General features: G+C 36.1%; 43 protein-coding genes and 1 pseudogene (1 of these 44 only partly in view). 28 read left to right on the forward strand and 16 right to left on the reverse strand.

Features of this window, described 5'->3' with window-relative positions; translation table 11 throughout:
• A protein-coding gene (locus SP041_RS03675) for a conjugal transfer protein TraF (RefSeq protein ID WP_025562701.1) crosses the window boundary here: on the reverse strand, positions 1-268 show its 5' end (the start). The gene continues 842 nt to the left of window position 1, outside the view; the window shows 268 of its 1,110 coding nt (coding positions 1-268); it begins with the start codon at positions 266-268; its stop codon lies off the left edge, out of view.
• Positions 269-831: 563 nt separating this feature from the next.
• Between SP041_RS03675 and SP041_RS03680 the strand changes: the two genes are divergently transcribed.
• The 9 genes from SP041_RS03680 (at position 832) to SP041_RS03720 (ending at position 13,897) form a co-directional block, all read left to right on the forward strand.
• On the forward strand, positions 832-4,647 hold the full coding sequence (locus SP041_RS03680) for an ATP-binding protein (RefSeq protein WP_025562700.1): 3,816 nt from the start codon (positions 832-834) through the stop codon (positions 4,645-4,647).
• Positions 4,640-5,263, forward strand: coding sequence for a hypothetical protein (locus SP041_RS03685; protein ID WP_025562699.1), 624 nt, complete (start codon positions 4,640-4,642; stop codon positions 5,261-5,263). The genes SP041_RS03680 and SP041_RS03685 overlap by 8 nt, the downstream gene beginning before the upstream one ends.
• On the forward strand, positions 5,263-6,504 hold the full coding sequence (locus SP041_RS03690; RefSeq protein WP_025562698.1) for a hypothetical protein: 1,242 nt from the start codon (positions 5,263-5,265) through the stop codon (positions 6,502-6,504). Before SP041_RS03685 ends, SP041_RS03690 begins: the two co-directional genes overlap by 1 nt.
• A 2-nt stretch (positions 6,505-6,506) precedes the next feature.
• The gene (locus tag SP041_RS03695) at positions 6,507-7,400 is read left to right on the forward strand and encodes a hypothetical protein (protein ID WP_025562696.1); all 894 of its coding nucleotides are present in this window, start codon (positions 6,507-6,509) and stop codon (positions 7,398-7,400) included.
• 193 nt (positions 7,401-7,593) lie between these two features.
• On the forward strand, positions 7,594-8,073 hold the full coding sequence (locus tag SP041_RS03700; protein WP_025562695.1) for a peptidylprolyl isomerase: 480 nt from the start codon (positions 7,594-7,596) through the stop codon (positions 8,071-8,073).
• Positions 8,074-8,181: 108 nt separating this feature from the next.
• On the forward strand, positions 8,182-8,409 hold the full coding sequence (locus tag SP041_RS03705; protein WP_025562694.1) for a glutaredoxin family protein: 228 nt from the start codon (positions 8,182-8,184) through the stop codon (positions 8,407-8,409).
• A gap of 619 nt (positions 8,410-9,028) precedes the next feature.
• Positions 9,029-9,808, forward strand: a complete 780-nt coding sequence (locus SP041_RS03710) for an AraC family transcriptional regulator (RefSeq protein WP_025562693.1) — start codon at positions 9,029-9,031, stop codon at positions 9,806-9,808.
• 163 nt (positions 9,809-9,971) lie between these two features.
• Entirely contained in the window at positions 9,972-13,151 is a 3,180-nt protein-coding gene (gene putA, locus SP041_RS03715) for a bifunctional proline dehydrogenase/L-glutamate gamma-semialdehyde dehydrogenase PutA (protein ID WP_025562692.1), read from the forward strand.
• 11 nt (positions 13,152-13,162) lie between these two features.
• On the forward strand, positions 13,163-13,897 hold the full coding sequence (locus tag SP041_RS03720) for a hypothetical protein (RefSeq protein WP_025562691.1): 735 nt from the start codon (positions 13,163-13,165) through the stop codon (positions 13,895-13,897).
• A 216-nt stretch (positions 13,898-14,113) separates the two neighbouring features.
• Here SP041_RS03720 and SP041_RS03725 read toward each other — a convergent pair whose 3' ends face one another.
• The 4 genes from SP041_RS03725 to SP041_RS03740 form a co-directional block, all read right to left on the reverse strand.
• The gene (locus SP041_RS03725) at positions 14,114-14,836 is read right to left on the reverse strand and encodes a YebC/PmpR family DNA-binding transcriptional regulator (protein WP_025562689.1); all 723 of its coding nucleotides are present in this window, start codon (positions 14,834-14,836) and stop codon (positions 14,114-14,116) included.
• 193 nt (positions 14,837-15,029) lie between these two features.
• On the reverse strand, positions 15,030-16,703 hold the full coding sequence (locus tag SP041_RS03730; RefSeq protein ID WP_025562688.1) for a FapA family protein: 1,674 nt from the start codon (positions 16,701-16,703) through the stop codon (positions 15,030-15,032).
• Between the two features lie 142 nt (positions 16,704-16,845).
• The gene (locus SP041_RS03735; RefSeq protein ID WP_025562687.1) at positions 16,846-18,480 is read right to left on the reverse strand and encodes a protein adenylyltransferase SelO; all 1,635 of its coding nucleotides are present in this window, start codon (positions 18,478-18,480) and stop codon (positions 16,846-16,848) included.
• A gap of 135 nt (positions 18,481-18,615) precedes the next feature.
• On the reverse strand, positions 18,616-18,966 hold the full coding sequence (locus SP041_RS03740) for a RidA family protein (RefSeq protein WP_025562686.1): 351 nt from the start codon (positions 18,964-18,966) through the stop codon (positions 18,616-18,618).
• Between the two features lie 252 nt (positions 18,967-19,218).
• Here SP041_RS03740 and SP041_RS03745 point away from each other — a divergent pair, with 252 nt between their 5' ends.
• The 4 genes from SP041_RS03745 to SP041_RS03770 all read left to right on the forward strand — a co-directional run bounded on the left by SP041_RS03745 (position 19,219) and on the right by SP041_RS03770 (position 23,006).
• Positions 19,219-19,755 (forward strand): DinB family protein, encoded by a 537-nt coding sequence (locus SP041_RS03745; protein ID WP_025562685.1) that lies wholly within the window; start codon positions 19,219-19,221, stop codon positions 19,753-19,755.
• 503 nt (positions 19,756-20,258) lie between these two features.
• Positions 20,259-20,792, forward strand: a complete 534-nt coding sequence (locus tag SP041_RS03750; protein WP_025562684.1) for a hypothetical protein — start codon at positions 20,259-20,261, stop codon at positions 20,790-20,792.
• A 789-nt stretch (positions 20,793-21,581) separates the two neighbouring features.
• The gene (locus SP041_RS03760) at positions 21,582-21,872 is read left to right on the forward strand and encodes a hypothetical protein (RefSeq protein ID WP_025565800.1); all 291 of its coding nucleotides are present in this window, start codon (positions 21,582-21,584) and stop codon (positions 21,870-21,872) included.
• Positions 21,873-22,637: 765 nt separating this feature from the next.
• Positions 22,638-23,006 (forward strand): hypothetical protein, encoded by a 369-nt coding sequence (locus SP041_RS03770; RefSeq protein WP_025565801.1) that lies wholly within the window; start codon positions 22,638-22,640, stop codon positions 23,004-23,006.
• Positions 23,007-23,107: 101 nt separating this feature from the next.
• On the opposite strand, the gene SP041_RS03775 is transcribed toward SP041_RS03770, so the two are convergent.
• Complete coding sequence (locus SP041_RS03775) at positions 23,108-23,275, reverse strand: Retron-type RNA-directed DNA polymerase (RefSeq protein WP_240791414.1); 168 nt, start codon at positions 23,273-23,275, stop codon at positions 23,108-23,110.
• Positions 23,276-24,083: 808 nt separating this feature from the next.
• Here SP041_RS03775 and SP041_RS03785 point away from each other — a divergent pair.
• The 6 genes from SP041_RS03785 (at position 24,084) to SP041_RS03820 (ending at position 32,719) form a co-directional block, all read left to right on the forward strand.
• Complete coding sequence (locus SP041_RS03785) at positions 24,084-24,302, forward strand: BrnA antitoxin family protein (protein ID WP_025563933.1); 219 nt, start codon at positions 24,084-24,086, stop codon at positions 24,300-24,302.
• 670 nt (positions 24,303-24,972) lie between these two features.
• Positions 24,973-25,989 carry a hypothetical protein gene (locus SP041_RS03795; RefSeq protein ID WP_025563931.1) on the forward strand — a complete coding sequence of 339 codons (1,017 nt, stop codon included), beginning with the start codon at positions 24,973-24,975 and terminating at the stop codon, positions 25,987-25,989.
• A 633-nt stretch (positions 25,990-26,622) separates the two neighbouring features.
• Positions 26,623-27,330, forward strand: a complete 708-nt coding sequence (locus SP041_RS03805) for an SDR family oxidoreductase (protein ID WP_025563929.1) — start codon at positions 26,623-26,625, stop codon at positions 27,328-27,330.
• A 1,186-nt stretch (positions 27,331-28,516) separates the two neighbouring features.
• The gene (locus SP041_RS03810; protein ID WP_025563927.1) at positions 28,517-29,542 is read left to right on the forward strand and encodes a TAXI family TRAP transporter solute-binding subunit; all 1,026 of its coding nucleotides are present in this window, start codon (positions 28,517-28,519) and stop codon (positions 29,540-29,542) included.
• Between the two features lie 71 nt (positions 29,543-29,613).
• Positions 29,614-31,566, forward strand: a complete 1,953-nt coding sequence (locus SP041_RS03815; RefSeq protein WP_025563925.1) for a TRAP transporter fused permease subunit — start codon at positions 29,614-29,616, stop codon at positions 31,564-31,566.
• 91 nt (positions 31,567-31,657) lie between these two features.
• Positions 31,658-32,719, forward strand: a complete 1,062-nt coding sequence (locus tag SP041_RS03820) for a carbon-nitrogen hydrolase family protein (RefSeq protein ID WP_025563923.1) — start codon at positions 31,658-31,660, stop codon at positions 32,717-32,719.
• Positions 32,720-32,743: 24 nt separating this feature from the next.
• Here the strand turns inward: SP041_RS03820 and SP041_RS03825 are convergent, their stop codons facing one another.
• The gene (locus tag SP041_RS03825) at positions 32,744-33,646 is read right to left on the reverse strand and encodes a LysR family transcriptional regulator (protein WP_025563921.1); all 903 of its coding nucleotides are present in this window, start codon (positions 33,644-33,646) and stop codon (positions 32,744-32,746) included.
• Between the two features lie 355 nt (positions 33,647-34,001).
• On the opposite strand from SP041_RS03825, the gene SP041_RS03830 reads away from it, so the two are divergent.
• A complete protein-coding gene (locus SP041_RS03830; protein WP_025563920.1) occupies positions 34,002-34,751 on the forward strand; it encodes a sulfite exporter TauE/SafE family protein in 750 nt (249 codons plus the stop codon).
• Between the two features lie 40 nt (positions 34,752-34,791).
• Here SP041_RS03830 and SP041_RS03835 read toward each other — a convergent pair whose 3' ends face one another.
• The 3 genes from SP041_RS03835 to SP041_RS03845 are packed head-to-tail and all read right to left on the reverse strand — an operon-like array spanning position 34,792 to position 37,441.
• Entirely contained in the window at positions 34,792-35,871 is a 1,080-nt protein-coding gene (locus SP041_RS03835) for a two-component system response regulator (protein ID WP_025563918.1), read from the reverse strand.
• Positions 35,872-35,910: 39 nt separating this feature from the next.
• Entirely contained in the window at positions 35,911-36,276 is a 366-nt protein-coding gene (locus SP041_RS03840) for a response regulator (RefSeq protein ID WP_025563916.1), read from the reverse strand.
• A complete protein-coding gene (locus SP041_RS03845) occupies positions 36,251-37,441 on the reverse strand; it encodes a PAS domain-containing sensor histidine kinase (RefSeq protein ID WP_025563914.1) in 1,191 nt (396 codons plus the stop codon). Before SP041_RS03845 ends, SP041_RS03840 begins: the two co-directional genes overlap by 26 nt.
• Positions 37,442-37,747: 306 nt before the next feature.
• Here SP041_RS03845 and SP041_RS03850 point away from each other — a divergent pair, with 306 nt between their 5' ends.
• Complete coding sequence (locus SP041_RS03850; protein ID WP_025563912.1) at positions 37,748-38,260, forward strand: M48 family metallopeptidase; 513 nt, start codon at positions 37,748-37,750, stop codon at positions 38,258-38,260.
• Between the two features lie 60 nt (positions 38,261-38,320).
• Here SP041_RS03850 and oleD read toward each other — a convergent pair whose 3' ends face one another.
• The 5 genes from oleD to mnmC form a co-directional block, all read right to left on the reverse strand.
• A complete protein-coding gene (gene oleD, locus SP041_RS03855) occupies positions 38,321-39,388 on the reverse strand; it encodes a 2-alkyl-3-oxoalkanoate reductase (protein WP_037048655.1) in 1,068 nt (355 codons plus the stop codon).
• Positions 39,389-39,637: 249 nt separating this feature from the next.
• Positions 39,638-41,347: an olefin beta-lactone synthetase gene (gene oleC / locus SP041_RS03860; protein ID WP_025563908.1), complete on the reverse strand. Its 1,710-nt coding sequence runs from the start codon at positions 41,345-41,347 to the stop codon at positions 39,638-39,640.
• On the reverse strand, positions 41,348-42,229 hold the full coding sequence (locus SP041_RS03865) for an alpha/beta fold hydrolase (RefSeq protein ID WP_025563906.1): 882 nt from the start codon (positions 42,227-42,229) through the stop codon (positions 41,348-41,350).
• Position 42,230: 1 nt separating this feature from the next.
• The gene (locus tag SP041_RS03870; protein WP_025563904.1) at positions 42,231-43,280 is read right to left on the reverse strand and encodes a 3-oxoacyl-ACP synthase III; all 1,050 of its coding nucleotides are present in this window, start codon (positions 43,278-43,280) and stop codon (positions 42,231-42,233) included.
• Positions 43,281-43,434: 154 nt separating this feature from the next.
• A complete protein-coding gene (mnmC, locus tag SP041_RS03875) occupies positions 43,435-45,522 on the reverse strand; it encodes an FAD-dependent 5-carboxymethylaminomethyl-2-thiouridine(34) oxidoreductase MnmC (protein ID WP_025563902.1) in 2,088 nt (695 codons plus the stop codon).
• A 113-nt stretch (positions 45,523-45,635) separates the two neighbouring features.
• Between mnmC and fabB the strand changes: the two genes are divergently transcribed.
• The 7 genes from fabB to SP041_RS03910 all read left to right on the forward strand — a co-directional run bounded on the left by fabB (position 45,636) and on the right by SP041_RS03910 (position 55,252).
• Positions 45,636-46,850, forward strand: coding sequence for a beta-ketoacyl-ACP synthase I (fabB, locus tag SP041_RS03880; RefSeq protein ID WP_025563900.1), 1,215 nt, complete (start codon positions 45,636-45,638; stop codon positions 46,848-46,850).
• A 70-nt stretch (positions 46,851-46,920) separates the two neighbouring features.
• Positions 46,921-48,060, forward strand: coding sequence for a 4-phosphoerythronate dehydrogenase (locus SP041_RS03885; protein WP_025563898.1), 1,140 nt, complete (start codon positions 46,921-46,923; stop codon positions 48,058-48,060).
• Between the two features lie 9 nt (positions 48,061-48,069).
• Positions 48,070-49,083 carry an aspartate-semialdehyde dehydrogenase gene (locus SP041_RS03890; protein WP_025563896.1) on the forward strand — a complete coding sequence of 338 codons (1,014 nt, stop codon included), beginning with the start codon at positions 48,070-48,072 and terminating at the stop codon, positions 49,081-49,083.
• Positions 49,084-49,207: 124 nt separating this feature from the next.
• Positions 49,208-51,694 carry a FimV/HubP family polar landmark protein gene (locus tag SP041_RS03895; protein ID WP_137297420.1) on the forward strand — a complete coding sequence of 829 codons (2,487 nt, stop codon included), beginning with the start codon at positions 49,208-49,210 and terminating at the stop codon, positions 51,692-51,694.
• A 100-nt stretch (positions 51,695-51,794) separates the two neighbouring features.
• Positions 51,795-52,811 (forward strand): beta-N-acetylhexosaminidase, encoded by a 1,017-nt coding sequence (gene nagZ / locus SP041_RS03900; RefSeq protein WP_025564719.1) that lies wholly within the window; start codon positions 51,795-51,797, stop codon positions 52,809-52,811.
• Between the two features lie 338 nt (positions 52,812-53,149).
• Positions 53,150-53,692 (forward strand): alpha/beta hydrolase YcfP, encoded by a 543-nt coding sequence (gene ycfP / locus SP041_RS03905; protein ID WP_025564720.1) that lies wholly within the window; start codon positions 53,150-53,152, stop codon positions 53,690-53,692.
• A 273-nt stretch (positions 53,693-53,965) separates the two neighbouring features.
• Positions 53,966-55,252, forward strand: a complete 1,287-nt coding sequence (locus tag SP041_RS03910) for an NAD(P)/FAD-dependent oxidoreductase (RefSeq protein ID WP_025564721.1) — start codon at positions 53,966-53,968, stop codon at positions 55,250-55,252.
• 57 nt (positions 55,253-55,309) lie between these two features.
• On the opposite strand, the pseudogene SP041_RS03915 reads toward SP041_RS03910, so the two are convergent.
• Positions 55,310-55,886, reverse strand: a pseudogene (locus SP041_RS03915) (transposase); the annotation flags it as partial.

The raw sequence follows: 55,886 nt of genomic DNA on the forward strand, positions 1-55,886 counted from the left end.
GATATTGAAGGTCGTCAATAACGCTAATAGCGTCGTTTTGGTCATTAACTGAAACTTCTAATCCCAGAAAAATACCAAAGTCATCTTCATCTTTGTAACTTGCGGTTAATGCTGGGTTATAAAATGGTGCTGTGAGGTAATCGGCAGACGCCACGCCTGTATTACCCATTGCATTACCACGTGCATCGGCTACTTTATTCGCCGCGCTTACATTTGAAGCGAATAATGCCCCCATAATACTTAATGCTAATATTGATTTATTATTCATGTTTGAACGTCCTTTTAATAAACGGGTATGCTTCTAAATAATTGATGTTAGTTTGTTTTTTATGACAAATCTACTCTATATTGGGTATTTTTTGTGAGGTTGTATTTAAATTATAAACGTTGGCATTTATTTTCTTATCTAATGAATAATGTAATGACGAAAAGAGTAAATAGTCGATCGATGAAAAGAATGAAGAGTAGAGTCACAGTCAAAGCTTATATTGTCTTCATCATTAGTAAGGGACTGCCGTGCATATAAAATGGAGCACATAGTGCTTTCAATGTTGTAATTTGATGCGGGGGTTATCCACCGCTCAAAACCGAGTGAAATGTTATCGGTATTGAAACGTAGCTATTTTTTACAGATTAAAACCCATTAGATGTCGGTATTGCTTAGATATCCTGCAATTATTAAAATTAACGTAATATCTGACTTAAAACTGGTCGACAAAATTGCTTAAGAACGATAAATTGATGAGTTTTTTGCGTCGTATTTTTATACCGTTAGAATAACGCAGTATTTATCTCTCTTCTTTCATATATTTTAGTTAACAAGGAACTTCCATGGCACAACAAGTCTATCAATTATTACGTATTATTATTATCGATAGCTTTTGGAAAGGACAAGTTAACGAGTTAGATTTATCTGGTCATACTCAGCTTGAAGGGACTAATGGTGCGGGTAAAACATCGTTAATGCGATTATTGCCTCTATTCTATGGAATGCGCCCAAGTGATATCGTGAGTAAGGTTGACCAAGCTAAGAATTTTGCTGATTATTACCTTCCAAGAGACTCGAGTATGTTGGTTTATGAATACCAACGTCCAGGCGGTCAAACATGTATGGCATTAGCCAGTTCAGATGGACGTGGCGTACAGTTTAAATTCATTGATAGTGGTTTTGATAGTCATCTCTTTATTGGTGATAACCAAATTCCTTTAACTGTCTCTGAAGTAGAAAGAGTTTATCGCAACCTAGGCGTTGAGTGTTCAGTTTATTTAGGTGTTGATAAATATCGTCAAGTGATTCAAAACTTACGCAGTGGTCGTAAAGTTAAAGAAGTAAGACAACTACAAAACAGATTCTCTTTTAGTGACCTAGCAACACCTCATTTAGATAAAGTGGTTAACGGCACGATTGAAAAGAACCTGGATTTTGATGCGGTAAAACAAATGCTGGTGGCTATTGCTAGCGACCATATCGCAAGGTCAGTAGGTGAAGAAAAAGAGCAAATAACACTTAATAAGCAAGATATAAGCTTATGGTTAGCGGATATTCAAGCCAGTCGTTCTATTCAAAAAGTAAGTGATAAAATTGCACTGTGGCAAACGGACTTTACGCAGTTAGACAATTTATTAGTTAAATTACAACATTTGCATGCAGAAATGTTAGCTCATCAACAAACAATTTCTTCATTGCAAACGCAGCGTAGTGAGCAAAAATCTCAATTCAAAGATGAAATAACGACATTAGATAAACAGTTAAAAGAACAAAGTAGTTTGTTACAAACTGAGATCAGTAAACTGTTGGCTAAAATAGAAGCCGATCAAAGTCGTATCGATTTATTAGATGACGATAAATTAAAATTCGACGATAACGATGCGGCTAGCTTTCAACTTCAAGCTGATAATGCACCTCGTTACCAACAAGCACTTAATGATGTTAATGAAATCATTGAAGCCTTTGAAGGTAACCTAAATAAAGTCCAATCTAAATTCGAATCTTTGCTACAAGCGTTAACCTTACAGAAAGTAAAAGATGAAGCGCGTAATAATGAACAAGTGGCAAAAGTGAAAGATCAAGCCAGTGTTCAGCTGTCTATTATCTCTGAGACTTACCAAGGTCAGTTAAGTAAATTAAATGAGCAATTAAACGAAAGCTATTTAAAACTTAATATGGATCTACAGACCTTACAAAACCAGTTAAAAATGCTGGAGATGGAACAACAAAGCATTAAAGTCGATCCTGAGTTACAAGCTGAGATTGAGCTTAACCAACGTAATATGTCTGAAGTGAAAGATAACTTAAGCGATCTATTACAAGTACTCAGTAGTGATAACGAACAGTTAAATACATTCGATAAACAGCGTCTGTTATTATTAGATCAACATACTAAAAACAATCGCCAACTCGACAGTTCTAAAAAATCTCGCCAACAATTACAACTGCAATTATTACCTGAAGTAGATTCACTTCAGCACTTCTTAACCAATGAAAGCCAAGCTGCGGGCTGGAAAGATAATATTGGGCGAGTCTTGTCTGCAGAGCAATTAGCACGCAAAGATTTAACACCTCAATGGTTAGTGCAAGACTCTCCTCTTAGTTTATTTGGATTACAAATCGACTTGGACCAACTACAAGATAATGACTTGCAGCTGAATGAAAACGAGTTACGTGAGAAATTAAATGAAATCGAAGTAAAAATTACCACCTTGAATCAGCAGGGTGAAGCGTTAAGCACACAGTTAAGTGAACTTAATAAACAGATTAATAATCAACAACTGCTGATCAGTGAACGTAAGCAAAGCTTACAAAAAGCAGAATTGAAACGTGAGCAGTTTAAAACGCAACAAGAAAACCTCGACATTAAAAAGCAACGTTATTTAAAACAGGCTGCGTTAGCGTTTGAAGATAATATTAAAAAACTCAATACTAAAATTAAACAACAACAAGTTAAATTAGAAGAGTTTAAAGCGTTACAACAAGAACAACGTTTTGATCTTAACAATCAAATGCTAGATCAACGTATGGTGATTGAGTCTGACCGTGATAGCCAATTAGAGCAATTAGAAGAGCAATTAGCTTCTATTCTAGAGAGTGCTAAAACACGTCAAAAAGATTATAAACAACAACGTGATCAAGCCTTAGACAAGTTAGATCCAGATGGTGAAGTGGATAAACGTATTAAACAACGAGTTGAATTAACTGAACAGCTTGAAGCTTGTGCTGTTTGGGCGCGTAAAGCGCGTGAATACCAACAATTCATGAATGAGCGTTATATTCATCGCGATCAACTGGTTGAACAGAATCAAAACCGTGAAGTGCAAAAGCGTGGTCTTGAAAACAACTTATCTGATGTCACCATTGAAAAAACTCATTTAATTAGCGAAAAGCAGAAGTTACATAAAAAAGTATCACAACAATTAAATGATGATGCTGATTTGTTGCTACAACTTGGTTTAGCACAGCGAGAGTGTGAGCAATATGGTATTGAAGCAATATTATCTGATACTGAACCTCATAATAATGCCGATTTAACCGTCACGTTCTGTGGTGATTGGATCAAACAATTCAAAGTGATCGACAAACGCTTACAAAGCCAAATTACACAATTTAATACGGCCTTTGGTAAAAACAACGGTAATAGTGAACTGTATGAAAACTGGGTTAAGTTAGTGGCAGATAATGATATTTATAAAGGCGCACGTAGCTTATTTAAATATCAACATCCTATTGCAGATTTACTGAGTAGCGCCGTTCAAAAACAAAAAAATACGTATCAATTAGTGACGGTTAACGCCAATATGATCAATGAGTTTTATCAGCACATTGAACACTTTGCGCGTCGTATTAAAAGCATTGGCAAACAATTATCAAGTAACGTGACCAAATTGGCACACTTTGAAGCATTAGCAGATATCAATGTGAATACCGTGATGAAGCAAGAAGAGCTTGATTACTGGGGACCGTTACAACAGTTTGCAAAGTTATTTGATAAGTATCGTGATGATCTACGTGAAGGCGTCGGTGATATCCCAGACGACTTAATCGTGGCAATGCAAAAACTGTCTGCTTATTTACCAAGTGATGGCTTTGCATTAGCGCATCATCAGTTGTTTGATATTGAGTTTACTATCTCTGAAAAAGGGCAGTTAAAGCATGCTCGTAATGCTAGACAACTTAAAAAGATCAGCTCGACAGGGTTATCCTATTTAGCGATGTTGTCTTTATATGCTGGCATATTAGGCATGTTAAGAGGCGAGAGTGATACACAAACACAAATCATTCTACCGGTAGATGAATTAGGTGAGCTAGCCGCAGAGAATATCGATCTACTATTAACGATGTTTAATGATAATGCGATTACCATGTTATCGGCTTCTCCTTCAACGGATCGCCATATATTGTCGTTATATCAACGTCATTATAAAATCAAAGACAATAAGATTTTCCATGCGCATATTCCAACGTCGCGTTTAGATGAATTACTATTAAAACGTAAGCAAGTATCTGACACATTAAATGCAGAGTCATTAGCTGTTGAATCAGTGGAAAAAGCTTCTTTACACTTGGATGTTGAAGAAACAAATAATAGTGAAGAAACAAATAATACGGCAATGACTACTGAAACAACACAGACGGAGAGCCAAGATGTTTAAACAAACAGTACAACACTTACTGACTGGTGCCGTTATTTGTGAAACAGGCTTTGCAGACGAATACTTGTTTTTACAAGCCCAATCGAATCAAGATCGTGTCACGGATTTTTTATCAAATCTAGACCGTCAATTAACTTATTTAGACAGTGCAGATGCTTTCTATTGCACTTTCAATGAAGTGGACAGTAATAACACTGCTGAACTCAGTGCTTTGTTTACTGATATCAGAGGCATGTTTCGCCCATTAGTTGAATTTTTAGAGCTAATTTTAACGGCCAGTCAAACAGATTTACCTATTCATGCTAAATCTATCATCAACATTAATGATTTATTTGACCCTTTTGAACATGATCAAACGCTACGTGAACAGTTACGTCATTTAACGGCCATCAAACCTTTTAAAACCAATAAACTGGAAAGCCGCGAACAGTTAGTGTTTGTCTTTCATAAATTAGAAGAGTTAGGCTACTTCGTACGTAAAAATACGGGTAGTAGTCGTTACTTTGCAACGGCGCGTTTTGACTTAGTGTATTTGCTTATCGAGTTTTTAAATGATTCTGAACGTATTGAATTACCAGAAACAGTAGAGCAACAACAAGAAGAGTTATTGTTCTAATGGCCGGTTATGATACAAAAGATGTTGCTGAATTATTACGTCAACTAGGCAGTAATGATCAATTATTAGCAGAAGCTTATGTTTTTGGCTCAGTGCAAGGTGATGGTGACGATGCTCGTAAAATAGCGGCATTACATAAAAAGTCATTACTTAGACCTGATGATGAGCCGGGTGATTACCGAGTGAGTGCTGAACTTAAGCGTATGCTTAATCGTTTAATGCGTAAACAAAGCAGTTACCGTCAGCTAACCGATATGGGTAAGGTCATTGATGTTTTAGAAGATACGGTGAATGATTACCGACTGTCAGTGATTGGCGACCAGCAAGATGATGCTGAATATTACTTAGATCAGTTAGACGATCTCTTATATGAAGCGAAAGATAATCTAAACGTTAGCTTAGATAATATGCATTATGCGATTTCTAGTCAGTTTGGTTTTGTGTCGACCATCAGCGCTAAAGTCCGTGAAAATGAACGCGCGTTAACCTATGCACAAAAACTATTAACTGAGTTACAACAGATAGACCCTGAAACCTGTTACGAGTGGATGAATTGGGCTTGTCCTGTTGAATTAGCACGTAAAATTAGTGGCTTTATTTACTGGTTTAATCAAACGTTACCTCGATTGCGTTTTATCATTGATAGTATGCGCCTTAGCTTATTCAAATTAAGACGCGATGAAAAACAGGCAAGTTTATTGCGTAATATGGCGCGATACTTAAATAAGCATCCTGAATTTGAAATTAATGAGACGATCTTCGAAGACAAAGCCTTGCCTAAATCGCTACGATTTGCAGCGCCTATGCCGATTAAGTCTTATATTAATGTTAAAGAAACTGCGCATGAGCAAGCTTTAATAGAAATAGTGCAATCATTACGCAAGCTTAATAGCGTGACTAAACCTTCCGCGCGTGAAACGTCTTCCGTTGAAGTTTTAGACAATGTACCAATGAGCTTTAGCTATGATTACTTTGAAGAACAAACTGAACGCTTATTTGAACTCGCGATCACGACTAACGAGGCTGTTTCTGCAGTGAGTTATTGGCAAGAAGCATTACCTGAATGGCATCGTGAAAAGCAACATATAGAACCTGTTGCGTGGGTTGAGTTAGTGTTTAGTAGTTACTGTAAGCTAACCAATGCCCAACAAGCATTGATTGATATAAAGCCCAAAGGAAAACAGTTAGCCGGTATCTCTCATAACTGGTCTTATAGTGACATTGTAGTAAAAGTGAACTAACGATGAACGGTCATCATTTTAATAAAATACAATACAACTTCTTTGCTAAACACCTTAAAGCTGACCTTGGCAATGTTAAGATGGCCAAAAGTTGTCAATGGCTGGTTGATGCGCATCGAATTGGGCGCATTGTTAATGGCTATTGGCTTTATACTGAAAAAGACAGAGCAGCAATAATTCAATTAGTTAAGTCACAATTAAATGTTGATCTCCTTTTTGATGCTTACCCTGAACAGCAATCTAGAATAGAGGTTGCTGCCTACCATAATGATGAAAAAGCCAATGCACTGGCTGTTAGTAAAGATTTTGTATTAGTTAATTCATTGAACACCTTACACATTAATTCAAAAAGCTTAGATATTAATGCGTTTTCATCACTGGGTATTTATATCAATGCGAATAAGATAGAGACCATAGAGCATAAACACATTGTGTTGGTTGAAAATCTGGCGGTGATGGCCAATTTAAATAAGCTCGTGTTAATGGATAATGCGAAACACTTAGTGAATGCTCTATGGGTTTACCGTGGAGACGTAAAGCGAGAACAAAGTACGGGTCGTGCTTATGATTTCTTTAGACGCTTTAAAGGATCTCATCAATTATTATGCTTTGCTGACGTTGACCCTGAAGGTATTAAGATTGCTATCACCAGTGGTGCATCTGCCATTTTATCGCCTAACGCCCATGCTTTGATAAACTTTAATGTAGGTGGACATGATTTCGACTATTTTAAACAATCCACTGCTAAGCAATACTTGATGAATAAAAGTAATCAAGGTGATTTCCCATTAGAACTTGATAAGTTATTTACAGCGATGTCAGCACAAAGACAAACGATTAAACAAGAGCATATATTAGCTCACCAAATACCTTTGTCGGTATTTACATTAGATTAAATACATCATTAACTAATTACATCATTAACCAGTTACATCATTAACCAACAATTAAAAATGGCGAAGACTTGTTAGTAAAAAATCACTAATGAAGTCTCTGCACATATCGTAAACATTAATTTATAAACTCTTATTTATCTTTTATTTAATTTATAATTAAGATAAAAAGAATCAATATTTAAAAGGAAAGAAAATGCAAATAGCTAAAAATAGCGTCGTCGAATTTCACTATCGTCTTACTGAAGGCACTGAACTATTAGAAGATAGTGCAGGTAATAACCCATTGATTTATCTTCACGGTGCTGGTGGTTTATTTGAAAAAATGGAATTAGGATTTGTTGACAAAACAGTGGGTGATAAATTTGAAGTGACATTAACGCCACAAGAATCATACGGTGAACGCCGTGAAGGTGCTTTACAACGTATTCCACTTAAGCATTTACAAGGTGCTAAAAAATGGACTGCAGGTATGACGGCGGTTGTTGAATCTAACCAAGGTAAGCAAGAAGTCACACTTATTAAAGTAGGGCGCTTCAATGCTGATTGTGATTTAAACCATCCTTTTGCAGGTAAAACATTAACCTTCAATATTGAAGTAGTGAGTGTTCGTGCTGCAACTGAAGACGAGTTATCACACGGTCATGCACATGCTAAAGGTGGTTGTGGTCATTAATCGTCTTAACAAATAGTAGATAAGTGTCAATTTGAATAGGCTGTATAGCACGTTCAAATTGACACCTGTTCTTTCTACTTTGCTCTCGAATATTTTAGGAATCTTTATATGAAGCGTATTACTTTATTTTCTATGGCTAATTGCCCTCACTGCAAAACAGCAAAGCAATATCTTGAACAGCAAAAAATAGCGTTTAGATTAGTGGATGTTAAAAGCCCTGCAGGGCAAAAAGAGTTTGCTAAAACCGGCTACCGAGGTGTACCTGTGTTAAAGGTAGGCGATCAATTATTAAATGGGTTTAGCGTAAAAGGATTTAATAATTTATATAAAGAATAATACTTTAGTGAGGCTTAATGGTATCACTAAGTTTCATTGTCATTCTTAGTAAGTGATATTCACTAGTAAGACGCTTCCAATAGCGATTACTCTAGTATTTCAAATACGAAATAATGTTTATATATCCACTAATATTGATAACTTAGCCTTTAATTCAGTTTCTGAATTAAAGCCGTTATCTATTGATGGTTTCTATTTTAGTGTTTAATCATTATTCACTATAATCAATCATGCGCGCCACAAGAATACACCGACTTAATACTTCCTTTAGTTTACCTTTCTATTTTTATAGATCACCTCACATCAATCTCTTTGCATAGCGATTTTTACTCATTTTTTATCTTTCTCAATGAGTTTCAATTACCTTTTTCGCTTACCTGACATTAATTAAAATAATTAATGATTTTCTATGACTTTTTAATTAAATTTTTGTTGCTAGATTTTTAATTAATGCTTACTCTCAGGAATAATTTTTTGAAACTAATTTATTGATTATTTTAATGATCTCATTGGACTATTTTAATATTCGAATTAGTATTAAATCGACATGATTTTTATAATTAGTTTTTTATGTGTTTTTACAATAGATAGTCGTTTGTAATTGTTTAATGGAGTCATTATGAAACCACCTGACCCAGGACCTGTCCGTCCCGTTGAAGTTATTACTTTACCCAATGAAGTACAACAGCATGATCACGATCATCATCAGTTAGTGATTGCATTAAAAGGCTATTCTGAATTTAGTATTGAGGGACTACAAAACCTAATCGTACCTGGACAGGGGTGTATTGTAACGGCTTCATCTGGCCATGCATTCAACGGTATTGGAGAGTCTGAAATATTAACGTTAAACCTACCTAATCAAAGCAGTTTAGATAAATATACCCACGAACGTATTGAGCCTATTTTTAACAATAATCATTATTTTAAAATCGATAATCAGTTTCAATGTTTATTACAGTTACTCGTTAAAGAAATCCGTCAATCACCTGATGATTTATTGGTCACTGATGCCTGTAAAAACACTATTATTGCTTTACTACAGCGTCACGTTAATACTGAATATCCTCAGAAGCTAATACCAAGAAGTAGAATCAATATGGCGATTATTGATAATTTCATTATTCAGCAAATTTCTACTAAAATTACAGTCGCTCAGTTAGCGGGCTGTGTCTTCTTAGGTGAAAGCCAATTTCACCTTCTTTTCAAGCAACAAGTTGGTCTAACTCCTCATCAATATATATTGCAGATGCGTTTTAATTTGGCTAAAGAGTTATTAGAAGATAATTCGTTAACCTTAGCTTCAATCGCTAGCGCGAGTGGCTTTGCAAACCAAAGTAGCTTTACGCATAGTTTTACAAAGCTACAAGGCACTTCTCCTTCCAAGTTTCGCCATTAATCTTTATGTGACGTTTGTCACATAAAAAATCTCATCGTACTTTTAGACATATCAATCGTAGTTTTTGATAAGAAATTCTATTCAATTAGAAATACTATCGAAAATTAGTCATATTTATTTAACATAGCCTTAACCAATGCTATGACTTTTAGGAGAATTGCTTATGTCATCATTTATTGCTGTAGATACTCTACGTGAAGATTTTATAGAGTCTGACTTAGCGACGTTATGGTCTCTAATATCACCATTGTATATGGTGGATGAGTCATTTTGGTTACAACAGCTATTACCATTAGCGACACCGTCAAAGGATGAGTTTAATTTAATTAATGATCATGCGGCTGATTTGATTAAACGTGTGCGTAAAGATAAGAATGCAGTGCATATGATTGATGCCTTATTGGTTGAATACAGTTTAGATACCAAAGAAGGTATTTTACTGATGTGTTTAGCGGAAGCATTAATGCGTGTGCCAGATAAAGAAACGGCTGATGCACTTATTAAAGACAAGCTAAGTGTTGCTGATTGGAAGTCACATCTTAAAAAATCTGACTCGGTCTTTGTTAATGCGTCAACGTGGGGATTATTGTTAACAGGTAAAATTGTCAATATAGAGAAAACCACTAAAAAGAATGTGACTAGTGTGCTTGGTAACCTTGTTAATAAGTTGTCTGAGCCGGTGATTCGTCAAGCAATGAATCAAGCAATGAAAATAATGGGACATCAGTTTGTACTGGGTCGTAGTATTGAAGAGGCACAAAAGAATGGTCAGTCTTTTATCGACCAAGGCAGCAGTTATTCATTTGATATGTTGGGTGAGTCAGCTCTGACAGCAAGTGATGCTAAAAAATACTTTAATGATTATATGACAGCCATTGAATCAGTAGGGCATAGATCGTTAAATCAAGCAGATCAAACCAACGCTGCGACTGTTTCTATTAAGCTTTCTGCATTACATCCTCGTTACGAAGTCGCTAATAGAGAGCGAGTTATGACAGAGATGTTTGATACGGTGTTGTTACTCATTGAAAAAGCACGTGAATTAAAAGTAGGTTTAACCATTGATGCAGAAGAAGCAGATCGGTTAGAGTTGTCCTTGCATTTATTTGAAAAATTATATCGTCATCCTACAACACAAGGTTGGGGAAAGTTAGGCATTGTTATTCAAACATACAGTAAGCGCGCATTACCTGTATTGGCATGGTTAGCTGCTTTAGCAAAGGAACAGGGGGATGTGATCCCTTTACGTTTAGTGAAAGGCGCTTACTGGGATACTGAAATTAAATTATCTCAACAAAATGGTTTTGCAGACTATCCGGTGTATACACGTAAAGAAGCAACTGACGTTTCTTATCTTGCTTGTGCTCGTTTTCTATTAAGTGCACATATTGAAGGACTTATATACCCTCAATTTGCGACTCACAATGCTCACACCGTTGCTGCGATAACAACAATGGCACAACATCAGTCTTATGAGTTTCAACGCTTACATGGCATGGGAGACGCTTTATATTATCATGTGATGGAGATGTTCAAGAGTAATGTGCGTATCTATGCACCAGTAGGTAACCATAAAGATCTTTTACCATACCTAGTAAGACGTTTATTAGAAAATGGTGCTAACAGTTCATTTGTGCATAGACTCGTTGACGCTAATTGTCCTATTGAAGAGTTAACAGAGCATCCAGTGGATACTTTGTTAAGACGTCCTACATTGCATAACAGTTTGATCGTTTTACCACCGTCTATTTTTACTGATAGAAAAAACTCACGTAGCGTTAATATTGATATTGAAAGTGAGCTAGCGCCGTTAGAAAAAGAAATTCAAGCTTTCGATGGACATTATTGGCAAGCAGGACCGATTGTCGATGGTGTAATGCATACTGATGCGGCACATGATGCAACTTTACAGCGTTGTACTGCACCTTATGACCGCAGCATTGATGTGGGTTCAGTTTTGTTCTCAACGCCTGAGATGATTGAAACAGCCTTAACAAGCGCACACAGTTATTATGAATATTGGAATAATACTGAAGTTGATCAACGTGCTCAATGTTTATATAACTTAGCTGACCTACTTGAAGAGAATATGCCTGAATTGATTGCGTTATGTCATCAAGAAGCAGGTAAAACAATTCATGATTGTATTGATGAAGTGCGAGAAGCAGTAGACTTCTGTCGTTACTATGGTCAACAAGCTATTTACAGTCTTTCATTCAGTGAAGCAAATGTGAGCTTTGATAACATCATTCAAGAAGTTCGTCGTAAAGGTAAGGGCGTATTTGTTTGTATCAGCCCATGGAATTTTCCGTTAGCGATTTTCCTTGGCCAAATTAGTGCTGCGTTAGTCACTGGTAATACTGTGATTGCAAAACCTGCTGAACAAACGTCATTAATTGCAGCGCGCGCTGTATCATTAATGTTAGAAGCGGGGTTCCCAGAGCAAGCCATTCATTTGTTAACCGGTAATGGGGCTGAAATTGGCTCTGCTTTAACGTCTGATACACGTATTGCGGGTGTTGTATTTACAGGTTCAACAAATACTGCTCAAGCAATTAACCGTAATTTAGCTAAAAGAGACGCTTTACCTGCGACTTTTGTTGCTGAAACGGGCGGTCAAAATGCCATGATTGTTGATAGTACTGCATTACCAGAGCAAGTTGTTCGTGACGTTGTTCGTTCTGCGTTCGCATCAGCAGGTCAGCGTTGTTCTGCATTACGTGTGTTGTTTATTCAAGAAGACATTGCTGAACGTGTGATTGAATTAATCAAAGGCGCAATGAAAGAGTTATCAGTTGGTTTACCTTATTTACATAGTACGGATGTGGGGCCGGTTATTGATAAAGCGGCTAAAGACAAATTGACTGAACATATACAAAAGATGGCTAAACAAAATACGCTATTAGCACAGGTTGAACTCAACGATAGTTGTAGTAAAGGCGACTTTGTTCCACCAACGGCAATCGAAATAGATCATTTAGGGCAACTAACGGAAGAGCAGTTCGGTCCTATCTTGCATATTATTCGTTTTAAATCATCTGAATTAGAACAAGTAGTCGATCAAATTAATAATACTGGTTTTGGTTTAACCATGGGTATACACAGTCGTAATGAAACAACTTATACGCAAATTGCTAACTCAAGTCGTGTTGGAAACTGTTATATCAATCGTGACCAAGTTGGCGCGGTCGTTGGTGTACAACCATTTGGTGGGCAGGGGCTATCTGGCACAGGACCTAAAGCTGGTGGATCACGTTATATTCACCGCTTTACTAAGCAAGTATTAAATTCGGTTGTGATGGATACTGATAAAACAGATCCTATCAATTTTGAAACAGTATAAAGGAGTTAATCATGTCTAAATCAATTCAAGATTCAAATGACCAACAATCAACATCAGTCATTAAGAAAGCAACATCAGCATGGTTAACTTGGAATGCGATTGAGATTGAACAACGTATTACATTAATCAGCCAATGGAGCGAACTATTAAAGTTGCAACACAGTTTAGGGCTATTGCCGGGGCAAATGGTTGATTTCCATAGTTTACATGCTGTACCGCTTATCTCTTCAGGAGAAGAGATGCCAGGTCCGACAGGGGAAAGCAATGTATTAAGTACTTCTGGACGTGGTCCTTTTGTGATCATGGCTGAGCAAGACGCACCTATCGAAGCATTTATTGCGTTGGTAAGTTGTGCGCTTGTGGCAGGCAACAGTGTGGTAATGGCTGCACTACCTGAACATGAAGATATAATCAGTACGCTTGAGCAAGTTTGTACTTTTTCTGATATTGAAATGCCAATTGTTACTGTAAAAGATAATAGTGAACTTGAAAAGGTTATTATTAATCCGTCTATTGCTGGTGTCGGTTACGTAGGCAGTGAAGCAGAAGCTATTCGTTTAAATCGAGTGTTAGCAGAGCGTGATGGACAAATTGCATTATTAATTGTGGAAACGGATTTGGAGGGGTTAGAAATGGTACGAGACCAAAGTTTAGTCTTACGTTTTATTACCGAAAAAACCTTAACAACCAATGTCACTGCGGTCGGAGGAAACGCCACCTTATTAGCATTAGGCTGTGGTGAGTAAGAGTCGATATCATTCATTACTCGTTATATTGTCGAAAGCTTTAGCAATAAGGCTTTCGTAATGAAATGTTGCAAATAAAGTACTAGTAATAAAAAAGCCACGTTATTAAAACGTGGCTTTTAGTTATTTTAGACACTATCAACACTATCAACATTATTAACGCTATTTAGCACTCATCATTGATAGTCATTAATAATGGATAATCAGTCGATAAATCTACTCAGGTATAATCCCATTATGATATACATTTTGTACATCATCGCATTCGTCTAACATTTCTAAGAATTTTTCAAACTTCTCAACATGTTCTTCAGTGACTTCAGTATCAGATTGTGGCACATAAGTGATTTCTTCAACTTCAAGCTCTGTCTCTGGGTAAATAGCATGCAATGCTACTTTTGCATTGTTAAATTCAGTGTGAGGGCAGAATACAGATATTTTACCGTCTTCAGCGACTACATCTACCACATCAACATCAGCCATCATTAATTCTTCAAGCACAGCTTCGTCATCTTCACCATCAAATACAAATACAGCTTGATGTTCGAACATGTGAGCAACGGTGCCTGGAGAGCCTATTTTTGCACCTGTTTTATTGAAACAGTTACGAACATCAGTCCAAGTACGGTTACCATTATCAGTTAAACAGTCAACAATGACAGAGCAACCACCAGGTCCAAAACCTTCGTAGCTTGCACGTACATAATCTTCTCCACCGCCACCTTTTGCTTTATCAATCGCTCGGTCAATAACATGTGCAGGTACTTGATCTTTTTTAGCTTTATCAATTAATCGACGAAGTGTTAGGTTACCGTCTGGATCAAATCCACCATTTTTTGCACAAACATATATTTCTTTACCGTATTTTGAGTAAACTTTAGTTTTAGCGCCAGCCGTTTTTGCCATGTCTAATTTTTTGTTTTGATATGCTCTTCCCATCTGAATGCTCTCTTGTGTTAAATGGATTGTCTGGAAAAAATAATGGTCAGAATTTTAGCCTGTAATGACTTCTGGTACCAGAGCCTGTCAGTGATTTTAACGATTAAGTTGATATATTTTTACTTCAGGCAATGAATTAACTGAATTTTTACAGCTAATCCATCTAACTAAATAGGTGTGTCGTCATTATTTATTATGTTGGGTGGGATATTTGTAATTGATGATTAATAATTGAAACGGTACTTGGACCATATTCTTGGGTACTTGACCAATCTTGGCTATCAACATTAACAATGGTATCACTGTATAGCTTTTTAGTTGCTGACAAATAAGTACTTTGATAAGACTGTTCTAATTTAACTTTGGTGGTCGCTAGTTTTTTTTGTACTTGATCACTTCTGTCACGATATTGTTGCTTTTCAAGGAATATTTGTTTTTTAGTTTTTTTACGAGATGCGATATCAGGTATTGAATCTGCTTTACTTTCTGCTTTTTTGAATTGATTTATCATTTTATCAAATAGCTGAATTTCTTTGATACATTTGTTTTTTATAAGCTCTAATTGTTTAGCTTCACTGATTAAATTGATGGTTGTTTTAGTGCTGCCTGAAGTGCCTACCGTTACCGTAGTAACAGACTGATGACTTTCTGTCGTTCCACCAATTATAGCTCCTTGACTCAATGATTTATTATGTACTTCTATCTTGCCTTTACATTCGGTTTTACAATGAATTAACTGACTACTTAAACTTATATTTTTGGCTACGCTCAAGCTTGCATACTGTGCAATTGTGCCTATTAAATTCCCACCACACTTTATTTCACAGCTAAAATGTTCATCTGATTTTTTGTGACGTCCAATGATTGGCATCTCCACTGTTAAATCCCCACCGCAAGTCACGTCAGCGGATTCAATTAATCCCAATACTGTGATATCGCCACTGGCTTTGACTTTCATATTTTCATGGATATCAGCTGTGATAACCACTGTACCGTCATAAATAACATTCCCAGATCTATTATCTACATTCTCTATTAACAGAACATCGTCAATTTTTATAAAGCCATCTTTATCAATTGGAATACCGTAACTAGTTGAAATTAATTGTAATGGATCATTTGGGTTAACTTTTACATTTTGATTAATGATAAAAGGGTAATCGATTGCTTTTTTTTGTTCAATGATTTCTGCAGTGACGGTTTTGCCTGGTTTACCTACAAACATCGGTATTTTTTTCATTAGGACCGTATTTGCTTTTACTGTTATTGATTGCCCTAAATCATGCATATCAACCTTGCCATTTTCCAGTAATTTAGGGGTTGGTTTACGGTGGCTCTCTGTACTGACAAGTTTTTCAAATCGGGCATTAATACCGTCAATAGGAGGTCTCCCATTGGCGATATTTATTTTATACACTTTTCCAGGCTTGGCATCTTTACAAATGTTTAATAAACCAAATACATTCTTTGTTAATAAACCAAATTTCAAACCTAATTGATCACATTTATTTTTTATGTCATTTAAGGTGATTGAAGCACCACCATGTGCTGTTGTTATCGTAGCTGAGGCGCTTAAAGCATCATCGGATATAACAATATCTAACAGCGCATCCTGTTTATCAGCGATAACAATAGGGGCAAAGGTAACTGCTTCATCCTCTGTTACATCATGTAAAGAGGCTAATGCAGTGACCGCGCTTTCGATTCCGTCGAGGTTCAATTTAAATGATGGTAAAGAGGGAGTATTTAATAAATTAATAATATCATCTGCGCTGATTTCAGTATAAATAGGCGTTATTTTTAATAATAGCTGTGAGCTATCAGGGCTTAACACAATTTGTTGAATTGACAGGCTAGATTGATTCATAAATACCTATTTAGTAGTGTTCTTGTGATTATAATAAACTAATTACTAAGAGTTCATCTTATAATTTCTCTATTTAAAGTCAATTAGATGTCACAATATGAGCTTGTTCACAAGATTATGACTCACAAGTACAATAATCAACCTATGAACTACACGATAGTGCAGAACACCCAAACTTATTCGTTGCCCAATCAGGACGCTTCATTTCAAATTGTTTATATTGCGCTTGTTGTTGATAAGGCGTTTTTAATAATTCAGACAATATTGACACTCTCGAATAATCGCCTTTTTCAGCTAACTCAATGGCCTCTTGAACTTGGAAATTACGTAAAATATAACAAGGGTTAACCTTATCCATATTTACTTTACGATCTTCATCGCTTATTGGTGTTAATAACAATCTTGATTGGTACTTAGTTAACCATTCAATGAGTATAGACAAATAATCTTCAGTTACTTCTTCCATATTATAAAAACATTCAGAAAAATGACTGGTTAACAGTTCCAAGTGGTGAAGATCAACGGTGCTACTTAAGTTAGCAAGGAGTCTATAAAATAAAGTCATATCGGTATTCACTCGAGATAATAACTGCTCTAACTCTTTACTTAGCAATAGGTCTGATTCAATTAAAGCTTCGTTTTCTTGGCTTTGTTCAACTTTAATACCCAGTTTATTACGCATCATACCTAACCATTTACCTTGATAGGTTCGGTTATAACTGGTGATTATATTCTGCAGTGGCTCAGCTTCATCGATTAATGGATAAATAGCGTTGGCAAGTTGAAATAAGTTCCACTGACCAATATAAGCTTGTTGCCCAAAGCGATAACGTTTTTCACCTGCATCAGAGGTATTTGGTGTCCAATCAAGGTCAAAGTTATCAATCCAACCATAAGGTCCAAAGTCAATTGTTTCGCCAATCAATGACATGTTATCGGTATTAAGCACACCATGCACAAAACCAACGCGCATCCATTCTACAATTAAGTGTGCAGTACGTTCACAAACTTCAGTAAACCACTTTAAATAAACTGGCTTATCGATCACGCCTGATTCCGGCACTAATGCTGGGTAATCATTGGTAATACTGTATTCAAGTGTTTGTTTTAATAAATCTAAATCACCGCGAGAAGCGGGTAATTGAATTGAACCAAAACGTAAAAATGAAGGAGAGACTCGAGAGACAATTGCACACGGCTCATAAGCGGCTCTACCGTCATAGAGTTTATCTCTAATAACTTCTTCACCGGTTAGTGTTAAGGTTAATGCGCGTGTTGTAGGGATGCCTAAATGATACATAGCTTCAGAACATAAATATTCACGGATAGAAGAACGTAAAACTGCCATGCCGTCAGCTCTGCGTGAATAGGGCGTTTGGCCAGCTCCTTTTAATTGTAAAGTGACATATTCGTTTCTGTCTTTATGCTCTTTAACTAAATATTGGCCTAAGTTAATTGCTCGCCCATCACCTAACTGTCCTGCCCATTGACCAAATTGATGCCCCCCATAATTCATTGCATAGGGTTGCAAGTTAGCTCCAAGGTTATTACCACTGATTAAATCAGCAAAGTCAGTCGAAGTTAATGCTGCTTCAGAAAAGCCTAACTTTTTAGCGAGTTCATTGTTACAACAAATGATCTTAGAATATTTTGTTGGCGTTGGTGTCACGAATGAGTAGGCAGCATGTTCAACACTACGAGATGTATTGGTTAAATTTGAATCTGCGGGCAGTGAAGAAACAAATAGCGGAGCTAATGTTGGTAGTAAATGACTCATTGATTTTCCTAACGATAACGGTGGGAATAGGGGGCGGCTTAATAACAGCTATTGCTACATAGAATAGATTAATACAATCTTTAAATAGAATAGCTGTTAACGACGATATAGTTAATCGAGCATGGGTGGTATTAACTATTTAACAGCAGCAATAACCGAAATTTCAACTAATAACACATCTCTTGCCATACTTGCTTCTACACATGCACGAGCAGGGGCAAAGCCTTCAGGAACCCACGCGTCCCAAACTTCATTCATGCCTGCAAAATGCAACGCCATATCTTTAACGTAAACCGTCGCTGATAACATATGCTCACGTGAACTACCTGATTCAATTAATAGTTCATCTACTTTGTCTAACATAGTCTGGGTTTGTTCTTTAATGTCTTTAGTGGCATCAGCACAAACTTGACCACATAAATAAACAGTTCCATTATGCTTAACTACTCGGCTCATACGTTGTTTGGTTTGTTGACGTTCAATCATTTTCACTCTCTATCGTTAATATTTTAAAAGGTTAAATAATTGTAACGTCTCAGTGTGAAAAGGCGAGCAATTTAACTTATCAATGCTAGATTTTCATAAGTCGGTTGATTGAATCACTTCCATTCAATCATTAGCATGACAGATTTTGTATTGAGCACTTTTTTAAATAGTGAAACTAAATAGGGTGTACATTGCTAAAATAATATTACAATCTCGCCATCTCTCTTAAGATCAAGCAAGGAAACCCTTTTTATGAAACTGAAGGAACATGTCTACTTAATGGCAGACTATAACCAGTGGATGAATCAAAAAATATACGAAGCAGTGAATACAATGACACCAGAAAAATATCACGAAGATAAAGGCGCGTATTTTGGTTCTGTTTTTGCCTCGTTAAATCATATTTGTGTCGCTGATACCTTATGGTTAAAACGATGCTCAGTTGTTTTACAAACATATGACGCTTATGCGCCTATTGCCGCATTACCAATGCCTGAGTCACTGGATGTGTTTCTCGCCAATAATTTTAATGACCTTAAAGATCGTCGCGTATTGTTAGATGAAGCATTACTCGAATTAACAAGTTTATTAACCGATGAAGCATTGTTACAGCCAATTAATTACCAAAATAGTAAAGGTGTTACCGCTAATAAGACGCTTTTTAATCTGTTGATGCACTTGTTTAACCACCAAACACATCATAGAGGTCAAATCACCACGCTTCTTAGTCAATCAGGTATTGATATTGGTATTACAGATTTAGTGTTTATACAGCCAAATGTGAATTAAATTTATAAAACCACCGCCTCTTTTAAGCTGTTTTTGAGAGGCTTTCGATACAGAGACTTAAGTCGGAAAGGGCACAAAGCAATTTAGTGATTTCACTTATCACTTTAATTCAAGAGATGTTATTCATTATTAAAGTCAATATAAGGTTATTATGCAACTTGAATCTGCCCAATATAAAGAAGTCCTAATAGATTTTTAAGCATAGAGTTGAACTCGTATACTTTTCGCTACAGCGTTTAAAAATGGAGACATCATTTATTCCTCTCCTTTAATTCTTTAACTGTTTTTATATACAATTTTGTTGGTATTCCATGTTTCTGTTGTTAATACGGACTTTTCCATCTATCCACATGACAGTAATTTGATTAAAAATATTAATTGTTTGATTTTATGCACGATAAACGCATTTGCATGTTAATTTTAACAAATTAAACTATTCCGATTTCCACCTGAAATATGGAATTTTTCGGTTTGATAAACTGTTATAAGCAAAGGATAGCATTGTGCCAAATTCCAATATTGAAAGTATTTGTATCCCCATAATTGACTCGGTTGATTTACTTCACGAAAAGAAGCTATTAGGTCAATGTCTTGTCATTATTTACTCTAGTATTGACGCTTTTGGTTTTCTCGACGCCGAAGAAAGTCAAGTAAAGGCAACAGGTACTACATTTAAAGATTGGTGCGATAAATATTTATTATCAAGTGGTGTTATTCCTGGTTGTTCAGCTGACTTTTGGGGCGCGCGGTGCGGAGTTCTGCATACACATATGGCTGAATCTGATCTTTCAAATAGAAATACAGTTAAAAAAATTAGATATGTAAGTGGCCCGCCAGATGATGAAAAAGTTATTCTCTTTTTAAATTATACTAATAATATTTGTGGTGACGATAATCTTGGAATTAATATCGATTTATTGGTTATTGAGTTTTTAAAAGCTACGGTTAAGTTTTCTAAAGATTTTGCCATTAAGTATCATCAATCAGATATTTATAAAGAGCGAGAGAGCAAAATATTACAAAGTAATGCAATGTAATTTGCTTATAATCGGGTAGTCGGAGGTAACTAACCTCCTGCCCCCATGCCACTCTGCATGCGGCTCCGCACAGGGCGGTTCATCTTATGATGAATAGTGAATATTAATCCACAAATTTTTTAATAATATCAAACCTTGTTTGGCTAAAAACTCATTACTGCTCGCACTATTGATCCCTTTGGTTTTCGAACTACGACAAGGGCCTTTACTGGTACTTTTTATAAATCCACAGGCACAAGAAATGACTAAACCGTTAACGGCAAATCCAATGATTAAATTCAATCGTCAATTGGTAGCCTTTGGCTTTGGGGCGCTGACTTTAGTCTGCATTCTTTGCATGTGTGTGTTTTCTTTTCTTCAAATGTCCCACATGGGAATACAGAGCTTTTAACTTTGAATGTACTTTTCAACTTTCTTTAAAGTAAAAAGCGATAATATTACGGAGAATAAAGTCATGAATAAATTCACGCTGTGCGGCCAAGATAAAGCCAATTCTTAATAAATCATCAATGGGAAATGTACTGTTTTGTCCATTTCTTTACTGAGCAGCGAGAAGTTAAGGAATAATTTACATTAACGTAAGGGCTCAACCTCTAACTCAATAACCCCCCCATGCTTAGTCTTCTAATCCCATTTATGACTCAATTTAATCAATTAGTTAATAAAAACAAAATAATCTATTTAATCTCAAGTAAATGTAAGCTACTGTCATTTTTATTTAAAATAAACAGGCTGAAAATGAGAAATTCTACAGCCTCGTTATATGTCATTCGTGTCAGGAGTATATTTATGCAATTCTTAATTGGTTTAGGCTGTTTTGTTGCAGTTCTCGCATTTTATTATTATGTATTATATTCGCCTAAACAGCATGACGATTGGGATAAGTTACCGACTTTGTCAGAGTATTTGGACAAATATCCAGAGTGTAAAATAAGTGATGATGAAAATGCTAAATGTTACTCATGTGGTTCTGATAAAGTTATTTTTCAGCCATTAACATCTCACTCAGATCCTCGATATAAACACATCTGCTTGTCATGCAGTAAAATACTATTTAAAACTAAGTCAATAACATCTTAATAATTAAACATATAATCGGGTAGTCGGGGATATCTATCCTCCAGCCCCACACCTCCGTGCATGCGGCACCGGGCAGTTCATCTTATGATGAATAGTGAATATTAATCGACAAATCCTTTAATGACATCAAACCTTGTCTAGCTAAAAACTCATTACTGCTCGCACTATTGATCCCTTTGGCTTTCGAACTTCGACAAGATCCTTTACTTATGCTTTTTATAAATCCACTTGCACAAAAAATGGCTAAACCGTCACGGCAGATCCAATGATCAAATTCAATCGATAGCCTTTGACTTTTGGGCTCTGACTTTAGTCTGCATTCTTTGCATGTGTTTACCTTCTTTTTATGCCCTACATTTGAATACAAAGCTTTTAACTTTGAATGTACTTTTCAACTTTCTTTAAAGTAAAAATCGATAATATTACGGTGAATAAAGGGATGAATAAATTCACGCTGCGCGACCAAGATAAAGCCAATTCTTAATAAATCATCAATGGAAAATGTACTGTTTTGTCCATTTCTTTCCTGAGCAGCGAGAAGTTAAGGAATAATTTACATTAACGTAAGGGCTCAGCCCTTTAGCTTGAATAATACAGCCTAATTAGCCTCATAAACGCCTTTACAACTTAATTTAATCAATCATTTATTGAAAACTCAATAATCTATTTGAATCTCAAGTAAATATAAAATACTGTGTTTTTATAATTAAAATTTTGGCTGAGAATGAGAAATTCTACAGTCTCGTTATGTTTTAAGGGAACTAGATGACATTAACTGATATTGCCTCAATCGCTACAATAGGTGCTTTTCTTATTGCTATAGGATCACTTGCATTTTCTGCTCGTCGTTATATTACGATTACCGAGAAAACTCAGGAATCAGAACGCTTTGAAATCTATCACGAGTTAATTAAGACTATTAGTAAAGGAAGTGATAGGGATGGTGTATTAAAGTTAGCAAGTCAAATTGCATATATCTATGAACTGAGAAACTTTCCTGAATACCAAGACCTCACTGAAAATTTGCTTAATCAACTTCGGCAACAATGGTCTGCTGGTGGAACAGATAAAAATTTTGTTAGGCTTAATGAATCCATTGACGATACCTTAGCTGAATTACAACGCCGAAAATAAAACATAATCGGGTAGCCGGAGTTTCTAATCTCCAGCCCTCACACTAGTCTGCATGCGGCTCCGCACAGGGGGGCATCTTATGATGAATAGTGAATATTAATCTACAAATCCTTTAATGACATCAAACCTTGTCTGGCTAAAAATTCATTACTGATCGCAATATTGATCCCTTTGGTTTGTGAATTATGACAAGGGAATTTACTGGTATTTTTTATAAATCCACTTGCACAAAAAATGGCTAAACCGACACCGACACCGAGTTTGATCAATGCTCTCTCGTTCGTCCTTGGTTTTCGCCATTGCTGCTAGTTTTATTGACGGGAAAGACATACGCATTTAACGGCAGATCCAATGTTCAAATTCAATCATCAATTGGTAGTCTTTGACTTTGGGGCGCTGACTTTAGTCTGCATTCTTTGCATGTGTGTGTTTTCTTTTCTTCAAATGCCCCTCGTGGGAATACAGAGCTTTTAACTTTGAATGTACTTTTCAACTTTCTTTAAAGTAAAAATCGATAATATTACGAAGAATAAAGTCATGAAAAAATTCACTCTACGGGACCAAGATAAAGCCAATTCTTAATAAATCATCAATAGGAAATGTACTGTTTTGTTCATTTTTTCCTGAGCAGCGAGAAGTTAAGGAATATTTTACATTAACGGAAGGGCTGAACACTTAACTCAATAAATCTCTCATTTTTATTTAAAATAAACAGGCTGAAAATAAGTTATTCTACAGCTCTCGTTAGAGCTACTTTGACATTTACCTTCCACGTACATACAATGTACATATGATAAAGTTCGAATGGAATACAGCGAAAGCTGTAACAAATGTCAAAAAGCACGGTGTTTCTTTTGAGGAAGCTAAATCCGTATTTTTTGATGATTTCGCATTACAGTTCTTTGATCAAGAGAACTCCGATTCCTAAGATCGTTTTTTAATGCTTGGAATGAGCAATGAAACGAATCTATTACTTATTTGCCATTGTGAACGCGACGGTGGAAATATTATTAGATTAATTTCGGCTCGAAAAGCAACTAAAAATGAAAGTAAAAACTATCAGCGAGGGCATTAATTATGAAAGCAGAATATGATTTATATACAATGAAATCGCGTAAAAATCCATACGCTAGTAAATTGAAAAAACCTGTGACAATGCGTCTTGGAGAAGATGTTATCTCTTATTTTAAAGGAATGGCAGAGGAATCTGGCGTACCTTATCAAAGCCTTATAAACCTTTATTTACGGGACTGTGTTGCAACCCATAAAAAAATTGATATAAATTGGCACGCGTAACATAGCTCTAATCTGGTAGCCGAAGGTAGCTAACCTCCGGCTCCGTACAGTTCATCTTATGATGAATAGTGAATATTAATCTACAAATCCTTTAATGACATCAAACCTTGTCTGGCTAAAAACTCATTACTGCTCGCACTATTGAACCCTTTGGCTTTCGAACTTCGACAAGATCCTTTACTTATGCTTTTTATAAATCCACTTGCACAAGAAATGGCTAAACCGTCACGGCAGATCCAATGATCAAATTCAATCGATAGCCTTTGACTTTTGGGCACTGACTTTAGTCTGCATTCTTTGCATGTGTGTGTTTACCTTCTTTTTATGCCCTACATTTGAATACAAAGCTTTTAACTCTGAATGTACTTTTCAACTTTCTTTAAAGTAAAACTCGATAATATTACGGTGAATACAGACATGAATAAATTCACGCTGCGCGGCCAAGATAAAGCCAATTCTTAATAAATCATGAATGGCTAAGCCCTTAACTCAATAAATCCCGTATGTTTAGCCCTCTAATCCCATTTATGACTCAATTTAATCAATTAGCTAATAAAAACAAAATAATCTATTTAATCTCAAGTAAATGTAAGCTACTGTCATTTTTATTTAAAATAAGCAGGCTGGAAATGAGAAATTCTACAGCCTCGTTAGTAATATGGAGTTTAATTTGCACATTGATGGAGTATTAAAAGTTAGCTTCATGCCTCGTGACTATAGTGGTGATGATAGTAATATTTGTAATATAGATGTTGAAGCTATTAAAGAAATTGCACAATTATATTCAGTAAACAACATGATTTGGGATGAGATTGAATATAGCTCGACAATAGACTGGAATAAGTTAATTGACGTTATTGAAGACAGCTATGATGAAAATGGTAGGTTCTATACTGAAATCGACGGAAGTGTTTACAAAGTCATGGCGCAACTCAAAACAGATGAAGATGATAGTGAGCTTGCTCCGATAGAGTTGGCTGTTAAGATTGCTATTACTGATAATGAAAACCCCGATAAAGATATTCTTGCATTTAAAAAACTATTAATGGATGTTTTTCTAATAGCGAACTTGAGCGTTCCTGGTATTTTGGATCTATTTAATGCGCGATTGGACTTAAATGGTGAAGAGTTTAAATTGCAACTTTCTAATTTCTATTTTCAGTATTCTGTTAATGCAGAGTTCGAAAAGGAAATTGCATTCCCAACTATAATTCAGGTTTCTCAGGTAAAAGTTTGGTTTGACAGTTTAAATATTGGCTTGCAGATGAAATCTGAACACTCAATTGAGCGCTCTCTTTTCTCATTGTTACATATATGCAGAATGGAAGCAGATATTAGTATGGTTTCATGGATCTTCCATGCATTAGAAGCTATCTACGGAACCAAGGCAGGTAGAGGCTTTAATGATATTAAAGAAAAAGCAGTATTTTTATTATCTGTTCCAATAAATAAACAAAAAACGTTAGGTAAAAAGTTACGTGAACTTAATGATTTACGGAGTTCATTTATTCATGGAGGTTATAAGGTCGCGCACCCACTAGATTTCGAAACAGAAGATAGAATCTTCGATTTAACGAATTTTGGAGTTGCATTAATTATTTGTAGTATTCAGCAGCTAATATCCAAAGGCTGGATTGAGCTTACTGTTACTGAAGTTTACAGTGGAATAACGCAAAAAAAATCCTAATCAGGTAGCTGGAGGTATCTAACCTCCAGCCCCTACACCACCCCACATTCGGCGCCGCGGAGGGCAGTTCATCTTATGATGAATAGTGAATATTAATCCACAAATCCTTTAATGACATCAAACCTTGTCTGGCTAAAAACTCATTACTGCTCGCACTATTGATCCCTTAGGCTTTCGAACTACGATAAGGTCCTTTACTGGTACTTTTTATAAACCTACAGGCACAAGAAATGACTAAACCGTCACCGAGTTTGATCAATGCTATTAAATAGTGGACCGTCATAAATTTTGGCGATTAATATTTTCAGTTCTCTCTTTCAGGCATATAGTTTTTACATCCTAAGAGCAATGGTTATGACACAGTATCGTTAATCTAAAGTATCGTTATCTGCTCCCCCTTAGTATCGTAGTGTTTGTCGTGGTTATTTGTGTGGTGAAGAAAAAGTAAGTAGTACACAGTCATAAACTTTCACGATAAATAGTGGGGTAAGTGGTAACCATATATGTCCAAAATTATTGAAAACTCAATAATCTATTTGAGTTTCAATTAAATATAAAATACTGTGTTTTTATAATTAAAATTCGGGCTGAGAATGAGAAATTCTACAGCCTCGTGAGATCTATAGGTAAACAATGAATAACGTAGTTGTATTAATAACTGGCGCTAATAGAGGCATCGGTTTCGAATTAACAAAACAATACTTGATAAGTGGATGGACAGTCATTGCTACCTGTAGAAATCTAGAATCGGCGGTTGATCTAGTTTCATTGAAAGGTCAGTTTCCTGATAAATTGTTTCTTGAATTAATGGATATCACTTGTCCTGAAAATATTAAGACGTTGGCAGGTAAACTTAGCGAGGAAAATATCAAGTTAGATTTAATAGTAAATAATGCGGGATATTTGGATCGAGAAAATACAAGTATCCATAGTATTGATTATGCTAATGCTGAAATGTGTTTTAAAGTGAATTCACTTGGGCCACTATATTTAACTCATTGCTTTTTACCTCTAATGAATAAAAAAAGCTTATGTAAGATAGCGGTTATTTCTTCTGCTATGGGATCTTTGTCGCTAGAACAAAGTGTCGATTGGTATGGTTATCGAATGTCTAAAGCAGCAGCCAATATGCTAGTAGTGAACTTATCAAAAGAGCTTGTTAATGATAATGTCGCTGTGGTGGCTGTTCATCCCGGCTGGGTTCAAACCGATATGGGTGGATCTACAGCAAGTGAAAATGTTGTTGATTCGGCACTCGGCATTATGAAAGTTATTCGGAATTTATCGATTGATAATACGGGAAGCCTTTATAGTTTTAATGGTGAAAAACTACCGTTATAATAAAGCTAATAGGGTAGCTGGAGGTGCCTAACTTCCAGCTACCACACCAATCTAAATGCAGCTCCACACGGGGGAGCATCCTGTGATGAATAGTAAATGTTAATCCTCATCTCCTTTTAATGATTGCCAACCTTACCCAACTAAAAACATATTACTGATTCCATTATTGATCATTTTTTGTGAACGATGATATTAGCAACCTAGTAAAACAAGCTTTAACTTCGGGGCGCTGACTTTAGCCTGCATTCTTTGCATGTGTTTTCCTTTCTTCAAATGCCCCACGTGGGAATACAGAGTTTTTTACTTTTAATGTACTTTTTAAAGTTAAATTTACCAGACAAAAAAGGCGGCAAAAGACTGATACCGATCGTTTCCCAATCCAGTTCAAGCTTCTTCATTTTTTCTTGTTTGCTTTTTACTCATCCTTTTGCAGTGCTTTGCGTTAAGTTAATGCTAGTGAAAGCGTTATACCGATTACATTAAATAAGTTGTTTTAACAAGTAAAATAGATAACTTAATTAGTGTGATTGGTATTATATAAAATTTTATACAACGCTTCAGGCAAAACAGGACATCAACTCACGTTTTGGTTTGATTGGTATTGGTTATCTCTTGTTTTTGAATAATGTGAATGTGAAAATTTATTCTTTGAAAGGTTAAAAGGTGATATTTGCGTCTATTTTATCTTCTATTTTACCAATATCTTTATGCTATTTTCCCCGTTCAGAACACATCAAAATTTGACCCTTTAGGATTCTAATTGAATATTTATCGAGTGTTTCAGGAATGATCATTCTGGTATGAGTTTAAGGCGTATTGATATTAGCTAAAGAGATATTGGTAAAAATTAGGGGAAAAAACGACTCATAATACGAATTTTATGACTTTTTTAAAAAATAATTTCTAATACATAATTTTCTTCATTCTACGAAAAATCACTGTTTTTCGTTAATTTCACCGTAAATTCTTGGTAAAAACGCCTCATAATATTGCAAAAAATATTTTTATCGCACCTATCTAGTGCACTTTTTGGTTCATAGTTTTTTCCTTGTTAGTTGTAATAAATAACATGCTATACACTTGGAAGTGTAGCTCTTAGACTATTTTTAGCAATTGTTTAGTCGTTAACAATTCTTATTATAAAACCGACTAAGGAATGTCTTTATAACACTACAGGAGTACTACTATGAAAAAGCTTGTTAATAACACTTTTGCTTTAACGATGTCTGCAATATGTTTACTTTCCACCTCTCTTTCCGTTACTGCCGCGCCTAACAAAGTTGATATTTTAATCTCTCCTTCAGGCTCTGGTCCTTATCTTGCTTGGGCAACCATGCAAAATTATGCTAGTGATTATACCGATAAAATAGCCCCTACAGCGGTAGAAACCCCAGGCTTTACCTACAATGTTAGGTATTTGGCCTCTTCTCCTCAACTTTGGAAAAACACCATTATTGGCTCAGGACAAGTGGTTGAATGGGCAGCCAAAAAAGGTATCTCTCCTTTTTTCCCTAAACCAATGGAAGCTGTAAACGACTTTCGTGCATTAGGGGTAATGAGTCGAACCAGTAATATGTTTGTTACTTTAGATCCCTCTATTAAAAGCAAAGATGATTTTATTGGTAAGCGTGTTGCTGTTGGTTTGTTGACTCAAAATGAATGGGGTATGCATCAACGCATGATGCTTGATGGTTGGGGGATAACGAAACAATTGAAATCGTTTGATGCGCTAGGTCCTGCTCAAAATATCAATGCCGTCTTAGATGGTAAAGCTGATATCGGGACGCTTGTGACTCATAGTAATCGTGATTTCAGTGTTACTTTGCAAGCGGGTCCATTTAAAACATTAGAAAGTTCAGGAAGAGATTATACGTTTATCGATATTAATAAAGAAGACATCCAGTCTTATATCGATAAAACAGGGGCTCCTTTTAGTATTCAAGTATTACCTGCTAATACTGTTGCGAATCAACCTAAACCCGTTACTAGCTTTGGTAACTATACCTTGTTATCGGTACATAAATCTTTCCCAGAGGAAGATGCTTATGAGATGACTAAGTTATGGTTAAAGTCAGGGATTGAATTAGGTAAATATAGCGCAGTTGCAAAAATATGGGATAAACAAACTCTTGCAACAATTGCCAAAATTGGACTTGAGAATATTCACCCAGGTGCATTACGAGCTTATAAAGAATTAGGCCTTATAGATTAAGTTTTTCTTAAATGGTTTCAATCGTTTATCACTTATTGTTTGTCGTTTAATTGCGAACTAAAGGTCTAGGTATGTTAGAGAACAAATCAAAAATAATGACACTAAGTCATTGGGCTTTATGGTTGGTAGGGGGAAGTCTACTCACCTACCACATGGTCACTCTCTGGGTCAGTGTGCATGGCGCAATGAAACATTACACGATGCATTTAACGGCTGTACTCATTATTGGTGCGCTGTTAATTTTGGGGAGTCGCGCTGCAGATAAGTCATCATTGTCTAGAGTGATCGATATTGTGACCTCTCTTGTCAGTTTAGTGCTGGCAGCAGGGGCAGGTGTCTTTCTTTATGCAAATGCAGAAACACTAGAAATTACGCAGCCTTTTGTTGAGAATGATGCATTGATTGCGGGAGCGTCCCTTATTGCTTCTGTTATTTTAATCACATGGCGGATGTGGGGGGCAACGATTGCCCTTGTTTGTCTTATAGGCGCTGCTTATATGACATTTGGGCATTTGTTACCCGAGCCTTTAACATCACGTCAACAACCATTAAATGTAGCCATTAGTTTTCTTGGTGGTATCGGTGGTCCTCGAGGTGTACTTAATTATATGCCGCTGTCTGCAGATATGATTTTCTTGTTACTTGTTTACGGTGGTTTACTTCATGGTACTCGTGTTATTGATACCTTTGGTGAGTTAGGGCAAGCGATTGGTTTACTTGTTAAGGGCGGAGTAGCTTATTCGGCTGTTGTTGCGAGTACATTGATAGGAATGGTGACAGGCCAAGCAATTAGTAATATTGCCCTGTCTGGTGTGATGACGATTCCTACGATGAAGAAAAATGGGTTTACTGCTGATGAAGCCGGAGCCATTGAAGTTATGTCTTCAACGGGTAGCCAGTTATTACCGCCTATTATGGGGTTAGGCGCCTTTTTAATGGCCGTAATATTGGGTGTTTCTTACATCGAAGTCGTGATTGCAGGGATTATCCCAGGTTTGCTTTATATGTTTGCAATCAGTATTGCCCTTTATAGTTTAGTAGGTCATAAGCCACGCAATATTTCACAAAAATATAAAATTAATTGGCGAAAGATTAAATGGACACTGCCGTCATTTATTTTATCTTTTAGCGTTTTAATTGTGTTGCTAGTGATGCGTTACTCGCCTGCTATGGCTGGTTTTTGGGGTGGGTTACTGGTTGTTTTACTATCGTTTGCTCGTCCTGCTGAGTTCCGTCCAAATATCAAAGAGTTAATGAAAGGCTGTTTAACAGGTTTAGAAACAGCGGTGCAATTAACGGTTGTGCTTGCTGCTATTGGGCTGGTTGTGCAAACCTTAACAACAACAGGACTTGGCGTTTCTGCGGGTCATCTCATCTCGGCTTACACTGACGGTAATATTGTTATTGCTCTTATGATTGGTATGGGCGTTTCCCTGATCGTCGGTATGGGTTTACCTACTCCAGCGGCTTATGCGTTGATTGCCATCATTGTTGTCCCAGGATTAATTGATGCAGGGTTATCACCTATTGCTGCGAACATGTATGGCTTTTATTTTGCGATCTTCTCTGCTCTTACACCGCCTGTTGCTGTTGGTATTTTAGTTGCGGTTAGAATCTCTGGAGGTAGCTTTATACGTAGTGCCATTGAAGCTGCGAAGCTTGGGAGTTGCGCTTTACTTGTGCCTTTTGTCTTTGTTTCTATTCCTAGTATTTTGGATCCTACGAATATTACTGCACAAGCAGTGTTTGGACTTGTGGTGTTCTTATGTGCGTCTATTTTAACGGCTGGGGTTGTTTACGGTGCAATTGGACGAAAACTAAGTTCACGTGAACGTTTAGTTTATGCGTTTGCAGGGCCATTGTCTTTAATCGCTTATTTGTTAACTCATAGTGTGTGGATAGGGTTAGTACCGATCCTGACAATGATTATCCGAATGGCCTTAACGTATCGTAACAAGGTTAAACATCAAACGACATCTGAGTCAGATATTACTAATGATGACCAAGCTGTTCTTCAAAATTGAATCATTAATGTAATAACTGCATTGAATAGATCACATATTGAATTCAAATTATTTAATTTAAAATATTTAAGAATACGAAAGGAAAAGTCCTATGACTTCAAGTACTAAACAAAATAATCCCGTTCGAGTGGCTGCTGCGCATGTTTCTTCAGAGTTTTTTGATCCTGCGGGAGGCGTAAAGAAAGCCATTAAATATTTAACTGAAGCTGCTAAAGCAGGTGTTGAACTTATTGTATTTCCAGAGAGTTTTATTCCAGGATTCCCAATTTGGAATGCGTTATCAAGCCCAATTAAGGGGCATGAAAACTTTGTTAAATTTGCCGCTTCATCGTTACGTGTCGATGGACCAGAAATTAAAGCGATTGCAAGTGCGGCTGCACAACAGAAAATAGCAGTATCTCTAGGCTTTTCAGAAGTTGCTTCATACTCAGCAGGGTGTTTGTGGAACTCAATGATATTGATTAATGCACAAGGTATTATCGTCAATCATCACCGTAAACTAGTACCGACTTTTTATGAAAAATTAACGTGGAATCGCGGTGATGGTGCTGGGTTGTCTGTTGTTGATATGCCGTTTGGACGAGTCGGTGGTTTGATTTGCGGGGAAAATGGTAACCCTTTGTCGCGCTATGCACTGATGGCACAAGGTGAGGAAATTCATTGTGCTAATTATCCTCCTATTTGGCCATTTAAAGATCCTCGTGATTCAGAACCTTATGATTTGGCAGATGCAATTCGAGTGCGTGCAGCAGCACATTGTTTTGAAGCTAAAGTGTTTTCAGTTGTCTCTGCAGGTTTTATAACAGATGAAAATATAGCTTTATTATGTGATGACGATGAAGCTAGAGCCATTTTAGAAGCTTCTCCAAGATCCGCCTCTATGATTGTCACGCCTAATGGCACCACGTTGGGTGAAACTTTATCTGACCGAGAGGGGCTTGTTATCGCTGATTTAGATATTAGTAGTCTTGTGGAATTAAAACAGCACCATGATATGGCCGGTTATTATAATAGACATGATGTGTTTCATGTTTCGATTAATCGCTGTCGACAAAAACCATTACATGATTTAGTTAGCCATGGCGCTAATAGCTCAGTACCGATTGCTAATACAACCTTAGAAGAGAGCTTAGATCTTATTAATTATACTTAATATGCCTTGAATTTTTGAAGCAGCTTATGACGCTGCTTCAAAAAATGATTCGATATGAGCGGAAAATATATCTGCAATGCGCCGTGGCTCTAGTCGACTGTAATGTATAAGCACAATATTAAGAGGATCGACTTTATCTTTGATCGGTTTAATCACCACTTTGTTACCATTATAGGTGACCGTAGATTTGGGTTTTAAGTTTAATACGGAGACACCTAAACCACTGGCAACAAAGGTTCTTACGGTTTCAAATGATGTGGTGCGGTAACGAATATTGGGGGATAATTTCTTTTTTGCGAATAGCGAGATGAAATAATCATTTGTATAAGGCAAGTCCATTAAAATAAAAGGGCGTTGCACAAGTTCTTTGAGTTGTACTTCATCTTGTTGTGCGAGTGGATCATCAATTGGTAATAGGGCATAGGGTTCTCTTGAAGCAATATATTTTGTTTTCATTGATTTAGGGATATTTAAATCAAAAGTTAATGCTAGCTCTACTTTACCGCTACTGAGCGCATCAAAAATGGCGGCTTGATCTAAGTCGTGGATGTGGACATTGATATCAGGGTATTTTTCTTTAAATGTTCTAATAATTTCTGATAAATAATTGGAGCCTAAATTCATAAAGAAAGCGATAGAAATATTGCCGACAAGCTGTGATTTAACCGCGCTTGTTGCTGCGCGAAATGACTCAGCATGTCTTATCAGTATTCTGGCTTCTTCTAACACTTTAATGCCTTGTGTCGTTAATCGAATACCTTTAGAGGGATAGCGTACAAATAATTGTAGATCGAGTGTTTTCTCTATTTCAATAATAGCAGCTGAAATACTGGGTTGTGAGATATGAAGTTTGTTAGCGGCCTCAGATAGGCTGCCACACTCTGCAGCTGCAATAAAATAACGAATAGGTCGTAGCTTTATATCCATGCTTTTTATCCTAATTATTTGAGTTCTATATAGTTAAATCCTATATGAAATACTATTGGGGTTAAACAACAATTAATGGGTATTCATTAATGTTCGAATACTTTGTGATTTTTAGTCAGGCAGGGAAGAAGTGATAAAGTTTAATGTTGATAATTTAACACTTTATTGATGACCTTATTTAAGGGCTTATTTAAGATATTATTTAACACTTTATTTAACACTTTACTTAAATAAAGTTTAGTACAATAAGCATGTGGGTTTTCGCCTGTTAACGCTATGTTTTTCTGTGTGGTTGTCGAAGGTTTAATAGGCCATAATAAACCATTTTATTCATGATTTTTTAGTTGAGATTTGTATGCATGATATTTCTATATGGCTTCTTTTCGTATTTGTTGTCGGAAGCTACGTTCAAAGTATAACTGGGTTTGCGTTTGGTTTGATTGTGATGAGTGTCGCTGCGTTATTTTCTCTCGTGCCATTAGAAGTTGCCGCCTTTTCTGTAAGTGTGTTGAGTATGGTGAATGCAGCAACAAGTTTATATGGTGGCGTATGGAAGCAAGTTAATGCCAAGAACTTCATTGTTTACTTCATTGCCTCAACCCCAATGATTGCAGTTGGGGTTTATTTATTGAATTTTTTCGGAAGCAACGCTTTGCACTGGCTGCAACTCTTATTGGGCATAAGCATCATTCTGGCTTGTTTAATGAGCCTAGTGAAGCCTAAGAAAGACATCAAACCTTCAAAACCTTGGGTGTATTTTGTATTTGGTGGTATTTCAGGGATATTTGGAGGCTTGTTTTCAACGTCTGGACCACCTATTTCTTATTTAATGTATCGTCAACCTATTGCTTTGAGTGTCATTCGTGCAACATTACTCAGCGTTTTCTTCCTTTCTTGCCTACTACGAATTGTTATTATGGGAGTCGGCGGTCAAATTACTGAGTCAATGCTTTGGGTTAGTTTAGCGGGTTTACCTTGTGTGTTTATTGTCGCAGTATTGAGCAAGCGTTACCCTCCTAAAATATCACCTCAAGCGATTAAACGTATCGCGGTTGTTTTATTACTATTATCCGGGGTCAGCTTATCTTTAAAAGCTTTACTTTAATTGCATCTTGAATGGCGACTGATATATATAAACTTATGCATTAACTGCTGACGCTTACGTTATCAGCATACTTTTGTTTTATTGCTAGAATTTCATCTTGTACTGAGAAGAATGCATCAACGACTGCTGGGTCAAAGTGACTGCCACTACCTTCCTTAATGATAGAAAAAGTTTTATCTTCTGAAAATGATTTTTTATAAGGTCTTTCAGATGAAAGGGCATCAAATACATCTGCAATTGCTACAATACGAGCAGCAATTGGTATATTGTTGCCTTTTAAACCATCAGGATAACCACTACCATCCCATCTTTCATGGTGTGAACGTGCAATTACTTCACCTAATTGAATAACTTCAGAATCTGAACCTGTAAGGATTTTTGCACCTACAACAGTATGTTGTTTCATTATTTCCCATTCAGCGGCGTCTAATTTACCCGGTTTCAATAATATGTTATCGGGTGTCGATATTTTACCAAGATCGTGCATACAAGCTGAAAACAATATATTTTCAATCATCGATTCATCAAGTCCCAAACTTCGTGCAACGGCTTCAGAATATAAACTCATACGTTGTATGTGTGCACCTGTTTCTTCGTCTTTGTATTCAGCGGCTTTGGTTAATCTATTAATGGTTTCTAGTGACGCTGTTTTTAAGCTTATCATCGCTTTTTCTAAAGATTTAGTTCTTGTTGCCACTTCAAGCTCTAATTTCTTTTGATAGTTATCTTTTAGATCGTTGTAATCTTTTATTTTAAGTAAAGATTTTACCCTAGAGCACAGTTCATTTTTGTCTACTGGCTTAGTAATAAAGTCATCACATCCTGCATCAATACCTTCCACTCGCTCTTTTTTCTCACTTAATGCAGTGATCAGAATAATAGGAATATATTTTGAAGATTTGTCATTTCTTATTTTTCGCGTGACTTCAAAGCCACTAATGCCGGGCATCATTACATCCAGTAAGATTAAGTCAATTGATTGATTGTCTAATATATCTAGCGCTTCTTGACCTCTGGTCGCTGCGATTATTTTATATCCTTTAGGCTCAAGATAAGCTTCCATTAACTCAATATTCATTGGGTTATCATCGACAACAAGAATAACGGAACTTTGCTTCATATATTTCTCCATGTGTGTATCAAATAAAGATGTTTAGTATCATTTAATACATTGGCTAACTTGTTTAGAAAATGTTCGCGTATTTATTGGTTTAGAAATATATGCGCTATCGGGGATAGAAAGTAAGTGGTCTATGTCAGATTGCAATACAGATGCAGTTACAAAAACAATCGGAGTAGAAACGGTATCTATACTCGACCTTAATATACGAGCCAATTCAGCGCCTGAAATATCAGGCAGTTGAACGTCTAATACAATAACTTGAGGTTTTACCTCTTTAATTAACTGTATTGCATCATTTGCATTAACTGCGGTATGCACTTCGAATCCCGCTACGATTAGAAGATCTTTTTCGAGTAGCAAGTTATTTGCATTATCATCAACTATGACTATTTTTGTTTTCATCACGAATTACCGTTGTTATATGTTTAATAGGTAATATTATGTGAACGGATGTACCTTTTTCATTACCTTCCGATTCAACTTTTAATTTCCCCCTATGAAGTTCAACTAATTTTTTTGCTATGGGTAGCCCTAGTCCTGTGCCTTCTGTTACACGAGAGTAGGGCGTTTCTATTCTAAAAAAACCTTCAAATATCTTTTCGATATTTTCTAAAGCAATGCCAATCCCTGTATCCCATATTACAATATGAGTCTCAGTATCTGTTTGTGTTGCTTTAATACCAATCTCACCCCCATCGGGTGTAAATTTGATAGCATTAGAAAGTAGATTGTAGAGAATTTGTTTAATTTTTAATGAATCAGCCTGGATGTTCTTTAAATATGTTGATATATCAATCACCATTTTTAGATTTTTTTTATTGGCAGCATCTTTTATTAAACCTGATATCTCGTATAAAATTTCTTTTATTGGTAATTCAGTGACGGTAAGAGTCATTTTTCCTGCTTCGACTTTAGCCATATCTAATATTTCGTTTATTAATAATAAAAGGTGATTACCACTCACTAATACATTTTTAACGTACTGTTTTTGCTTTTCATTCAATGTGCCGAAAGTTTCATCGTAAAGCACCTCAGAAAATCCATTAATAGAATTAAGTGGGGTTCTTAATTCATGTGACATATTAGCTAAAAACTCTGATTTAACTTGCGCTGCTTTTACTAAATCTTTAGTTAGTATTTCTAGTTCTTTATTCGCTTTTACTAGCCCTTCTTGAATTGCATTTCTTTCAGTAATATCTTCAATAGAAAGTAAAATTATTCGGTCATTAGATTGTGAACGTTCAACTTGTCTCGCATTAAGTAACATAGTACGCCAACCAATAGTGGTGAAGTCATGCTCTACTTTATAGTCATCAAAACTGGTTTTTTGCGGTAAAATTGTTTCTAATAATTCCCGTAATTTAGGTATATCCCATTGATTATTGCCTAAATTGTAAATTAGTTTACCTATAGTGTCCTTTGGCTCAGCTCTAAAAAAATCATAGAATGATCGACTTGCTGTTATTACTCTTAAATGTTGATCCATTATAATTAATGGTTCTCTAACAGTATTTACAATACTTTCTGAATATTCTGGCAATTCTTTTGGGGTACTTATTTTGTTCACTTTAAAATCCTTTGTACCCTAAGGTTTGGTTCTTTTTGAATCGTAAATATTATGCTAAATAAAGAAGGTGATTTATTAACTTGTTAGTGTCTAGTTTATAAAAATAAAAGGTAAATATATTTCAATAAGTAGTTTAATGAAGTTTTTTTGATGTTTCTTATAGGCCACAGTAGATAGCAACTATACGCTAATAGCAAGGAATTCATTTTTTATAAATGTTAATATTAATTAGAATTATGCTTATATTTTAAAAGTGTAAACTCATTTTTTTTATTTCTGTATTAACTCATTTTAAGGTTTAGGTATATGCGCACGTTAACACCTCTTAAGTATTTAGGGGCTTACTCTGCTTCTGTTCAAGCACAAATAACAACTATGCTTGAAAACGATACATTAGGTAGCTTTTTACTTAAAAAATACCCGAACCAACATAAAATTAATAACGATAAAATGCTTCGTGATTATGTTATGGATTTAAAAAATAAAAATTTACGAAAATCAGCGCCATTAAGTAAAGTAATTTATGATAAAAAAATCCATGTAATAAATAACGCTCTTGGCTTACATACGTTTATTTCAAGAGTGCAGGGTAGTAAATTAAAAAGTAAAAATGAAATACGCATAAGTGAGATTTTCAAAACGGGGCCAGAAGCCTTTTTAGAGATGATAGTAGTGCATGAATTGTCTCATATTCGAGTTAAAGCACATGATAAAGCCTTCTATCAATTATGTGAGCACATGTTGCCAGACTATCATCAGATGGAGTTTGAAATGCGTTTGTACCTGACGCAATTAGATCTTAAAGGTTCGATTTATTAAGCGATTAAATGATTAAACCCCTAACCGAGTAAGTCATTGAGCCATTGACCTATTAAGTCGTTAAACAGTTAAGTCATCTTTCAACCGTTTCATTCCTTCATCAATCGTCATTAACGCTTCATAATTGAAATCTTGCTTAGCCGCACTGATATTAAAGTAATGACTGGTTGATAACTGTCTTGCCACAAAACGAGTCATGATCGGTTCATTGTGATTCCCCGTTCGAAGATACCACCATTCTAATAATGTACCGACAGCATAGGCAATTGAAGCAGGTATTCTACTGTTTACAGCAGGTAGCTGTGCTGCATCGAGAATCTTATTCAGCATAGTTGCCATGAAAATAGGTTGATCGTTACTTAAAAAATATGCTTTTCCTGCGCACTTAGAATCTATTTTATTTAATTCAACAGCCGCAAGAAGATGAGCATAGACGGCATTATCAATATAGATGGTATCAACTAATTTATCTGTTTTACCTACTAACTTAAGTTTTCCTGCTTTCGCTCGTTCTATAACGCGCGGCACCAAATGTGGATCTTGAGGGCCCCAAATTAAGTGAGGTCTTAATGCGACAGTCTTTAATGATTCGCCGTTTGCTTTTAATAAAGTATCTTCGGCTATTGCTTTAGATAAGCCATAAAAATTAAGAAATTGTTTAGCGTATGGTTGTGATTCGTCAATATTAGATTCATCTTCACCACTGAACGTCACACTAGGTGTGCTGGTGTAGACAATGTGCTTTATATTGTTGAGCTTACAAGCTTCGATAATATTTTCTGTTCCAAGTACATTGGGCTTGAAGTAACTCTCTTTATCGCCCCAAACCCCCGCTTTGGAAGCAACATGAAAAACCAGATCACAGGATTTCATTGCATCAATAACAGATTGTTTGTTCTGTAAGTCACCTTGAATTAATGTCACACCCATCGCTTGTAAATGCGGATACTCTCCGCGCGCAAAGCCGATTACTTTTATATTGGCAGCACGAAGAAAGCGGCACAATGCCGTGCCTAAAAAGCCACCTGCACCAGTAATGAACACACTGCTGACTTGTGTCTTTAATGTATTCAAAATAAGTTGGTGTTGTGGTAGTAGTTCAGATAAGAGAGGGTGGTTATCTGTCATTGTATTTCTCATTATTGGTTATCTGATTAAGTAATGGTAGTGCGACTATCAATAGTATTATTGGATAAGTATGTTGAGTATCAACTTTTGATTCAAGCGTTAATCCGTGCATTTCTGAATGTTTTTTACACATTTAAATAAGTCTTTAAGCGCTTATCTATTTACTCATTTACCTACTTACTAACTTACCTACTTACTCACTTAACCATCTATTTATCTTTTGTTTATTATTGTATTCAATCATAAACTTTAGATTTGTGCTTGGGCCCAAACCGCTAGTTTTTCTCTAAATATTTTGGCGTTGTGACGAATATCCATCGGAAATTTTTTATGAATGTAAAAGAGTTCGATACCTTGAGTTTGTGTATGTTGCTTTGCGATTTCTTCTAACTCATTAAATAGCCTTTGTTGATTAATGCTATTACCTTTCTCCACTTCAATGCAGAGCGCGGGGGTTATTTTTCCATTAGCATTGACTGCTACTAGCGCACTACGTTTCAGCATTTTATGAGTATTGAATATTCGCTCACAGGGAAGAGAGTAATAAGCTTTATCTACTTCAAGGTGATTTGATAAAACTTGATGTGCTTTACGTCCACACATCCATAACTTTCCTTTATCATCTAAATACCCTATATCGCCCATACGATGACGTATATGGTTCCCATCTTTAATCTTAGCTTGTGCTGTTGCTTGATCTCGATGATAGTAGCTCGCACTGACTTGAGGGCCTTTGACTACAATTTCACCAATTTCAAAAGCAGGTAATAATAAACCATCATGCCAATTTTTGATGTCTTTCTCTGTAATCTTAATGATTGCTATGTCTACATTTTCAATTGCGGAGCCTACACAGATACCACCACCTTGATCGGTAATATTCGTCGTATTAAGCAATTGTTGGCTGCCTATTTTACTAATAGGTAATGACTCGGTCGCACCGTATGAGTTAATAACTTCAGCTGCACCCGTCAACATCTTACTAAAGCGATTAATAGAACTAAGTGTCGCAGGGGCACCTGCAGAAATAACACGTCTTAAGCTGGGTAACGTGTGTTTGCTTTTTTGACCTGCTCTACCGAGTACTTCAAGTAAAGCTGGATTTGCAAATAAGTTGGTACATTGATACTTATCAATGGCGGCAAAAATATAACGTGGATTTGCTTTAATTGGCTGACTTGCATCCATTTCTGGCACAATTGAAGCCATGCCTAATGCAGGACCAAATAATGAGAATAAAGGAAAAGTTGCTAAATCAGCTTCACCCAGTTGAATTCCATAATCGTTTTTTAATACATTTATCTGCGCTTCAAACATGCTGTGGCTGTAAACAACACCTTTAGGTGTACCAGTGCTGCCGCTTGTAAATAAGATGGCGGCTAATTGATGCGGGCTTAGTTGTTGTATTAGATATGGCTTAGTGCGTGGATATTTTTTTAATAAGCGAGATAACTGTTGGCCACCAAATAGAGCAGGACCGTTTACATTGATGATATGCTTGATGGTTTTTTTACCCCAAGCAAATAACAGTCTAGCTAAGTGTGCTTTGGGAATACCTATAAATGCATCTGGCTGTGATTCATCAAAACATTGTTTGAGATTTTTAACGCCCATTCCAGGGTCGACTAATATAGGTACAATCCCTGCTTTAAATAATGCAAAAGTGAGATTAAAAAAAGCGATACTTGGGGTGACCATTAGTACCGCTTTATCGCCAGCTTTAATACCAAGTTGGTTTAAAGCATAAGCTATATCATCACTTTGTTGGTGCAGTTCCGCAAAGGTTAACTCTTTGTAAGTTAATCCTTTAAGCTTTTTTTTCTGCACACTAACAGCAAGGCTATTTGGAAAATTTTTAGATGCTGCCACTAAGTGGCGGCACAAGTTTCCTTTATTGCTTTTTGTTTTACTTTTAGTACTGGTTCTATTGTGCTTTTTTAATTTACTCGGGTTGGACATCTATGGGTTTTTATCCATAAATTTTTGCACAATATTAATCACATCATTACTCGCATCTTCAAGAATATAGTGACCACAATCAGCAAATTCATGTACTTCTGCATGTGGCATTTTTTCCTTCCACATAGCTAAAAAGTGTTTATCAAAAACAAAGTCCTGTAAACCCCAACAAATAACCGTAGGAATAGTTTGAAAATGTTTCAAGCTATTATCTATATTCTCAACTAACTGGTAATTACGATCTTCTGGTGACAATGGGATATCTTGAACAAATCGTAGAGTAGAAATTCGGTTCTTCCAAGAGTTGAAAGGAGCGACGTAAGCTTTACGAATGGTTGCTGGCATTGCTTTACGCTTAACACCAACATAAGACGCTATTGATGAAAACGCATTGAAACCACGTACTAACGCAGTGCCTAAATAAGTATTTCTACAAATCCACAACGGAATAGGAAATTTCTTTGTTTTAGGTAAGTTGAATGCCGCTGTATTTAAAATGACTAAACGTTTTATACGTTCTGGGTAGCGCGCCGCGTAGCCCATACCAATCATGCCACCCCAATCATGCACAACCAAAGTGATATTTTGTTTTATATTTAAATGGTCTAATAGCTTTTCAAGATCGTTAATTCGTTGGTTTAATGTGTAATCATAATCGGCATCTGAAGGTTTGTCAGACAGGCCACAACCAATATGATCTGGCACGATACATTGATATTGATGACTTAATTCGGTTACTAAATTACGGTAGTAAAAAGACCAACTCGGATTACCGTGCACCATCACAACAGGTTCACCTGAACCTTCATTCAAGTAATGATATTTCTGACCATTTAAGTCTAAGAAATTTCGTCTGAAAGGAAACAAACTATCAAAATTCATACTACCACTCCAATCCAAGCATCATACAATTCAAACCACTGCCTATCCCCAAAAAGCTAACATTTTGGCCTTTTTGTAGGAAACCATTTTCGTCTGCTAAAGCGGCGGTTACAGGTAACGATACTGTGCCCATATTGCCTAAATATTGAAAGGTAGGGTATTCTTTTTCAGTGGGAATACCTAATGCTGCTAACACTTGCTTTTGGTTCGCAGAACCGACTTGGTGGCATATTACTTTATCAACACTGCCAACTGTCCATTGTTGTTGTGTTAAAAAATCTTTCCATGTATCTAAGGCTAATGAAACACCTTCTTTAAGTAGAGGAACGGCATTAGTGCGCATGAATTCGCGATGTAATTTAAGGCCGACTTCTTGTAAGCCCCATTTACATAAATCATGATGTTCTGGTGCTGAAAGGTGGCTTGCGCCTAATAGTTTATGCTGACGTTCATTTTTAAGTGGTAATGAACCATCGGTCAGTAATACGGCAACCGCACCTGAACCACCTGTTAAGGTTGCAAGCGATTGAGAAAAATTTTGGATACTCGGGTTTGACAGCATGTTATCGATAGTAATATCGACAATATGACGAGCAGATTCACATGAGACCACTAATCCCGCTTTTATTTGGCCTAATTCAATGCGATTAGCGATGTCTAATATGCCTGACAACACACCTAAACATGCGTTACTAATGTCATAAATGGCAGTGCTTCTATTAACACCTAATTCTGCTGCGATACGGCAAGCTGTTGCTGGCTCGTGCTGGTCACGACAAACACCAGTATAAACAACGGCACCAATATCATCGACATTGATACCTGTTTCATCTAATGATTTTTTAGCCGCTTCAATTGCGCCGTCGGACAAGCGGTGATCAGTTGGCCACCATCTTCTTTCTTCAATTCCAGTTAATGCGGCTAGCTGGCCAGCAGGAATACGTAGTTTTTGATACAAAGGTGCAAGACGAGACTCTAAATCTTTACTTGTAACCACTTCTGGGGCTAGTTGATAAGCCATGCTATTAATATAAACGCGGGAATATTTCATTAAGCTGCAATTTTTCTCTTTAATTTTTTAAAAAGGACTATTTTATTGAACCCTTAAACCGGAGCAGTAGATTACCGTAAATTGTGCTTTTAACAAAGTCCAATCCTGAGCTCACTTCTAATTACTACCAATTTATGCATAAACAGTTTGTTTTTTAATCTTTTAAGGGTTTGTTTTTAAGCATGTAGTTTATCCACTGTCGTGGAATTTGCATCCTTTTATATATGTTTTTATCAAGAGGTAAGCTTTCATTGTTCATTTCACTTGCCAGTAATTCGCCTAATAAAGGTGCACTACATAAACCTCTCGAGCCTAATCCTGTTAATAAATAAACCCCAGGTAATACTTTTATTTTTTCATTGCTTGGCGATCTAAGTTCGTAATTTTTCTTTAATTGATTGTAATCTGTTAAAGATCCAACATAAGGAAAATGATCCCTCGTTGTACAGCGTACTCCTATATGCGCTTGGTCGTTAACTGTAATTGAGTCAACCCAGGGTTTGTTTGCAATACACTTTTTGAGTTTTTGATGATTGTCCGTTTGTTCCGACTCTCGATATGCAATATCTTGATCATGGCGTTTGAAGGTTGCTCCCATACAATGCTCTCCTTCAATTTCAGGTGTTAAGTAACCTTCATGGCAAAGCGTTCGTTTTAATGGGGATAATGCAGAGTTAGTTTTAATATGACTGACTTGGCCTCTAGCAGCAGATAGAGGAACTGCGCGGCACTGAGAAAATGTCAAAGTATCAAATCCAGCGGCAATAACTAAGGCGTTGTGTGTGTATTCTTTTAATTCATTATTTGAATTTAATGTATTAGTGACTTCTGCTTGTAACATCCATTTAGTTAACCTAGGTAGTTGTCCATCTAAACTTGGTTGTTCAGAAAAGGTCTTAATTTGATGCTGATAGTGAATCGTTATATTGCTAAATTCATTTAATTTTTTATGCAAAGAAGTAATAACTTCTCTTGGACTTAACCAGCCACCTGTTGGATAAAATAATGCAGGGTGGTCAATACTCACACCCGCCAACTCATTAGTTACTTCAGGTGTTATCCAATGAAGCAGCTGCTCTGGTAATTTAGCATCGTGTATCTTTTGCAGTTTTTTTGTTGAACTCTGATCATAAGCGAGTTGGATAACGCCATTAAATTCGTGAGCAAAAGGGTATTGGTGATCAATCTCTTTATAAAAATTTAGGGCATATAAATAAGCGTTTGCAAATAACTGGCCTAACTCATCATGCTGTTGGTTTAATAAAGGATAGAGAGCACCTTGTAAGTTACCCGATGCGCCAGTGCCTAAGTGATTATCTTTAGTATAGATAGTGACTTTATTGCCTCGTTTTGCCAAAGACAATGCGGTACATAACGCTGAAATACCACCGCCTATGATGGCAACATCTTTAATATGAGACTGATGAAGTGACGTTGAAGATTCTTGATTATCTTGTTCATTATCTTCTTGGTTAGCTTGTTCATTAGCAGGAATACTGCTCATTTCCCCTAATAAAATTTCACCTTCTTGCTGGTATCCTTTATCAATTTTTATATTAAAACCTGATTGTATTAAAGACTTTCTAACCAAGCTTGTTGCTGTTAAAGCACTTAATGTGGCTTGTCTTTTAGAGTGTTTAGAGAGGTTATCAAAGAATGTTTGATGTGCCTTTGTTGAGTCTTTACTGAGATACAATTTATTAATGAACCAAGCATCAGCTATTCCACCATGGCATTCATTTATACTATTGAGTTGTTGGTTCGTATCGCCAAACCACAAATCTAATAATATTTGTCCGTTATGAAAAGATAAACGATGGCAACCAATAAGCTTCATTGGATATTGTTCAATCAATGGTTTTATTACATCAGCAAACTGCGGAAATTGCTGAAGGACATTGTTAAGCGCTTCAATACTAAGAGGGTATTGTTCAAAACTAATATAATGCAATCGTTGAAGCGTTGCATCGGGATGCTTCTTATTAAAGTTTATGAATTGTTGTGCTGTATTGATAAAGTTAATTGCACGTTCAAACCCTATTTCAACAATGCAAAATAAGGGGCTTGAAAACGATTCCCACCTTTTAGGTAATAAATTCCCGTCACAAAATACATATTGAGATATGTTAATTGCTTCATCTTTGTTAAAATAAGCGCTATCAAATTGGTTTGAATGTGCTTCTAACTGATCTGACCAGTAAAGTTGTGATTGCTTAATTATATTGTTTTTAGCTTGAGACAAGTTATATTCCTCTATATATGCGATCATATTTTATAAAAGTCAGGTTGATTTAAGAAAATTGGTTCACACTTGATGATCATATAATTAGTCCCTCAAGCAATAAAGGCTTAATAATGAAAAGAGCAGTAATTACAGGTATCGGTATTGTTTCTAGTATTGGTAACAATAAAGAAGAAGTTTTAGCATCACTTAAAAGTGGCCAGTCAGGCATTACATTTTCTGAGCAATTTAAAGAAGTGGGAATGCGTAGCCAAGTTTGGGGTGATTTAAAAATCAATCCTTCTGAGCATATTGACCGTAAAGTAATGCGTTTCATGGGTGATGCAGCTGCATACACTTATTTGTCAATGCAACAAGCAGTTGCTGATGCTAATTTACCAGAAGACATGGTTTCAAATGTGCGTACTGGTTTAGTAGCCGGCTCTGGTGGTGGTTCTTCGAAAAACCAGGTTGATGCATGCCAAATCATGAAAGATAAAGGCGTACGTCGTGTTGGTCCTTATATGGTTCCACGTACGATGGCGAGCACGACTTCGGCTTGTGTCGCGACACCATTTAAAATCAAAGGTATCAATTACTCAATGAGTTCTGCTTGTGCAACAAGCTCACATTGTATCGGTCACGCTCTTGAACAAATCCAACTTGGCAAACAAGATATTGTTTTTGCCGGTGGTGGTGAAGAGTTAGATTGGACAATGGCTTGTGAGTTTGATGCGATGGGCGCACTTTCAAGTAAATACAATGAAACACCTGATAAAGCATCTCGTACTTATGATACAAAACGCGATGGTTTTGTTATCTCTGGCGGCGGCGGTATGGTTGTTGTTGAAGAACTTGAGCATGCACTTGCTCGTGGTGCTAAAATTTACGCAGAAATCGTAGGTTACGGCGCAACGTCAGATGGTTACGACATGGTTGCTCCATCTGGTGAAGGCGCTGTACGTTGCATGCAACAAGCACTTTCTACCGTTGAAGGTAATGTTGATTACTTAAATACTCACGGTACATCAACACCTGTTGGTGATGTTAAAGAGTTAGAAGCGATTAACATCGTATTCGCTGATGGCGCTCCAAAAATTAGCTCGACTAAATCTCAAACTGGTCATTCATTAGGTGCAGCGGGTGTTCATGAAGCTATCTACAGCTTATTAATGATGGAAAATGACTTTATCTCAGCTTCTTGTAATATCGATGAAGTTGATGAGAAAGCAGTTAATCTTCCAATCGTTAAAAACAAACCTGAAGCGGCTAAATTAGATATTGTTATGTCTAACAGTTTTGGTTTTGGTGGAACAAATGCATCATTAGTATTTAAACGTTTTAAATAATATATCGTTTAATGCATAAAAAAGGAGCCTTGGCTCCTTTTTTTCGTTTGGTTATAAGTCAGGATAAATGATGAAAATTTACATTGATGAAAATGTCCCTTACGGTAAGGATTTTTTCGAATCTTTCGGGGAAATAATTACTTTTTCTGGACGTAACGTCACACCTGAACAAGTAAAAGATGCTGACATATTATTAGTACGTTCAATCACTAAGGTTGATCAAACATTGTTAAGCCTTAACGACAATATCAAATTTGTTGGAACGGCTACGATTGGTACTGACCATATTGATTTAAATTACTTACAAAAACGTAACATCGCATTTAGTAGTGCGCCTGGGTGTAATAAAATATCAGTTGCTGAATATGTATTAAGTGCATTGTTGGTGTTAGCTGAAAGTAATCAATTTGAATTAGTCGATAAAAGTGTTGCGATTGTTGGTGCGGGTAATACAGGTAGTGCAGTTTATCAATGTTTAACTGGATTAGGCGTTCGTTGTAAATTATATGATCCACCTTTACAAGCAGCAGGCGATACCAGAGAGTTTTGTGACTTTTCTGAGGTCTTGAAATCAGATATTATTTCATTACATGTCCCTAAGACAATGGAAGGTCCCTTTAAAACTTTCCATCTGTTTGATGAGTCGGTATTACAAAAGCTTACCCCTGAGCAGATATTGATTAATGCTTGTCGTGGTGAAGTGATAGATAACCAAGCGTTATTAACATTAGCAACGGAACAGAAAACACCTACCTTGGTGTTAGATGTTTGGGAAAATGAACCCAATATTGAGAAAGCATTGTTGCCTTTTGTCACGTTAGCAACACCGCATATTGCAGGTTATAGCTTAGATGGTCGCGTACGTGGTACGGAAATGCTATATCAAGCGCTATGTAAATATTTAAAAACTGAAATGCTTTTAAATAGCACTGACTTTATAGTTAAAGCAAAGATTAGCCAAACTGATATTCAATCATCTTTAACATCAGAATTATTAAAATCTTTAGTACATTTGATATATGATGTGCGCAGAGATGATGCCTTATTTAGAAGTAAAGTTAATCAAATAAATGGTTTTGATCAAATGCGTAAAAATTATCCTGAACGAAGAGAGCTTTCTACTCTTTCACTTAATTTTATTGATCCTATCCATCAGAATTCACAAGAAATCAATTTAAAGAAAATTGGTTTTACTGTTAAAAATAAATAAAAGGTCAACATGAACAAAGAATATAATATTGCACTTATTGGTGAAATTGACGGTTGTATTGAAACGACTTTAGAAGTGTTATTAAAACGAGACTTTGCAATTAATAACATTTTTCCTTTAAATATTGGCGAGTCAGAAACAACTTCTGTTATGTATTCAGGTAAACCAGTTGATGTATTAGAGATTGAATCATTTGATTGGCAACAAGTTGATATTGCTTTGTTCCTTGCTGATCGTGATGTGGCACAACAATGGATCCCAATTGCAAAAGAGCATTGTGTTGTTATTGATATCAGTGGTTATTATTTGGAAGATGCTGCGGTACCTTTAGTACAAATGGGCATTAATGATGATGATATTGCACGTTACAGTGAATCAAATATTATTGCTATTCCAAGTCCTGAAACAGCACAATTAACATTAGCGATTAAACAAATTCATCAAGAAGTTGGTATTAAACGTGTGACGGTTGCTGGTTACCAATCTGTATCATGTATTGGTAAAGTTGGTGTGAGTGCATTAGCGAGTGAGACGGCACTTTTGTTGAATGCTAAAGGTATTGAACAAAAAAGATTTAAACAACAAATCGCATTTAACATCGTGCCGCAAATCGATGAATTCAATGAAGATGGCATTACATTTTCTGAATTACGTTTAGCTGCAGAAACAAGACGTTTATTAAACGACCCTGAAATGGTTGTTTCGACTACGCAAGTTGTTGTTCCGATGTTTTACGGTTGCTCACAAGCTGTTCACATTGTGACGCATTACCCTGTCGAGCTTGAAGAAGTGGCAAACGCATTACATCACAGTGATAATATTGTATTGGCTGAGTCTGTTGGTGATTATGCAAACATGATCGACGATGTGGTCGGTAACGTTGAAGTACATGTTGGACGCTTACGTAAAGATACTTGTGATGCTGCAGGTATTAACATGTGGGTATGTGCAGACAATGTTCATTACGGTATTGCAACAAATGCAGTATTAGTAATGGAGAAGTTAGCTTATACTTATTTGTAAATAGTATTTTGATAGGCTAGCTCTCAAATCTAGCCTTTTTATTTGTTTTAAAATATCTTCTATTGATTGTCCTAGTTTATTATATAAATAATATTGTTTTGCTTTTCCCTCACAAGGATCGTTTATGAATCGCATTTTACTTGGTCTTGTTTGTTGTTCTTCATTGTTATTTAATGTGCCTGCACAAAGTGTTGAACTTATTGGTCCTAATGATGAAGTCGAAATACAACAAGCTGTTGAAGTAACTCCTGTCCCTACGGCTTCGCCTGTTACGCCAATAAATACACCAACAAATATACCAACAAAGTATGGGCCAATTAAGAGCTCTGAAACGTTATGGTCAATTGCAACTCAACTTCGCCCTAATAATAATGTGTCTGTTTACCAAACCTTAGCGGCTATTTATAAATCCAATCCATCAGCTTTTCGTCAAGGTGATATCAATAAAATTATTGAATCATCAGTGATCAACATACCGAGCCCTGCATTAATCGCACAACAATCTAATGCTGAAGCTTACGCGCTATTAAAACCGGCACCTAAAGTTAGTAAACCTACTCCAAAAAAGTTAACTATCCCGACACCTGAAGCAATAAAAACGGATGTTAAAAATAACGTAGAACCTACATTTTTACCTATTGATGAACCTAATGTAGAGGGATTGAAAAAAGACTTAGAAGATAAAGAACAGACGTTAACTCGTAATGAGGAGCAAGTAGCGATTCAAGAGAAAGAGCTTGCTTTGTTAAGTGAACAATTAATTGTTGCTACAGAATCCAACCAACGTTTAAAGTTAAAGTTACAACCGTTAAGTGACCAAATAGCCTCTCTTTCAGAGCAAGTGGAAGAAGATATAAAGGTTCAGAAAGAGCTTCAAGCACTGATTGATCAATATAAAGCACAAATTGATGCTATCGAAGAGCCCCCATTCAGTGGCACAGGTATTTTAAATACTATTTTACGTGCTATTAGCTCATCAACTTCTATCTTAATTTTTGCTATTTTGTTTCCATTGTTATTGTTAACGGGGATTTTCCTACTGATTCTACGTTTAAAATCTAAACGAGAATTGGCTTTACGCCAACAAGAATTAGCTGAATCAACTGCCATTCTAAGCGAAGAGAAAAGTGAATTTGATACGTTATTAGATGACGATTTAGATATACAGCCTTTGCCTGACGATCTAGATGACAGTGATTTCATTGTCGACACATCGATGGATGATATTGCTGAAAATAACGATGATGAAATAAGTAATAGCGAAGAAAGTAATATTGACGAACTTCAAGAAGATATTACTGAACAAGTAAATAACGTTGAAGAAGTTGTTGATACTGAATTAATTGATGGTGAAACACCTGATATAGATGAAAATAATGACAATGAATTAGATTTTGATCTTGATGCCATGATTGATGGTTCAGATGACGTCATTGACTTGTCCGAAGCGGATTTAAATCTAGAAGAGGCTGACCAAAGTGATTTAGATTTAGCTGCGCAGTGGGAATCTGAACTTGCACAAGCTGAACAAGAAACTGATACTGATGAATTAGGGGATATTGAAGTTGCTTTATCAGAAATCGCCGAAGAACCAATAGAACTTGATTTTTCAGAAGAAAATAATGCAATTGAAGATATCGATTCATTAACATCAGAAGCTGATATAGAAGCGTTATCTGAGGTCGATGAACAAGAAATAGAGGAAGCTCTACCTGAAACTATTGAAGAAGACATTCCAACAGATACTCCTACAGATGTAGATGAGTTACTTGAATCGATTGATGAAAACGTTACCACTGATGTAGATGAGTTGCTTGAATCGGTTGATAAAGACGTTAGCACTGATGTAGATGAGTTACTTGAATCGGTTGATGAAGACGTTAGCACTGATGTAGATGAGTTACTTGAATCGGTTGATAAAGACGTTAGCACTGATGTAGATGAGTTACTTGAATCGGTTGATGAAGACGTTAGCACTGATGTAGATGAGTTACTTGAATCGGTTGATGAAGACGTTAGCACTGATGTAGATGAGTTACTTGAATCGGTTAATGAAGACGTTAGCACTGATGCAGATGAGTTACTTGAATCGGTTAATGAAGACGTTAGCACTGATGTAGATGAATTACTTGAATCGGTTAATGAGGACGTAATTGAGCAAGAAGCAGAACCTGAATCAATTGATGAAGAGATCGCAGTAGATGTTGAAGAGCTGGAAACATTAGCAGAGACTCCTGTAGATGCCGATACATTAGCAAAACAATTAAGTGATGGTGCGTTTAATGAAGATGTAGCACTACCAAGTTTTGATAAAAATGATGATAAAGGTTTTATTGATATCGATACCTTATTAACGGGTAATGAAAGTGATGATGTTACAGAGGAGGATTTTAATTTAGAATTTGGATTAGATGAGTTCCCTGATGTCGTCGATTCATTTACGGAGTTTGATACTGATGCCGATGGTGTTGCTGCACAATTAGATCTGGCACATGCTTATTTAGAAATAGATGAAAAAGAAGGTGCAAAAGCAATATTAACTAAACTGTTAGAAACTGCACCAGAAGATAAACTAAAAGAAGTGAAAAAATTACTGGCTAGAATTAGTTGATGTAATTTCCTTTAATTTAAACGATTTAATTAAAAAATCGTTCAATAAAGTCATTTCTAAAGCCAGCATTGCTGGCTTTTTAATTAAAATGGAAATAAATATGCGCCCAGTTATTTTGGATGTAGAAGGTTATCAGTTAACAGTAACTGAACAAGAATATTTAGGTCATCCACTCGTTGCTGGTGTTATTTTATTCACTCGTAACTTTGATAATATTTTACAGTTAAAAGAATTAGTACAACAAATTCGACTATACGCTAAACAAGATATTATTATTTCGGTCGATCATGAAGGAGGGCGTGTACAACGTTTTCGTGATGGATTTACTGAGTTACCTTCTTGTGGATCTCTCATTACAAATTCATCATCAATGGAAGAAGCATTGAGTTTAGCTAAAGCAAGTGCATTTGTTATGGCCAGTGAATTGCTTGCCTGTGATATTGATTTAAGTTTCGCACCAGTATTAGATATCAATGGTATCTCTGATGTCATTAGAGAACGTGCTTTTAGTGAGAATAAAGACCAAGTTACTTTGTTAGCTTCAGCGTATATTGAAGGAATGAAACTAGCTGGTATGTCTAGTACGGGTAAACATTTTCCTGGACATGGTAGTGTAAAAGCAGATTCTCATATTGCGCTACCAGTGGATAACCGAAGTGCTGAACAAATTTTTAATCATGACATGCAGCCGTTCGCTGAGTTAATTAAAAGTAATAAATTAGATGCGATCATGCCATCACATGTTGTTTACGCACAATGTGATGCGTTACCTTGTGGCTTTTCAGAGTATTGGCTACAGAAAATATTGAAACAAAAACTGGGTTTTACAGGGGCTATCATTAGCGATGATATTTCAATGCATGGTGCGAGTTTTGTAGGTAATCATTTATCTAGAGCAAAAGAAGCGATTCATGCAGGCTGTGATCTTATACTTGCTTGCAATGATACGCCTGCTGCAATGACCATTTTAGATGGTTTACAAATAACTAATAACTGTAACGAAGAGCTGATAGCATCATTGTTGGCAGATAAAAACAAACTATCGTTACCTTTGCAAAAGAATATATATTGGGCTGAGAGTAGACGCTTATTACTCGATTTTAATGAAAGCTGCTAAATTACGTTAAGATAGTGTTAAGCAATACTTGCACAATTAGTAAGTTTATTTAGACTAATATATCCCATTACCATTCAAGGTGCAAAATTCAGCAAGCGGTGAAGTGAACAGATGCTAGGCAGACAAAGGAAGATCTAACGGGTTAAATCGATACTTTCTAACAACTAAGGTGTTTACTTCACAGCAGGCCCTCTGGGTCGTTAGCTTGAATGGTAACGGGTATATATATAATATTTATTAACCTAGAGTCTTATTAATCTCGTTATTAATGTGATCTTGTTAATAATGAGATGTTTAAGTCGTATCACTCAATGGTATAAAAAGGCGGAATTTAATACATGATCATCTATTTACATGGTTTTGATGCAACGAGTCCTGGTAATCACGAAAAAGTGATGCAATTAAAGTCTATCGATCAAGATGTTCGTTTTGTGCATTACAGTACGATTCAACCAAAACAAGACATGAGCCATATTTTAAAAGAAGTACACCAGCATATTAAAAGTACTGATGATAGTGCGCCCCTAATCTGTGGTGTTGGTCTTGGTGGTTATTGGAGCGAGAGAATTGGTTTTTTATGCGGTATTAAACAAGTCATATTTAACCCTAACTTACATCCTGAAGACAATATGGTTGGACGAATTGAATGGCCTGAAGAGTATTTTGATATCGATACAAAGTGTGTCAGTGATTTTCGACGTGAAAATGAAAGTAATTGCTTATGCATTCTTTCAACTGTCGATGATGTACTTGATAGTGAGGTAAGTAACCATGAGCTAGCTGATTATTACCCGATTATTTTTGACCAAAATCAAGGTCATAAATTTACTGATATCACCGCTCATCTATCAACTATTAAAAAATTTAAAGTAGATAAATAAACATCTTTAGTTAGCATATTACGTCAACTCAACTTTATAAACCTGCTGTATGCAGGTTTAACTTCAAATAAAAAACTATCCTATAATTTACTTTAGGTAATCCAAATGCGACTTCATTCGCAATCAAATGCAAAATAAGGTGACTTGGCGCCCATTTTTTTATAATCTTACTTTTTATAAAGTATGATGTAGATCCACTTTTTTTATAAAACATATTTTTCCGATAGAAGTAAGAGTGTTTTTTGTAAAAAATTTAATTTTATTGAGGTCGTTATGAAGAAAATTGTAATAGTAGGTGGCGGTGCTGGCGGTTTAGAGTTAGCAACGAAATTAGGTAATAAGCTTGGTCGGAAACAAAAAGCACATATTACGCTAGTTGATAAGAATAGTACTCATCTTTGGAAACCATTGTTACATGAAGTGGCGGCTGGGTCTTTAGATGATGGTATTGATGCTGTAAGTTACAGAGCGCATGCAACAAACCATTCTTTTAACTTTAAATTAGGTGCAATGCGACATTTAGACCGCGTTAATAAAACAATTTCAATCGATGCTTTATTCGATGAAGAAGGGTGTCAAATATTACCTGAAAGCCATCTTGAATATGACATCTTAGTTATGGCATTAGGTAGTGTTAGTAATGATTTTAATACCAAAGGTGTTAGCGATCATTGTATCTTTCTAGATAGCCCTCAACAGGCTAAAAAATTCCATCATCGTATGTTAAATAAATATTTACAACTCGGTGTTAAAGAAACCAATTCAGTTAACGTTTCAATCATTGGTGCTGGTGCAACGGGTGTTGAATTATCAGCTGAGTTATACAATTCACTTAAACAAGTTTCTAGTTATGGTTTCTCTCATATTAAAAGCGCTGATTTACGTGTGAGTTTGATAGAAGCGGGCGATAGTATTTTACCTGCTTTACCTAAACGTATTTCTGCTTCTGCACACCGCGAATTACTTAAATTAGGTGTTGATGTACGTACTAACACTATGGTGACTGAAGCGAATGAAGAAGGATTGTTAACTAAATCTGGTGAATTGATAAAAGCAGACTTAATTGTGTGGGCTGCGGGTATTAAAGCGCCTGATTATTTAAAAGATTTGGCCGGTTTAGAAACAAACAGAATTAATCAGTTAATCGTTAAACCTACATTACAAACCACTTTAGATAACGATATTTATGCGATTGGTGACTGTGCAAGCTGTGCATTACCCAATGGCGGCTTTGTTCCCCCTCGTGCTCAATCTGCTCATCAAATGGCTTCATTAGTGGGTAAAAATATTTTAGCAACGCTTAAAGGTAAACCATTAATTGATTATAAATATACAGACTATGGCTCTCTAATTTCATTAAGTAATTACAGTACGGTGGGTAGTTTAATGGGAAGTTTGATGCAAGGGTCTATGATGGTAGAAGGACGTTTGGCTAAAGTTGTTTACGTTTCGTTGTATCGTATGCATCAAGTAGCACTGCACGGTTATATTCGTACGGGTTTAATGACGATTGTTGAAAAAATTAATCGAGTTTTACGTCCTCGACTAAAACTACATTAATTCGCAGTTTATATTTTGCTTTAAAAAATGCCTCACATTGTTGACAATGCCGTTCGGTTAAGAGATTTTAGGCTTATATCTTAACGGATATCTAGATGGAATATAGAGCACTGAACGTGAAAACGTTCGGTGTTTTCTTTTTTGGGTAAAATAAAATGCTTAACATCTTCTCGCATAAGTTGAAGTTTTTTCGGAATAGTCCCATTACCTGATAGTGCATAGGCTCTTATTTGTGTATCTATAATACAAATGGCAGCAGTGAAACTGATCCGTGTAGGTTCAACCTTCGCTTCTAGCGCAATATTAACCATTTCAAGTCGGATCAAGTTATAACCCAATAATACCCCCCATAACTCCTGTCGTACTCCTTCGGGAAAACGACTTCGTAGTGTAATTTCCCCATTCAACTGATTGTTTTTAAGCTCTCCAAAACTCTGCTCTATTTCCCATCGCTCCCAGTACACAGACAATAAACTTTCCATTGAATAAGCTGTCGGATCGATTAACGAGGTAATAAAACCTTTAATATCACCCTTTGGATCTTGATAACATATCATTCTTGCTTGCCAAGTCTCTGGTAATGTTGGGTTTTTAGTTCTCGCTTGCGGGGATACGGGCATTTCAATTAATAAAT

This window comes from Psychromonas sp. SP041 (assembly GCF_000470315.2).
GTDB lineage: Bacteria > Pseudomonadota > Gammaproteobacteria > Enterobacterales > Psychromonadaceae > Psychromonas.

Bases quoted from the DNA above. Each gene is read 5' to 3' on its own strand.
- SP041_RS03680 (WP_025562700.1), top strand. From the start codon at position 832: ATGGCACAACAAGTCTATCAATTATTACGTATTATTATTATCGATAGC.
- SP041_RS03685 (WP_025562699.1), top strand. From the start codon at position 4,640: ATGTTTAAACAAACAGTACAACACTTACTGACTGGTGCCGTTATTTGT.
- SP041_RS03690 (WP_025562698.1), top strand. From the start codon at position 5,263: ATGGCCGGTTATGATACAAAAGATGTTGCTGAATTATTACGTCAACTA.
- SP041_RS03695 (WP_025562696.1), top strand. From the start codon at position 6,507: ATGAACGGTCATCATTTTAATAAAATACAATACAACTTCTTTGCTAAA.
- SP041_RS03700 (WP_025562695.1), top strand. From the start codon at position 7,594: ATGCAAATAGCTAAAAATAGCGTCGTCGAATTTCACTATCGTCTTACT.
- SP041_RS03705 (WP_025562694.1), top strand. From the start codon at position 8,182: ATGAAGCGTATTACTTTATTTTCTATGGCTAATTGCCCTCACTGCAAA.
- SP041_RS03710 (WP_025562693.1), top strand. From the start codon at position 9,029: ATGAAACCACCTGACCCAGGACCTGTCCGTCCCGTTGAAGTTATTACT.
- putA (WP_025562692.1), top strand. From the start codon at position 9,972: ATGTCATCATTTATTGCTGTAGATACTCTACGTGAAGATTTTATAGAG.
- SP041_RS03720 (WP_025562691.1), top strand. From the start codon at position 13,163: ATGTCTAAATCAATTCAAGATTCAAATGACCAACAATCAACATCAGTC.
- SP041_RS03725 (WP_025562689.1), bottom strand. From the start codon at position 14,836: ATGGGAAGAGCATATCAAAACAAAAAATTAGACATGGCAAAAACGGCT.
- SP041_RS03730 (WP_025562688.1), bottom strand. From the start codon at position 16,703: ATGAATCAATCTAGCCTGTCAATTCAACAAATTGTGTTAAGCCCTGAT.
- SP041_RS03735 (WP_025562687.1), bottom strand. From the start codon at position 18,480: ATGAGTCATTTACTACCAACATTAGCTCCGCTATTTGTTTCTTCACTG.
- SP041_RS03740 (WP_025562686.1), bottom strand. From the start codon at position 18,966: ATGATTGAACGTCAACAAACCAAACAACGTATGAGCCGAGTAGTTAAG.
- SP041_RS03745 (WP_025562685.1), top strand. From the start codon at position 19,219: ATGAAACTGAAGGAACATGTCTACTTAATGGCAGACTATAACCAGTGG.
- SP041_RS03760 (WP_025565800.1), top strand. From the start codon at position 21,582: ATGCAATTCTTAATTGGTTTAGGCTGTTTTGTTGCAGTTCTCGCATTT.
- SP041_RS03770 (WP_025565801.1), top strand. From the start codon at position 22,638: ATGACATTAACTGATATTGCCTCAATCGCTACAATAGGTGCTTTTCTT.
- SP041_RS03785 (WP_025563933.1), top strand. From the start codon at position 24,084: ATGAAAGCAGAATATGATTTATATACAATGAAATCGCGTAAAAATCCA.
- SP041_RS03805 (WP_025563929.1), top strand. From the start codon at position 26,623: ATGAATAACGTAGTTGTATTAATAACTGGCGCTAATAGAGGCATCGGT.
- SP041_RS03810 (WP_025563927.1), top strand. From the start codon at position 28,517: ATGAAAAAGCTTGTTAATAACACTTTTGCTTTAACGATGTCTGCAATA.
- SP041_RS03815 (WP_025563925.1), top strand. From the start codon at position 29,614: ATGTTAGAGAACAAATCAAAAATAATGACACTAAGTCATTGGGCTTTA.
- SP041_RS03820 (WP_025563923.1), top strand. From the start codon at position 31,658: ATGACTTCAAGTACTAAACAAAATAATCCCGTTCGAGTGGCTGCTGCG.
- SP041_RS03825 (WP_025563921.1), bottom strand. From the start codon at position 33,646: ATGGATATAAAGCTACGACCTATTCGTTATTTTATTGCAGCTGCAGAG.
- SP041_RS03830 (WP_025563920.1), top strand. From the start codon at position 34,002: ATGCATGATATTTCTATATGGCTTCTTTTCGTATTTGTTGTCGGAAGC.
- SP041_RS03835 (WP_025563918.1), bottom strand. From the start codon at position 35,871: ATGAAGCAAAGTTCCGTTATTCTTGTTGTCGATGATAACCCAATGAAT.
- SP041_RS03840 (WP_025563916.1), bottom strand. From the start codon at position 36,276: ATGAAAACAAAAATAGTCATAGTTGATGATAATGCAAATAACTTGCTA.
- SP041_RS03850 (WP_025563912.1), top strand. From the start codon at position 37,748: ATGCGCACGTTAACACCTCTTAAGTATTTAGGGGCTTACTCTGCTTCT.
- oleD (WP_037048655.1), bottom strand. From the start codon at position 39,388: ATGACAGATAACCACCCTCTCTTATCTGAACTACTACCACAACACCAA.
- oleC (WP_025563908.1), bottom strand. From the start codon at position 41,347: ATGTCCAACCCGAGTAAATTAAAAAAGCACAATAGAACCAGTACTAAA.
- SP041_RS03865 (WP_025563906.1), bottom strand. From the start codon at position 42,229: ATGAATTTTGATAGTTTGTTTCCTTTCAGACGAAATTTCTTAGACTTA.
- SP041_RS03870 (WP_025563904.1), bottom strand. From the start codon at position 43,280: ATGAAATATTCCCGCGTTTATATTAATAGCATGGCTTATCAACTAGCC.
- fabB (WP_025563900.1), top strand. From the start codon at position 45,636: ATGAAAAGAGCAGTAATTACAGGTATCGGTATTGTTTCTAGTATTGGT.
- SP041_RS03885 (WP_025563898.1), top strand. From the start codon at position 46,921: ATGAAAATTTACATTGATGAAAATGTCCCTTACGGTAAGGATTTTTTC.
- SP041_RS03890 (WP_025563896.1), top strand. From the start codon at position 48,070: ATGAACAAAGAATATAATATTGCACTTATTGGTGAAATTGACGGTTGT.
- SP041_RS03895 (WP_137297420.1), top strand. From the start codon at position 49,208: ATGAATCGCATTTTACTTGGTCTTGTTTGTTGTTCTTCATTGTTATTT.
- nagZ (WP_025564719.1), top strand. From the start codon at position 51,795: ATGCGCCCAGTTATTTTGGATGTAGAAGGTTATCAGTTAACAGTAACT.
- ycfP (WP_025564720.1), top strand. From the start codon at position 53,150: ATGATCATCTATTTACATGGTTTTGATGCAACGAGTCCTGGTAATCAC.
- SP041_RS03910 (WP_025564721.1), top strand. From the start codon at position 53,966: ATGAAGAAAATTGTAATAGTAGGTGGCGGTGCTGGCGGTTTAGAGTTA.